The 45,641-nt window shown below is 71.1% G+C and carries 44 protein-coding genes; 26 read left to right on the top strand and 18 right to left on the bottom strand.

Going from position 1 to position 45,641, the window contains the following annotated elements; translation table 11 throughout:
• From ABZE72_RS02005 to ABZE72_RS01990, 4 genes are all read left to right on the top strand, one after another.
• Positions 1-657 (top strand): JmjC domain-containing protein (locus ABZE72_RS02005; protein WP_372727341.1); only part of this gene is annotated, 657 nt, incomplete at its 5' end.
• Positions 654-1,592 carry a sucrase ferredoxin gene (locus ABZE72_RS02000; RefSeq protein WP_372727340.1) on the top strand — a complete coding sequence of 313 codons (939 nt, stop codon included), beginning with the start codon at positions 654-656 and terminating at the stop codon, positions 1,590-1,592. The genes ABZE72_RS02005 and ABZE72_RS02000, both read left to right, overlap by 4 nt.
• A 51-nt stretch (positions 1,593-1,643) precedes the next feature.
• Positions 1,644-3,029 (top strand): cytochrome P450, encoded by a 1,386-nt coding sequence (locus ABZE72_RS01995; protein WP_372727339.1) that lies wholly within the window; start codon positions 1,644-1,646, stop codon positions 3,027-3,029.
• 158 nt (positions 3,030-3,187) lie between these two features.
• Positions 3,188-4,480 carry an MFS transporter gene (locus tag ABZE72_RS01990; protein WP_372727338.1) on the top strand — a complete coding sequence of 431 codons (1,293 nt, stop codon included), beginning with the start codon at positions 3,188-3,190 and terminating at the stop codon, positions 4,478-4,480.
• 145 nt (positions 4,481-4,625) lie between these two features.
• Here the strand turns inward: ABZE72_RS01990 and ABZE72_RS01985 are convergent, their stop codons facing one another.
• The 4 genes from ABZE72_RS01985 to ABZE72_RS01970 are packed head-to-tail and all read right to left on the bottom strand — an operon-like array spanning position 4,626 to position 8,609.
• Entirely contained in the window at positions 4,626-5,777 is a 1,152-nt protein-coding gene (locus tag ABZE72_RS01985; RefSeq protein ID WP_372727337.1) for a sulfotransferase, read from the bottom strand.
• Between the two features lie 10 nt (positions 5,778-5,787).
• A complete protein-coding gene (locus ABZE72_RS01980) occupies positions 5,788-6,591 on the bottom strand; it encodes an SDR family oxidoreductase (RefSeq protein ID WP_372727336.1) in 804 nt (267 codons plus the stop codon).
• Positions 6,591-7,733, bottom strand: a complete 1,143-nt coding sequence (locus ABZE72_RS01975) for a hypothetical protein (RefSeq protein ID WP_372727335.1) — start codon at positions 7,731-7,733, stop codon at positions 6,591-6,593. The genes ABZE72_RS01980 and ABZE72_RS01975 overlap by 1 nt, the downstream gene beginning before the upstream one ends.
• Positions 7,734-8,609, bottom strand: a complete 876-nt coding sequence (locus ABZE72_RS01970) for a TIGR03619 family F420-dependent LLM class oxidoreductase (RefSeq protein ID WP_372727334.1) — start codon at positions 8,607-8,609, stop codon at positions 7,734-7,736.
• Between the two features lie 46 nt (positions 8,610-8,655).
• On the opposite strand from ABZE72_RS01970, the gene ABZE72_RS01965 reads away from it, so the two are divergent.
• The 3 genes from ABZE72_RS01965 (at position 8,656) to ABZE72_RS01955 (ending at position 10,462) form a co-directional block, all read left to right on the top strand.
• Positions 8,656-9,078, top strand: a complete 423-nt coding sequence (locus ABZE72_RS01965) for a nuclear transport factor 2 family protein (protein WP_372727333.1) — start codon at positions 8,656-8,658, stop codon at positions 9,076-9,078.
• Positions 9,078-9,560 carry a nitroreductase family deazaflavin-dependent oxidoreductase gene (locus tag ABZE72_RS01960; RefSeq protein WP_372727332.1) on the top strand — a complete coding sequence of 161 codons (483 nt, stop codon included), beginning with the start codon at positions 9,078-9,080 and terminating at the stop codon, positions 9,558-9,560. Before ABZE72_RS01965 ends, ABZE72_RS01960 begins: the two co-directional genes overlap by 1 nt.
• 338 nt (positions 9,561-9,898) lie before the next feature.
• Positions 9,899-10,462, top strand: coding sequence for a hypothetical protein (locus ABZE72_RS01955; protein WP_372727331.1), 564 nt, complete (start codon positions 9,899-9,901; stop codon positions 10,460-10,462).
• Here the strand turns inward: ABZE72_RS01955 and ABZE72_RS01950 are convergent.
• Positions 10,449-11,381 (bottom strand): EamA family transporter, encoded by a 933-nt coding sequence (locus tag ABZE72_RS01950; RefSeq protein ID WP_372727330.1) that lies wholly within the window; start codon positions 11,379-11,381, stop codon positions 10,449-10,451. The genes ABZE72_RS01955 and ABZE72_RS01950 overlap by 14 nt on opposite strands.
• Positions 11,382-11,422: 41 nt before the next feature.
• Between ABZE72_RS01950 and ABZE72_RS01945 the strand changes: the two genes are divergently transcribed.
• Positions 11,423-11,938, top strand: coding sequence for a MarR family winged helix-turn-helix transcriptional regulator (locus tag ABZE72_RS01945; protein ID WP_372727329.1), 516 nt, complete (start codon positions 11,423-11,425; stop codon positions 11,936-11,938).
• Positions 11,931-12,614, top strand: coding sequence for a hypothetical protein (locus tag ABZE72_RS01940; protein WP_372727328.1), 684 nt, complete (start codon positions 11,931-11,933; stop codon positions 12,612-12,614). Before ABZE72_RS01945 ends, ABZE72_RS01940 begins: the two co-directional genes overlap by 8 nt.
• Position 12,615: 1 nt before the next feature.
• Here ABZE72_RS01940 and ABZE72_RS01935 read toward each other — a convergent pair whose 3' ends face one another.
• A complete protein-coding gene (locus ABZE72_RS01935; protein WP_372727327.1) occupies positions 12,616-13,461 on the bottom strand; it encodes an aldo/keto reductase in 846 nt (281 codons plus the stop codon).
• A 173-nt stretch (positions 13,462-13,634) separates the two neighbouring features.
• On the opposite strand from ABZE72_RS01935, the gene dnaK reads away from it, so the two are divergent.
• Genes dnaK through ABZE72_RS01910 form a run of 5 tightly spaced genes read left to right on the top strand, consistent with a single transcriptional unit; the run spans position 13,635 to position 18,444 of the window.
• On the top strand, positions 13,635-15,500 hold the full coding sequence (gene dnaK, locus ABZE72_RS01930; RefSeq protein ID WP_372727326.1) for a molecular chaperone DnaK: 1,866 nt from the start codon (positions 13,635-13,637) through the stop codon (positions 15,498-15,500).
• Positions 15,497-16,186 (top strand): nucleotide exchange factor GrpE, encoded by a 690-nt coding sequence (grpE, locus tag ABZE72_RS01925; protein WP_372727325.1) that lies wholly within the window; start codon positions 15,497-15,499, stop codon positions 16,184-16,186. The genes dnaK and grpE overlap by 4 nt, the downstream gene beginning before the upstream one ends.
• A 22-nt stretch (positions 16,187-16,208) precedes the next feature.
• Positions 16,209-17,381, top strand: a complete 1,173-nt coding sequence (dnaJ, locus tag ABZE72_RS01920) for a molecular chaperone DnaJ (protein WP_372727324.1) — start codon at positions 16,209-16,211, stop codon at positions 17,379-17,381.
• Positions 17,378-17,821, top strand: a complete 444-nt coding sequence (locus tag ABZE72_RS01915; RefSeq protein WP_372727323.1) for a heat shock protein transcriptional repressor HspR — start codon at positions 17,378-17,380, stop codon at positions 17,819-17,821. The genes dnaJ and ABZE72_RS01915 overlap by 4 nt, the downstream gene beginning before the upstream one ends.
• On the top strand, positions 17,818-18,444 hold the full coding sequence (locus ABZE72_RS01910; protein ID WP_372727322.1) for a trans-aconitate 2-methyltransferase: 627 nt from the start codon (positions 17,818-17,820) through the stop codon (positions 18,442-18,444). The genes ABZE72_RS01915 and ABZE72_RS01910 overlap by 4 nt, the downstream gene beginning before the upstream one ends.
• A 10-nt stretch (positions 18,445-18,454) precedes the next feature.
• Here the strand turns inward: ABZE72_RS01910 and ABZE72_RS01905 are convergent, their stop codons facing one another.
• The 3 genes from ABZE72_RS01905 to ABZE72_RS01895 are packed head-to-tail and all read right to left on the bottom strand — an operon-like array spanning position 18,455 to position 21,227.
• Positions 18,455-19,837, bottom strand: coding sequence for an ATP-binding protein (locus tag ABZE72_RS01905; RefSeq protein ID WP_372727321.1), 1,383 nt, complete (start codon positions 19,835-19,837; stop codon positions 18,455-18,457).
• 2 nt (positions 19,838-19,839) lie between these two features.
• Positions 19,840-20,460, bottom strand: coding sequence for a hypothetical protein (locus ABZE72_RS01900; RefSeq protein ID WP_372727320.1), 621 nt, complete (start codon positions 20,458-20,460; stop codon positions 19,840-19,842).
• Positions 20,457-21,227, bottom strand: coding sequence for a hypothetical protein (locus ABZE72_RS01895; RefSeq protein WP_372727319.1), 771 nt, complete (start codon positions 21,225-21,227; stop codon positions 20,457-20,459). Before ABZE72_RS01895 ends, ABZE72_RS01900 begins: the two co-directional genes overlap by 4 nt.
• A 206-nt stretch (positions 21,228-21,433) precedes the next feature.
• On the opposite strand from ABZE72_RS01895, the gene clpB reads away from it, so the two are divergent.
• Positions 21,434-24,028 carry an ATP-dependent chaperone ClpB gene (clpB, locus tag ABZE72_RS01890; RefSeq protein WP_372727318.1) on the top strand — a complete coding sequence of 865 codons (2,595 nt, stop codon included), beginning with the start codon at positions 21,434-21,436 and terminating at the stop codon, positions 24,026-24,028.
• A 25-nt stretch (positions 24,029-24,053) separates the two neighbouring features.
• On the top strand, positions 24,054-25,130 hold the full coding sequence (locus tag ABZE72_RS01885; protein WP_372727317.1) for a hypothetical protein: 1,077 nt from the start codon (positions 24,054-24,056) through the stop codon (positions 25,128-25,130).
• Between the two features lie 27 nt (positions 25,131-25,157).
• Here ABZE72_RS01885 and ABZE72_RS01880 read toward each other — a convergent pair whose 3' ends face one another.
• Positions 25,158-26,315 (bottom strand): pyridoxal phosphate-dependent aminotransferase, encoded by a 1,158-nt coding sequence (locus tag ABZE72_RS01880; RefSeq protein WP_372727316.1) that lies wholly within the window; start codon positions 26,313-26,315, stop codon positions 25,158-25,160.
• 43 nt (positions 26,316-26,358) lie between these two features.
• Between ABZE72_RS01880 and pyrE the strand changes: the two genes are divergently transcribed.
• Together pyrE and ABZE72_RS01870 are read left to right on the top strand one after the other, a co-directional pair.
• Positions 26,359-26,904: an orotate phosphoribosyltransferase gene (gene pyrE / locus ABZE72_RS01875; protein WP_372727315.1), complete on the top strand. Its 546-nt coding sequence runs from the start codon at positions 26,359-26,361 to the stop codon at positions 26,902-26,904.
• Positions 26,897-27,880 (top strand): DUF368 domain-containing protein, encoded by a 984-nt coding sequence (locus ABZE72_RS01870; protein ID WP_372727314.1) that lies wholly within the window; start codon positions 26,897-26,899, stop codon positions 27,878-27,880. The genes pyrE and ABZE72_RS01870 overlap by 8 nt, the downstream gene beginning before the upstream one ends.
• Here ABZE72_RS01870 and ABZE72_RS01865 read toward each other — a convergent pair.
• Positions 27,834-28,496, bottom strand: coding sequence for a DedA family protein (locus tag ABZE72_RS01865; RefSeq protein WP_372727313.1), 663 nt, complete (start codon positions 28,494-28,496; stop codon positions 27,834-27,836). The two genes, ABZE72_RS01870 and ABZE72_RS01865, sit on opposite strands and share 47 nt — an antisense overlap.
• 122 nt (positions 28,497-28,618) lie before the next feature.
• Here ABZE72_RS01865 and ABZE72_RS01860 point away from each other — a divergent pair, with 122 nt between their 5' ends.
• On the top strand, positions 28,619-29,269 hold the full coding sequence (locus ABZE72_RS01860; RefSeq protein WP_372727342.1) for a TrmH family RNA methyltransferase: 651 nt from the start codon (positions 28,619-28,621) through the stop codon (positions 29,267-29,269).
• Here the strand turns inward: ABZE72_RS01860 and ABZE72_RS01855 are convergent.
• From ABZE72_RS01855 to ABZE72_RS01840, 4 genes are all read right to left on the bottom strand, one after another.
• Entirely contained in the window at positions 29,215-29,760 is a 546-nt protein-coding gene (locus tag ABZE72_RS01855; RefSeq protein WP_372727312.1) for a SigE family RNA polymerase sigma factor, read from the bottom strand. The two genes, ABZE72_RS01860 and ABZE72_RS01855, sit on opposite strands and share 55 nt — an antisense overlap.
• The gene (locus ABZE72_RS01850; protein WP_372727311.1) at positions 29,757-30,599 is read right to left on the bottom strand and encodes a hypothetical protein; all 843 of its coding nucleotides are present in this window, start codon (positions 30,597-30,599) and stop codon (positions 29,757-29,759) included. Before ABZE72_RS01850 ends, ABZE72_RS01855 begins: the two co-directional genes overlap by 4 nt.
• A gap of 110 nt (positions 30,600-30,709) precedes the next feature.
• Positions 30,710-32,854: a M14 family zinc carboxypeptidase gene (locus tag ABZE72_RS01845; RefSeq protein WP_372727310.1), complete on the bottom strand. Its 2,145-nt coding sequence runs from the start codon at positions 32,852-32,854 to the stop codon at positions 30,710-30,712.
• Positions 32,855-32,963: 109 nt separating this feature from the next.
• Complete coding sequence (locus ABZE72_RS01840) at positions 32,964-33,446, bottom strand: DUF2867 domain-containing protein (RefSeq protein WP_372727309.1); 483 nt, start codon at positions 33,444-33,446, stop codon at positions 32,964-32,966.
• A gap of 88 nt (positions 33,447-33,534) precedes the next feature.
• Between ABZE72_RS01840 and fbaA the strand changes: the two genes are divergently transcribed.
• Positions 33,535-34,566, top strand: a complete 1,032-nt coding sequence (gene fbaA, locus ABZE72_RS01835) for a class II fructose-bisphosphate aldolase (RefSeq protein WP_372727308.1) — start codon at positions 33,535-33,537, stop codon at positions 34,564-34,566.
• 202 nt (positions 34,567-34,768) lie between these two features.
• Complete coding sequence (locus ABZE72_RS01830) at positions 34,769-35,791, top strand: hypothetical protein (protein WP_372727307.1); 1,023 nt, start codon at positions 34,769-34,771, stop codon at positions 35,789-35,791.
• Positions 35,792-35,863: 72 nt separating this feature from the next.
• Here ABZE72_RS01830 and ABZE72_RS01825 read toward each other — a convergent pair whose 3' ends face one another.
• Complete coding sequence (locus tag ABZE72_RS01825) at positions 35,864-37,360, bottom strand: DHA2 family efflux MFS transporter permease subunit (RefSeq protein WP_372727306.1); 1,497 nt, start codon at positions 37,358-37,360, stop codon at positions 35,864-35,866.
• 37 nt (positions 37,361-37,397) lie between these two features.
• On the opposite strand from ABZE72_RS01825, the gene ABZE72_RS01820 reads away from it, so the two are divergent.
• A complete protein-coding gene (locus ABZE72_RS01820) occupies positions 37,398-37,811 on the top strand; it encodes a DUF3151 domain-containing protein (RefSeq protein WP_372727305.1) in 414 nt (137 codons plus the stop codon).
• A gap of 64 nt (positions 37,812-37,875) precedes the next feature.
• Here the strand turns inward: ABZE72_RS01820 and lysS are convergent, their stop codons facing one another.
• A complete protein-coding gene (lysS, locus tag ABZE72_RS01815) occupies positions 37,876-39,609 on the bottom strand; it encodes a lysine--tRNA ligase (protein WP_372727304.1) in 1,734 nt (577 codons plus the stop codon).
• A 274-nt stretch (positions 39,610-39,883) separates the two neighbouring features.
• Here lysS and ABZE72_RS01810 point away from each other — a divergent pair, with 274 nt between their 5' ends.
• Positions 39,884-40,876, top strand: coding sequence for a helix-turn-helix domain-containing protein (locus ABZE72_RS01810; protein ID WP_372727303.1), 993 nt, complete (start codon positions 39,884-39,886; stop codon positions 40,874-40,876).
• Positions 40,877-40,892: 16 nt separating this feature from the next.
• Here the strand turns inward: ABZE72_RS01810 and ABZE72_RS01805 are convergent, their stop codons facing one another.
• Complete coding sequence (locus ABZE72_RS01805; RefSeq protein WP_372727302.1) at positions 40,893-41,804, bottom strand: diacylglycerol kinase family protein; 912 nt, start codon at positions 41,802-41,804, stop codon at positions 40,893-40,895.
• A 127-nt stretch (positions 41,805-41,931) separates the two neighbouring features.
• Here ABZE72_RS01805 and ABZE72_RS01800 point away from each other — a divergent pair, with 127 nt between their 5' ends.
• The 3 genes from ABZE72_RS01800 (at position 41,932) to purD (ending at position 45,493) form a co-directional block, all read left to right on the top strand.
• Positions 41,932-43,227, top strand: a complete 1,296-nt coding sequence (locus tag ABZE72_RS01800; RefSeq protein WP_372727301.1) for an adenylosuccinate synthase — start codon at positions 41,932-41,934, stop codon at positions 43,225-43,227.
• A 75-nt stretch (positions 43,228-43,302) separates the two neighbouring features.
• Positions 43,303-44,205, top strand: a complete 903-nt coding sequence (locus tag ABZE72_RS01795; RefSeq protein ID WP_372727300.1) for a catalase — start codon at positions 43,303-43,305, stop codon at positions 44,203-44,205.
• Between the two features lie 28 nt (positions 44,206-44,233).
• Positions 44,234-45,493 carry a phosphoribosylamine--glycine ligase gene (gene purD, locus ABZE72_RS01790; protein ID WP_372727299.1) on the top strand — a complete coding sequence of 420 codons (1,260 nt, stop codon included), beginning with the start codon at positions 44,234-44,236 and terminating at the stop codon, positions 45,491-45,493.
• Positions 45,494-45,641 lie beyond the last annotated feature (148 nt).

Genomic DNA, 45,641 nt, shown 5'->3' with positions numbered 1-45,641 from the left:
GGCTCCAAGCAGTGGGAGGTGCACACGCCCGACGGGGTCGAGGACGTTCACCTCGAGCCGGGACTCGCGATGTACCTGCCCACCGGCACGCCGCACGCCGCGCGCGCCCAGGACACCGTCTCCCTGCACGTCACGATCGGGATCAACCAGCTGACCTGGCGCGGCCTGGTCGAGCGGTCCCTGCGCGAGCTGGTCGCGGAGATCGAGGACGACCACCTGCCGGCCGGCTACCTGGACGACCCCTCGTCGTTGCGCGAGGGCCTGGGCGATCGGCTGGCCGCGCTGGCCGAGCGGGTCCGCGACCTCGACCCGGAGGCTGCGGTGGAGGCGGAGGTACGTCGCTTCCTGACCGGCCGCGGGACCCGTGTCCCCGGCGGCCTGCGTGACGTCCTCGCGGTGCGCGAGCTCGACGACACCACCCTGCTCGCTCGCCGTGTCGGACACCCGTGCGTGCTGCTGGAGCGCGGGGACCGGCTCGAGGTGCTGCTCGGCGACCGTTCGCTCGACGTCCCCGCGTGGTTGCGCCCGGGCCTCGAGGAGGTCCGGGCACGTCGCGAGCTCCGACCCGCCGACCTCGCCGAGCATCTGGACGCCCAGAGCCGGGTGGTGCTCTGTCGACGCCTCGTCCGGGAAGGGCTGCTCGAGGTCGTCGGGTGAGCGACTTCCGCTGCGCGGTCGCGAGCCTGGGTCGGGCCGAGCCCGTCCAGGGCACGGCGTCGACGGTGCGCGGCTTCGTGCTGCTCGAGCACGACGGCCCGTGGGGAGTCGATGCGCTGCGCGACGCCCGGCTGCCGACCGGGCTGGGTGAGCGGGTCGCGGCTGCGGCCCGCGCGGCCGGCGTACGGGTGCTGCTGGCGCGTCGGCCACGGCGTCGCGCCCGACCGGCGAGTGGCGGCACCGGTGGCCGAACCGGCGACCGGCGAGCCGATCCGGTGCGCGTCTTCGCCGCGTACGCCGACCCGACGCGCCCCCGCCTGGAGTCGGGCACGCTGAGCGATCCGCGCGAGCTGCTGGACCTCGACCTGGCCGGCCTGCGTGCCGGACGCGGGGTGGGCCTGGAAGCCTCGGCCGAGACGCTCTTCGGGGTCTGCACCCAGGGCCGACACGACGCGTGTTGCGCGGAGCTCGGCCGACCGGTGGCGCTGGCGCTGGCCGAGAGCCACCCCGGACAGACCTGGGAGGTCTCGCACATCGGCGGCGACCGGTTCGCCGGGAACCTGCTCGTCCTGCCGCACGGTCTCTACTACGGCCGGCTCGACCCGGCGGCAGCCTCGGTCGTGGCCGATCGCCACCTGGCCGGCGAGCTGGACCTGGCGCACCTGCGCGGGCGTTCCGGCTTCGCGATGCCGGTGCAGGCGGCCGAGATCGCGCTGCGCCGGCACCTCTCCGAGGTCCGTGAAGGGGTGCTCCGGTTGCGCGAGCGATCGGTCGAGGGCGAGCTGACCCGGGTCGTCTTCGAGGTCGCCGGGGCGTCGTACGTCGTGCGGATCCGGTCCGCGCCGGGCCTGAAGACCCACCGGCTGACGTGCCGGGCGACCCGGGAGAGCCGGATCCCGGAGCACGAGGTCCTCGAGATCCGGTCCGGCATCTGAGCGATCTCGGGCACGGTTTGCCAGAGATTGACGTACTCGTAGTATGGGGCGATGGCCCTCCTCGAACCGGACGTGCGCGAGCTGACCGACCGACGATTCCGCCGGATGAGCGGGCGGAGTCTGGGGCAGGGGTCCGGGCGCCGGAAGCGAGCGACCGGCTTGCCCCCCGGCCCGCGGTGGCCCGCCTGGGTGCAGACCGTGGCGGTGATGCGCCACCGGCACTGGTTCCACGACTACCTGCACCGCACCTACGGCGACACCTACACGATCTCCATGGTGCCTCGCGGGGAACAGCTGGTCTTCTTCACCCGGGCCGAGCACACCAAGGAGATCTTCGCCGGCGACCCCGAGGTCTTCCACGCGGGCAAGGCCAACGCCATCCTCGGCCCGATCATGGGCGAGCACTCGCTGCTGCTCCAGGACTCGGACGAGCACAAGCGCGCCCGCAAGCTGCTGATGCCGGCCTTCAACGGCCAGGCGCTGCGCGAGTACCAGTCGCTGGTCACCGAGCTGGCGGCCGACGAGGTCGCCCGGTGGAGCCCCGGGGAGGAGTTCCGCTCGTTGGACCGGATGAACGCGCTCACCCTCGAGGTCATCCTGCGCGTGGTCTTCGGGGTGACCGACGAGGAGCGGCTGGGGCGGCTACGTCCGCTGGTCAACGCCACCGTCGACATCTCACCGGCGATCCTGCTGGGCTGGGGCTACCCGAAGCTGCAGAAGTTCAGCCTCTGGAAGCGGATGGTCGAGACCCAGCACGCGCTCGACCAGGTGATGTACGCCGAGATCCGCGAGCGTCGTACGGCGCCGGACCTCGCGGAGCGCACCGACGTGCTGTCGCGGCTGATCCGCGCGGGCGAGGGCGAGGACGCGCTGGACGACACCGAGCTGCGAGACCAGCTGGTCACGCTGCTGCTGGCCGGGCACGAGACCACGGCGACCGCGCTGGCCTGGGCGCTCTACGAGATCGGGCGGGACGACGAGCAGCTGCGGCGAGCCCGGGAGGCGGCCCTGCACGGCGACGACGCCTGGCTCGACGCCGTGCTCAAGGAGTCGATGCGGCTGCACCCGGTGATCCCGATGGTGGTCCGCACCCTGCAGCGGGATGCGACGATCGGGGGGATCGACCTGCCCGCCGGCACCACGGTCGGGCCCTCGATCATCGTGACCCACGCGCGGGAGGACAACCACCCCGACCCGGAGGCCTTCCGGCCCGAGCGCTTCCTGGACCAGAACCCGCCTCCGAACACCTGGATCCCGTTCGGTGGTGGCGCTCGCCGCTGCATCGGCGCCGGGTTCTCGCTGATGGAGGGCGTGGCCGTGCTGCGCGCGGTGCTGGCGTCGTACGACGTGCACGCGGTCGGCGACGACGAGCCGAAGGTCCGCAACATCACCAGCGTGCCGCGGCACGGGGCCCGGATCCGGGTGAGCGCTCGCTGAGTGCAGGGATCCCCGGATCTCCGGGGATGTTGGCGCTTATCGGGGGTTGCAACGGCCTGGAAGCGCAGGGATCCCCGGATATCCGGGGATCCCGACAGACGGCGTCAGGCGAAAAAGCAGGTGCCCGGAGGCCGACCCCGGTGCCACGATGACCGCTTGTGACCTGGCAGGACCGATTCCGCGCGCTGCGGATGGACGTGACCCCACTACGGGAGTCGCGCGACTTCCGGCTGCTCTTCGCCGCCGGCACGGTCTTCTACTTCGGCGCGATGGTCACCTACGTCGCCATCCCGTACCAGGTCTACATCCTGACGCGCTCCAACTTCATGGTCGGCGCGATCGGTCTGGCCGAACTGTTGCCGCTGGTCTTCTTCGGTCTGTACGGCGGTGCGCTCGCCGACCACGTCGACCGGCGACGGCTGCTGGTCGGGGCCGGCCTCTCACAAGCGGTGTTCACCTCGGTGCTGGCGATCAACGCGTTCGCCGACGAGCCGAACCTGCCACTGATCTTCGTCGTGGCCGCGCTGCTCACGTCGTCGTCTGCCCTGCAGCGACCCTCACGCGAGGCCCTGATGCCGCGCACCGTTCGGCACGAACAGATCATGGCCGCCAACACCCTGACCAGTCTGGGCATGCAGATCGGCGTCCTGCTCGGGCCCGCGATCGGCGGTCTACTGGTGGCGTACGTCGGGATCGGCTGGTGCTTCGTGGTCGACGTGGTCGGTCTGGCGATCGCCACGGTGATGTTCGCGGCGATGCGCCCCTACCCGCACCGTGAGGAAACGACGCCGCCGAGCCTGGCCGGGATAGCCCAAGGGGTTCGCTACGCGTTCTCCCGCAAGGACCTGCTCGGCACCTACTTCGTCGACATCGCGGCGATGCTGCTGGCGTTGCCGGTGGTGCTCTTCCCGGCGCTGGTCGAGGAGGTCTTCCGGCGCCCTGAGTTGCTCGGGCTCCTCTACTCCGCGGAGACGGTCGGCGCCCTGCTCGCCACCGCACTCAGCGGGTGGACGGCCCGGATCCACCACCACGGGCGCGCGATCGTGCTGGCCGCGATCGTGTACGGCACGATGGTCGGGCTGGCCGGCCTGATGCCCAGCATCTGGCTGGTGGCGCTCTTCCTGATGCTGTCGGGGTCGGCGGACATGATCTCCGGCGTCTTCCGCGGCACGGTCTGGAACCAGACCATCCCCGAAGGCATGCGCGGGCGACTGGCCGGGATCGAGATGCTGTCCTACTCGCTCGGCCCGCTCGGCGGCCAGGTCCGGGCCGGCATCACCGCCGACCTGTGGAGCGTTCGTGGGGCGATCTCGAGCGGTGGCTTCGCCTGTGTCGCCGGAGTGACCCTGACCGCGCTTGCCCTGCGCGACTTCTGGTCGTACGACGCTCGCACCGACCCGCATGCGGTGGCCGAGCGCGCCGTACGCGCTGCTGCGGGCGAGTCGGGCTGAGGGGTGTTGGGATCCCCGGATATCCGGGGAACTTGGCGCTTATCGGGGGTTGCAACGGCCTGGAAGCGCCAACATCCCCGGATATCCGGGGATCCCGACAGAGCCCGACAGGCCCCGACAGAGCCCGACAGGCCCCCGCCCACCCTCAGAAGGCCGCGCGCACCTGCTGCTCACTCAGCCCGTAGTCCTTCAGCGAGTACGAGTGCTTCGGCGCGGCCCGGCCCGACCTCGACTCCCGGTCGATCTCCGCGATCGCCGCCTCCACCTCGGGCGACCAGTCGAGGTCGAACCGCTCGTAGATCCCGCGCGCGACCCCGAGCGGGTCCTCGCGCAGGTCGGCGAACGCGACGTCCACGAACTGCGCCTGGTCGTACGACGCCCGCGCCTCGTGGAACGCGTGGAAGGCACGGGACCACAGGTCGAGCTGAGTGTGGCCGATGACCCCGCCGACGTACGTGTCGGAGTGGCCGGCGGTCGTCGCGGCCGACAACGAGCACGACGAGGCGATGCAGACGACCGGGTCGCGGTGGGTGTAGACGATCAACGCGTCCGGGTACACGGCCATCAGCGCGTCCAGTGCGGTCATGTGCGAGGGGTTCTTCAGCACCCACCGCTTCTCGGGGTCGTTCAGCCCGATCAGCTGCAGGTTCTCCTTGTGCCGGGCGTACGCGTCGGTCCAGTCCTGCTGCTTGAGCCACTCGGTGTAGCGCGGCAGGTTGGCCAGCGACTCGTACGAGTTCGACTTGCCCGTCTGACGCAGCAGCCGCCAGCACTCCTCCACCGAGGTGGCATCCATGTAGTGGATGCCCATGAACTCGGGGTCCTCCACATGGTGGGCCGAGAACGCCTGCTGCATCGCGGTGAAGATCGGGTCGTCGGCCCAGGTCTCCCGCGGCGGCCGCGGCTGGGGGTACTGCGTCAGCCACATCTCCAGCCCCTGCGCCTGCGGGTCGGCGTGCAGCAGTCGGTGCAGCGCGGTCGTGCCGGTGCGCGGCAGGCCCATCACGAAGATGGGCCGCTCGATCGGTACGTCGCGGTGCTCGGGCCGCTGGTTGAACTGGGCCTGGGTGAGCAGCCGGCCGACCAGGGCGCTCTTCACCTCCGAGCGCTGGAAGTAGTTGCCGCGTGGGGTGAGCCCGGCCTCGGGGGAGTTGAGGTCCTCCACGAGGACCCGCAGGCCCTCCTCGTGCGCGTCCCCACCCAGGTCGCTCATCCCGGTCGTCCGCTCGGCCGCGGCGAGGATCTCCTCGTAGCTGCCGACGTCCGCGCGTTCGCGCGCCATCACGTTGTCAGACATGGACCCGCCTCTAGTTGTCGTGGAACTCGCCGCAGTCGACGTTCAGCATCGTCCCGGTGACGGCCGAGGCGAGGTCGCTGGCGAGGAAGAGGGCGGCTCGGGCGACCTCGTCGGGGGTGGCCAACCGCTTGAGGTCGGTCGGGGCCGCCTTCTCGCGGTAGATGTCCTCGTGGGTGACGCCGGCCTCGGCGGCCAGCCAGTCGAAGTACGCCTTGTTGACGTCCTCGTAGATGTACGACGGCGCCACGCTGTTCACCCGGATCCCGCGCGGGCCGAGCTCGGTGGCCAGCGACGAGGCGAGGTGCGCGAGCGCGCCCTTGGAGAGCTTGTAGCCGGCGTACTCCGGCTGCGAGGAGTAGACGACACAGGAGTTCAGCATCACCACCGACCCCTTCGTCTCGGCCAGCGCGTCGGCGAAGAGCGCCGAGAGCCGCAACGGGGCGAAGACGTTGGTCTCGTTGGCGTCGCGCAGGCTCTGCACGTCCAGCGTCGTCAACGGGTCCATCGGCGGGATCCCGAAGGCGTTGTTGATCAGGCAGTCGACCTTCCCGAACTCCGCCAGCGCCGTCTCGACCAGGCGCGCTCGGGCGTCCTCGTCGGTGATGTCGGTGGGTACGACGAGTGCTCGCCGACCCAGGCCCCGGACCACCTCGGCCATCTTCTCCAGGCGTCGCTCGGTCCGGCTGACCAGCACCAGGTCGGCGCCCATCCGGGCCGCCTCCTCGCCGAGCGCGCGTCCCAGGCCGGGGCCGACGCCGGAGAGCACGACGACTTTGTCCTGGAGGAGTCCGTTCGTGGTGGTGGGTGGGGTCATCAGCTGAGCATCCTTCGGGCGATGGAGCGCTGCCGGGCGGTGATCCGCTCGGCGTACTGCTCGGGGGTCAGGGGGGTGAAGAACGGCAGCCGGCCGGCGACCTCGTCGACCGGCACGATCTCGACGGTGGGCCCGTCGGCGTCGGTCAGGTCGCGCTCCAGGCGCTGCCAGCGCAGCATCATCGGGCCGGTGCGGTGGCCGGTGGTCTCCAACCAGTTGGCGATCGGAGCGCCGCCGGGAGGTCGCTCGGAGATCACGTAGCGCATAAGGCCGTCCGGGTCGGCGACGGACTGCGCCTTGGTCAGCGAGGTCTGGTGGGTCTCGTAGTCGGTGGAGGCGTACCAGTCCGACCCGATCTGGATCGCCTGGTAGCTGCAGTCGGTGCACTCCGGCACCGTGACGATCATCGCCTCGTCCTCGGCCAGCTCGTAGTGGCCGATCGAGGAGCGTTGCGAGGCCAGCCCGCCCGGGGTGGACTTCGGTGCGGTGAGGGTGTTGACCGGTTCCTGGTACTGGAAGAAGTGCGGGAAGGCGAGCCAGGTCTGGATCGACCCGGTCAGGGTTCGCGCGGCCACGTCGTACTTCTTGGCCAGCAGCGCCTGGGTCAGGGGGGCGGCCGGCTGCCCGAGGGTGTCGACCCGCTCGATCCAGATCGTGCCGCGCTCCTCGGTGTCCCAGTCGTTGAAGACCTCGCGGACGATCATCGTCTTCGCGCCCGGCTCGGCGGTGTAGCCGAACTCGAAGCTCCCGTCCTCGTCGAGGTCGAGTTCGCGGTCGTCGAAGGCCATCAACGAGGAGGCGACCGAGTCGGCGGAGTAGGCGCCGCCCATCACCTGGAAGGACAGGTCGGCCGAGGTGCCGCGGCGGCCCCGGACGACGTACTCGACCCCCTCGCGCAGGTAGGCGCTGAAGTAGATCGCGTCCGGGTTGTCCAGCCCCTGCTTGGAGAACTGGTGGGTGGAGTTGATGAACAGCGGCCGGTCGAGGTCGTGGTCGAAGGCCATCTGCATGGCCATCCGGATCCGCCCGGAGAGGTAGGCGTACCCCTCGAGCAGGTCCTGTTCGGTTCGGACGAACGGCGCGGTCGCGATCAGCTGCTCGGCCTCGGCGATGGCCTCGCGCAGCGGCTGGGTCAGGTCCATTCAGCCGGCCTTCGCGATGATCGACTCGGCGTACTTCTCCAGCGACTCGATCTTCTTCGCCAGCGGCTCGGTGTCGGGGCCCTTGATGTAGGGGATTCGGAAGCCGACGATGCAGTCGGTGACGCCCTTGTCCTCGAGCCGCTTGATGCCGTCGAGGTCATAGGCGTCGTACGAGATCACGTGCACCTGGAAGTCGTCGCGGGTGTCGCCCTCCTCCTTGCGGATCTCGGCGAGCCGGGTGAGCAGGCGGTCGAGCTCGGCGCCGTCGCCCCCGGCGTGCATCCAGCCGTCACCCTTGCGGACCGCTCGGCGCAGGGCGGCGTCCGCGTGGCCGCCGACGAGCAGCGGGATCTTCTCGGTGGGCGCCGGGCACTGCTTGAGCGGCGGGAAGGAGTAGAACTCGCCCTCGTAGCCGAAGAACTCGCCCGAGGTGAGGCCGCGCAGGATGTCCATGCACTCGTCCATCCGCTTGCCGCGCTTCTCCCACGGGATGCCCATCGCCTGGAAGTCCTCGGGCCAGGGGGAGAGGCCGACGCCGAGGCCGAGGCGGTTGCCGGAGAGGTGGGCGATCGAGGCGGCCTGCTTGGCCACCAGGACCGGCGGGCGCACCGGGAGCTTGAGCACGAACGGCGTGAACCGGAGCGTGCTGGTGAGCGCAGCGAGGTGGGTGCAGAGCACCATCGTCTCGATGAACTCCTTGTCCTCGAGGAACTCCCGGTCGCCGGTGTCGGTGTAGGGGTACGTCGAGTCGGACTCCTGCGGGTAGATCAGGCTGTCCGCGACGGTCATGCTCGTGTACCCGGCCGCCTCGGCCGCCTGGGCGAGGGGTGCGTAGTACGTCGCCTGGGTCATGGCCTCGGCGTAGGTGAATCGCATGACAGTCACAGTAGAACGTGTTTCAGTTTTGTGCCAGAGTTCGGGCATGGACCTCCAGCAGATCTCCGACCGGCTCGCCATCGAGGACGTGCTCACCCGTTACACCCGGGCGATCGACTCCGGTGACTGGGACGTGCTCGACACCGTCTTCACCCCCGACGCGGCGATCGACTACACCGAGACCGGGGGGATCGCCGGCAGTTTCGCGGAGGTGAAGCCGTGGCTGGCCGAGAACCTGCCGATCTTCCCGAGGCGGATGCACCTGCTCGGCCAGGTCGAGAGCGTGGTCGCCGGCGACGAGGCGGAGGTCTCGGCGTACTTCCACAACCCGATGGTGCTGCCGAACCCGGACGGGTCGGAGCTGCTCGTGGAGTTCGGGGGGATCTACCGGCACACGATGGTGCGCACGGGCGACGGTTGGCGCAGTCGTCGGCTGCACGAGGAGCTCGTCTGGAAGCGCGGTCTGTGATGGGACTGCCCAAGGAGAAGCCGCAGGGCCTCGACTCGCCGCTGGTGCCGAAGGTGATGAAGTACGCCGCTCGCGCGCATGTGTGGACCTATCGGCGCACCGGTGGCCGGATCGGCAGCAAGTGGCGGATCGGCGCGGGCTTCCGCAAGCCGGTGCAGACCCTGCTGCTCGACCACGTCGGACGGAAGTCGGGCCGGACGTTCACGACGCCGTTGCTCTACCTGGTCGACGGCCCGAACATCGTGGTGGTCGGCTCGCAGGGTGGGCTGCCGCAGCACCCGCAGTGGTACCGGAACCTGATGGCGACCCCGGAGACCCGGATCCAGATCAAGTCCGAGGTGCGCGAGGTGCGGGCCCGGACCGCGGGGCCCGAGGAGCGGGCGGCGCTGTGGCCGCGGCTCGTGGAGCTGTACGCCGACTTCGCCAGCTATGCGACCTGGACCGACCGCGAGATCCCGGTGGTGATCCTCGAGCCGCGGTGAAGATTCACTGGTTAACCAGTGAATTGCTCACTTCACCCAGATAACTCCCCGGGTGAAGTGAGGGTTTCCTGGGTGAGCCCCGGTCGACCCGGCGCGTCAGCACCCGTACGCCGGACCGCCCCGTCGGCGCCCAGCACGCCACCGTTCGGCCCCACCCGTCGGCGCTGCCAAGCCACCGACACCCCACGCCCCATCCCGCGCCCCATCCCGCGCCCCACCGCTCGGCCACGCCGTTCAACACCGTCGTTTGGCTCCACCCGCACCGTCCCCGACAATGGAGACCGGACACGGAGGGCGCCCGCAACGGGGTCGGCGCCCAGCGAACGGGGAGCGACGCCATGGTGGATCGGGACGAGCGGGTCGAGCGTCCGGTCCTCAGCGGTCTCGTGGCGCTCGTGGCCGTTGCCCTGACCGTCGGGCTGATCCTGGGAGTCGTCGCCCTGGGCGCCACCCGCGTGGCCGGTCTCGGCGGCGACCAGCGGAGCGGGTCCACGACGGCCGAGGAGTCGATGTACCTGCCCAAGCCGGTCAAGACCGGAGCCCCCTCCGAACCCCTGATCACCCTGGTGCCCCAGCCCTCCGAGACCAGCAACCCCGCGCCCCCGGAGCCCACCAAGACCAAGCGGCCCAAGAAGCGGATCTCGCTCTCGGCCAGCCAGACGGCCGTGTCCGCGATGGAGCAGATCGACCTGACCGGCGTCTACCCGCGCGGTGAGGGTGCCGTCCTGCAGGTGCAGCGCTTCACCGACGGAGCGTGGCGCGACTTCCCGGTGACGGTCTCGGTCAGCGACGAGACGTTCGCGACCTACGTGCAGACCAGCCAGCCCGGCCAGAACCGCTTTCGCGTCGTCGACACCGACAGCGGCCTCACCTCCAACGAGGTCCGCGTCACGATCGGCTGACGCCGACCGACTCCGCCCACGCCGCCGGGCGGCGCCGCGGTCGCCGCGCCCAGCCACGTCGTACGGCGTCAGCGGCCGTCGGCTGGCCCGCCAGCACCGCTCCCAGCACCAGTCCCATGCCCAGTGCCTGGGCCGCGCCGAACGTCTCGCGGGCGATCACCACGCCCAGCACCGTGCCGACCACCGGGTTCAGCAGCCCGATCAGGGAGACCGCGCCGGCAGGCATTCGGGTCAACCCCTGGAACCAGCACCAGTACGCCACTGCGGTGCCGACGACCCCGAGCCAGAGGAACCCCGCGAGCGCCGGCAGGTCCACTGCCGGGGGCGGCCCCTCGACCAGCAGGGCCAGCGGCGCGAGCAGCAGTCCGCCGACGACCAGCTGCCAGGAGATCAGCGTGACCAGGTCGACCGGGGCGGGCCAGCGCTTGACCAGCACGTAGCCCAGCGCCGAGACCGCCACCGAGCCGAACGCCGCCAGCAGACCCACCGCATCCACCTGGCCCGGCGAGCGCAGCACCAGCAGGGCCACGCCGGCGACCCCCACCACGGCTGCCGCCAGCCGGCCGAGGCCGGCACGCTCGCCGATCACCAGCCACGCCAGCGCCATCACCGCGAACGGCGAGGAGGCCTGCAGGGTGGCGGCCAGCCCGCCGGGGAGGTGGTAGGCGGCCAGGAAGATCAGCGGGAAGAAGAGCCCGATGTTGCAGGCGCCCAGGACGAGGGCGCGCCACCACCAGATGCCGTGCGGCCGGCGGCGACGCAGCGCCAGCAGCAGCAGTCCGGCCGGCAAGGCGCGTACGGCGGCCGCGAAGAGCGGTCGGTCGGGGGGCAGCAGCTGGGCCGTCACGATGTAGGTGCTGCCCCAGGCGATCGGGGCCACCGCGGTGAGGAGGGCCACCCGGATCACGTTCGTTTCCATGGAAGACAATAATGGTTTCCACGTAAGATATATTCCAACCCATGGAGCATGACCTCGATCACGTCGGCCGGATCATGGCCCAGTGGCACCGCGAGCGCCCCGATCTCGACGTCAGCCCCCAGGGCGTCATCGGCCGGCTGCACCGACTTGCCGAGACCCTGGCCGACGAGCTGGCCGCCGTCTACGCGCAGTTCGGCCTGGGGGCGGGGGAGTTCGACGTCCTGGCGACCCTGCGTCGCTCGGGGGCGCCGTACGAGCTGGCGCCGGGCGCGCTGGCCGCCTCCACGATGGTCACCTCGGGCGCGGTCACCAAGCGGGTCGACCGCTGTGTCGAGCAGGGGTGGGTGACCCGCCGCCCCAGCGAGCACGACGCGCGCGGTCGGGTGGTCGCGCTGACCCCGTCCGGCCTCGAGCTGATTGATCGCGCGTTCGACGCCCACATGGCCAACGAGCACCGGCTGCTGTCCGGGCTCAGCGACCTCGAGCGGACCCGGCTGGCGGCCCTGCTCGAGCTCCTCGGCCGCCGCCTCGACGACCTCACCCGAGCCGATGGCTGAACGCCGCCTGCGCCGCGGTCTTCAGCTGGTCGTCTCCTGCGCCGTGCTCGGCGTCGGGGTCGGCCTCCTGCTCGACGCCCGGCTCGGCTCGGACGGCTACTCGATGCTGGTCAGCGGGATCGCGCTGGCCTCCGGTCTCGACTTCTGGATCCCCAACCTGGTGGTCGGCGTCCTGTTGGTGCTGATGGCCTGGCTGCGCGGCCGAGCCCCCGGGCTCGGCACGCTGGCCCAGCCCCTGGTGGTCGGCACGGTGGTCAGCTGGACGCTGTGGCTGCTGGACCGGGCCTCGGGCGCCGCCTGGCTCTCGCCGTACGTCGAGAGCACGGCGGGGCGGTGGCTCGAACTGCTCCTGGGTCTGGTCGTCCTGGCCGCCGGCGTGGCCGGCTACCTGGCCACCGAGCTCGGCGCCGGTCCGGCCGAGGCGGCCGCGCTGGCCTGGGACCCGCCGGTGCCGTTCCGGTGGAGCTACTCGTTGGTCCAGCTCCTCGGAGCGACGGTGGGGTGGCTCCTGGGTGCCTCCCTGGGCCCCGGGACCGTCCTGGTGATCGTGGCGATCGGACCGATGGTGGCGCGACTGCAGCCACGGTTGACCGCGCCGGGGTGGCGTGAGCCCCTCGCGCACGACGGGACCGACCCCGAGGGGCCGGTCCCGTCGTACGGGCGTTGCGAGGGCTGACTCAGTCGGGGATGTAGTCGAAGACGTCCGGGTCGGGTCCGAGCCGGCCCGCCTCGCCCCGGTCGAGGCCGGTGATCTCGGCCATGTCGTCGGCGGCGAGCTCGAAGTCGAAGAGGGCGAAGTTCTCCCGCATCCGCTCGACCTTCGTCGACTTGGGGAAGACGATGTCGCCGCGCTGGAGGTGCCAGCGCAGCGCCACCTGGGCCGGGGTGCGGCCCACCTTGGCGGCGATGCCCTTGATCGCGGAGTCGTCGTTGACCTGGCCGCGGGCGATCGGGGACCACGCCTCGACCGCGATGCCGTGGCCGACGCTGGCGGCACGGGCCGCCTGGTTGCCGAAGAACGGGTGGACCTCGATCTGGTTCACCGCCGGGATGACACCGGTCTCGGCGACGATCCGGTCGAGGTGCTCGGGCTGGAAGTTGGAGACGCCGATCGAGGTGGCGCCGCCCTCTGCCCGGAAGTCGACGAGCGCCTGCCAGGTCGAGACGAAGTCGCCGTCGTAGCGCGTCGGCAGCGGCCAGTGGATGAGCATCAGGTCGACCCGGTCGAGGCCGAGCCGCTCCAGTGACGCCGCCATCTCCCGGCGGGCGTCGTCCGGCCGGTGGAAGCCGTTGTTGAGCTTGGTCGTCACGTACAGCTCGTCGCGAGCGATGCCGGACGCGGCGATCGCCTCGCCGACGCCGGCCTCGTTGCCGTACATCTGCGCGGTGTCGATGTGGCGGTAGCCGACCTCGAGCGCGGTGCTCACGGTCGCGGCGGTCTCCGCGGGCGGCACCTGGAAGACCCCGAAGCCGAGCTGCGGGATGGTCGTCTGGTCGTTGAGCTTCACGGGGGGAACGGTCATGGCTGTCCCAACGCCTCGCGGCGCGCACTATTCCTGGCGGGAACAGATCGGCCGCACCCTTCGTTGTGCCGGATGAACAGAGTTGAGTTGAATCGACTCAACTTCTCTGCCAGAATCGCTGCTACGGCGCAGGATGGCCGTCACCACGCTTCTACAACCGGAGGTACATCACCATGGCACGAGCGGTCGGCATCGACCTCGGGACGACGAACAGCGTCGTCTCCGTCCTCGAAGGTGGAGAACCCACCGTCATTGCAAACGCCGAGGGTGCTCGCACCACGCCGTCGGTCGTCGCGTTCGCCAAGTCCGGCGAGGTGCTCGTCGGCGAGGTCGCCAAGCGCCAGGCCGTCACCAACATCGACCGGACGATCCGCTCCGTCAAGCGCCACATGGGCACCGACTGGAAGACGACGATCGACGACAAGGAGTTCACGCCCCAGCAGATCAGCGCCTTCGTGCTGCAGAAGCTGAAGCGTGACGCCGAGGCCTACCTCGGTGAGCCCGTCACCGACGCGGTGATCACCGTCCCGGCGTACTTCTCCGACGCGCAGCGCCAGGCGACCAAGGAGGCCGGCGAGATCGCGGTCCTCAACGTCAGCCGCATCGTCAACGAGCCCACGGCAGCCGCGCTGGCCTACGGCCTCGACAAGGGCGACGACCAGACGATCCTGGTCTTCGACCTCGGTGGCGGCACGTTCGACGTCTCCCTGCTCGAGATCGGCGAGGGCGTCGTCGAGGTCAAGGCGACCTCCGGCGACAACCACCTCGGTGGTGACGACTGGGACGCCCGCGTCGTCGAGTGGATGGTGAAGAAGTTCAAGGACAACAACGGCGTCGACCTCGCGGCCGACAAGATCGCCAAGCAGCGCCTCCAGGAGGCCGCCGAGAAGGCGAAGATCGAGCTCTCCTCCTCGAGCGAGACCACGATCCACCTGCCGTACATCACCCACGGCGAGTCCGGCCCGCTGCACTTCGAGGAGAAGTTCACCCGCAGCGAGTTCCAGAAGCTCACCTCCGACCTGCTCGACCGCACCAAGGCGCCGTTCCAGCAGGTGCTCAAGGACGGCGGCGTCGCCGTCGACAAGATCGACCACGTCGTGCTCGTCGGTGGCTCCACCCGGATGCCCGCCGTCACCGAGCTGGTCAAGGGCCTGCTCGGCGGCAAGGAGCCCAACAAGGGCGTCAACCCCGACGAGGTCGTGGCCGTGGGCGCCGCTCTCCAGGCCGGTGTCCTCAAGGGCGAGGTCAAGGACGTGCTGCTCCTCGACGTCACCCCGCTCAGCCTCGGCATCGAGACCAAGGGCGGCGTGATGACCACGCTGATCGAGCGGAACACGACGATCCCGACCAAGCGTTCGGAGATCTTCACCACCGCCGACGACAACCAGCCGTCGGTGGAGATCAAGGTCGCCCAGGGTGAGCGCCCGATGTGGTCGCAGAACCAGGGCCTGGGCAACTTCGAGCTGACCGGCCTGCCGCCGGCGCCGCGCGGGGTCCCGAAGATCGAGGTCACCTTCGACATCGACGCCAACGGCATCGTGCACGTCTCCGCCAAGGACCAGGCGTCCGGCCGCGAGCAGTCGATGACGATCTCGGGCGGCTCCGCGCTGTCCAAGGAGGAGATCGACCGGATGGTCAAGGATGCCGAGCAGTACGCCGAGGAGGATGCCCGGCGTCGCGAGGCGATCGAGACCCGCAACCAGGCCGACTCGCTGGTCTACTCGACGGAGAAGTTCCTCGAGGAGAACGACGAGAAGGTCCCGGACGACATCAAGACCGAGGTCCGCGCCGACCTCGACGCCCTGAAGGCGACCCTGGAGAACGCCGAGGCCACGGCCGAGGAGATCCAGACCGGGGTCACCAAGCTCGGTGAGTCCAGCCAGAAGATGGGCGCCGCGATGTACGCCGCCGCCGAGGCCGAGCAGGCCGCTGCGGGGGGCAACACCGAGGCGACCGGCGAGGCCGACGAGGACGTCGTCGACGCCGAGATCGTCGACGAGCCGGCCGAGGACGCGCCTGCCGGGGACGACGCCAAGTGACGGACACGTCACCGACGCCCGAGGGGGAGCCGCAGGAGACTGCGGCTCCCTCGCCGGACGCGCCCACCGACGGGTTCGGGGACGCGGCCGCGGAGATGGCCAACGAGACCGAGGTCGAGGCGCCGCACGGGGAGTCGGTCGTCGAGGCCGACCCGCTGCACGCGGCCCGGGACGAGGTGGAGGTGCTCAGGATGGAGCTCGCCGAGCGCACCCTCGACCTGCAGCGACTGCAGGCCGAGTTCCTCAACTACAAGCGCCGGGTCGACCGGGACCGCGACCTGATCCGGGAGAACGCGACGTACTCGGCGCTGGCGCCGATCACCGAGGTTCTCGACACGATCGACCGCGCCCGTGAGCACGCTCCCCTCGAGGACGGGTTCAAGGCCGTGGCCGACCAGCTCGAGCGGGTCGTCAGCAGCGTGGGCCTCACCAAGTTCGGAGCCCCCGGCGACGCGTTCGACCCGACCGTGCACGAGGCGCTCTCGCACATCGGCGAGGACCCGGACGTGGAGGTCACGACCTGCAAGGTGATCGCCAAGGCGGGGTACCGGATCGGGGAGCGCGTCGTGCGGGCTGCCCAGGTGCTGGTGGTGGACCCCGCCGACGCTCCCTCGGGTGAGACGGCTTCCGTCGGGGACGACCCCTCGACCGATACCGTCGAGCCGGGCGGGGCCAGCGAGCAGTAGTGGAACGACGGGAGGGGCGCGCATGAGTGCGACCGAAGGCATGCGGGCCGACTGGGCCACCAAGGACTTCTACGCCCAGCTGGGCGTCAAGAAGGACGCCTCGGCGGACGCGATCAAGAAGGCCTACCGCAAGCTTGCGCGCGCCAACCACCCCGACTCCAACCCCGGCGACGACGCCAAGCACGAGAAGTTCAAGGCCGTGGCCGAGGCGTACGACGTCATCGGGGACCCGGAGAAGCGGGTCAAGTACGACGAGATCCGCGCGCTCTACGGCTCCGGTGCCCGGGGCGGCTTCGGCGGCGGTCAGCGGACGTCGGCCGGGATGGGCGGGTTCGACCTGAACGACCTGCTCCGGGACCGGAACGCGGGCGGCGGCTTCGGCGACATGTTCGGGGACATCTTCGGCACGGGCCGTTCCGACGGAGGCCGCCCGCGCAAGGGCGCCGACGTCGAGACGACCGCGACGATCAGCTTCACCGACGCCCTGGAGGGCGTCACGATCTCCCTGCGGCTGACCTCCGACGCGCCGTGCCCGCAGTGCTCGGGCACCGGCGGCAAGCCGGGCACGAAGCCGCACGTGTGCCGTGAGTGCGACGGTGCGGGCTTCGTGGTGGCCTCGGTGGGCGGCGCCTTCTCGATGAACGAGACCTGCCCCGCCTGCGGCGGTCGCCAGCTCGTCTACGACCAGCCCTGCCCGGCCTGTCACGGCAACGGCCGGGGCATGTCGGCGCGCACGATCCAGGCGCGCATCCCCGCCGGGGTCAAGGACGGCCAGCGGATCCGCGTGCGCGGCAAGGGTGCCGCGGGCGAGCACGGCGGGCCCGCCGGCGACCTGTTCGTGGTCGTCAAGGTCTCGCCGCACCGGATCTTCACCCGCAAGGGCGACAACCTGACGCTCGAGGTGCCGGTCTCCTTCGACGAGGCGGCCCTGGGTGCGGAGATCAAGATCCCCACCCTGGGCGGTGCCCCGGTGACGTTGAAGATCCCGCCGGGCACCCCCAACGGTCGGACCTTCCGGGTCCGCGGCAAGGGCGCCAAGCGGGCCGACGGCACCACCGGCGACCTGCTCGCCACCGTCGAGGTCCACGTGCCGGCGGTCCTCAACGAGGCGGCTCGCTCCGCCGTCCAGGCCTATCGCGAGGCCATGGCCGGCAAGCCCCTGCGCGGCAACCTCTTCGAGGAGTCGGCGGGATGACCGGCCAGCAGTTCGTGGCCCCCGGCCCGGACGCGGCCGTCTACGTGATCAGCGTGGCGGCCGAGCTGACCGGCCTGCACCCGCAGACCCTGCGCACCTATGAGCGGCTCGGTTTCGTGACCCCGGGCCGGACCGGCGGTGGGGGCCGGCGCTACTCCCACCGCGACATCGAGAGGCTGCGCCAGATCGCCGACCTGACCTCGGTCGGCATCGGCATCGAGGGCGTACGACGGATCCTCGACCTCGAGAACCGTGCCGCGGCCCTGGCGGCCCGCAACGACGAGCTGCACGAGGAGCTGGAGCGCACCCGCGAGGCCCTGCGCCAGGCGTTGGCGGCTCGACGGGGCACCTCCCCGCTGGGCAGTCCGCCGAACCGACTGCCGGTGCTGCGTCAACGGCCGCCCACCCAGTCCCTGGTGGTCTGGCGGCGGGGGCAGTGATCGACCTGCCCTTCCCGCAGGTGCGAGCCCGGGAGACGAGCTGGCCGGCGTACTACGAGGCGATCTCCGGTCGCCCGGCCAGAGCCTTGCTGAAGCGGCTCCTCGACCGAGCCCCGACGCCCGGCCCGGGGATGCTCGCGCTGGACCTCGGCTGCGGCGACGGCACCGAGACCGAGGCGCTCGCACGCACCGGCTGGCCGGTGACCGCCATGGACGTCACCCCCGAGGCGGTCGAGCTGACCCGGGGTCGGTGCCGGGCGATGTCGCACGTCGAGGTCGTGCAGAGTTCGTTCGCCGACTTCGAGTTCCCCGCCGCCGACCTCGTCTACGCCGGGTTGAGCCTGCCGTTCGGACCCGGGGCCGAGTTCTCGGACGTGTGGCGGCGCCTGCGGGCCGCGCTGCGTCCGGGCGGGGTGCTGGCGATGCACCTGCTCGGGGAGCGGGACAGCTGGGCGCCCGACGCCTCCAAGACGTTCGTGGACGGCTCCGCTCTCCCCGCGCTGCTGCGCGGCCTCGAGGTGCTCGAGGTCCGCGAGCTGGACGAGGACGGCGAGGCCTTCGGCGGGGCGAAGCACTGGCACGTCTTCGAGGTCATCGTGCGCAGGCCCCACCCCGCCGGGTGACGGATCGGCCTCACGCCCGCGGCAGGGTGATCGTGAAGACCGAGCCACCCGACTCCACCGGCGCGTAGTCCACCGTTCCGTGCTGGGCCTCCGCCAGCGCTCGCACGATGAACAGCCCCATCCCGGTGCCCGGGGCCCGGATCCGCGGAGCCCGGGTGAACTCGTCGAACAGCCGCTCCCGGAAGTCCTCGGGCACCCCGTCCCCGTGGTCCCGTACCGCGATCCGGACCTGGTCGGCGTCCCCGTCGATGGTGACCTGGTAGGGCGGCCGGCCGTACTTCTCGGCATTGGTGAGCAGGTTCTCCACCATCTGCTCCAGTCGTAGCGAGTCGGCGTGCACGGTGAACGAGTCCGCGCAGACCACGTGTGCGTCGTGGCGGTTCGCGACGAGCGTCGTGATCACCTCGAGGGGGTCGATCTCCTCGATCGTGACCCGGAGCGTGCTGCCGGTGATCTGGGCCGCGGTGAGCAGGTCCGCGGTCAGGTTGTCGAGCATCCGCGCCTGGCGGGCCACCGACTCCAGCAGCCGCAGGCGTTGCTCGGAGTGGGGGTCGTTCGCGGTCAGCGCCACCGTCTCGGCGACCCCGATGATCACCGAGACCGGGCCGCGCAGCTCGTGGGCGGTGGAGGCGATGGCCCGACGAAGCAGACCCGGGTCGTCGCCACCCGGGACGAGGTAGAGGTGGGTCGTGTCGGCCGATCGTCGCAGGGAGACGCTCAGGTCGGTGTCGCCGAGGCGTAGCTGAAAGCTGGGATCGTTCACGAAACGCTGGTTGTCCAGGGCCTCGGCCAGGTCGATCGAGACGCTCGCCAGCGGGGTTCCGGGGGTGAGCTGGCTCCGCAGCAGCCGTTGCGCGGCCAGGTTCGCGCCCCGCACCCGCGGCTGCTCGGCTCCGTCGAGCTCGACCACTCCGAACGGCGCGGCGTGCACGGCGGCCGCGTGCGCGCGCATCTCGGCCTCGCTGTCCTCGTGGTGGACGATGTCCGCCAGCCCGATCGACCGTGGCGGTTCATGGCCGGAGGTGAGCTGCTCGAGGTAGGTGAGGATCTGGCCGGTCGAGGCGCCCTTCTGGATGTAGCCGTCGGCGCCGGAGCGGAGCGCACGGGTGGACATCACCTGGGCGCCGAAGCCGGAGAGGACGACGATCCAGGCGTGCGGCCGGATCCGACGGATCCAGGGGAGCGCCTCCAGTCCGTCCATGACCGGCATGGCGAGGTCGAGCATGATCAGGTCGCAGTCGACCTTGCGAACGAGATCGATCCCGGCTCTCCCGTCGGCCGCCTCGCCGGCGACCACGAAACCCTTGCGGGTCAGGGCGATCTTCAGCAGGTCGCGCAGGTCCGCGGTGTCGTCGATGACGATCGCGCGCAGCTGTCCGTTGGTGGCGGCCACGCTCACTCCCCAGCGGACGGGTCGCGACGATCCGGGCTCCGACGCGGCCGTTTGACGTCAGCGGCGTCGCTGCGCAGCAGCACGGTCTCGGAGCGATCGCTGCCCAACAGGTTCGTGATGATCTCGCTGCCCGCCGCAATGGAGTCCGAGAGAGCGGCCCGCGCCTTGGGCAGGTCGTCGAGGTCCAGCGCCATCTTGGCCACCACCAGCCCCTGCAGTACGGCGTCGTTCAGCTCCAGCGCCTGCTGCTCCCGCTGGCGCAGGTCGGTGAAGAGCTGCGCGCCCTGGACGATGTAGCCGTAGTTGCGGCGCAGGCTCCAGTAGTAGACGCCCACGAAGGCGCCCAGCACGTCCCAGATCGCCAGCGGCCATCCCCAGGCCAGGCGCATCGCCATGCCCTGCTCGTTGTCGAGGCCGAACGTCGGCAGCAGCAGGTGCACCGAGTGCGCCCCGTGGTGGACCGCGCAGGTCAGGAAGATCGCCGCGGTGGCCGCCCCCAGTGGGTTGCTGCGCAGCTGGTTGCTGCGGGCCAGGGGCAGGGCGATCGCGAGCACGATGAGGAAGTACGCCACCGAGATGATGGCGTTGCCGACCATGCCGACGACCCAGGCGTCGATGCTCATCCCTCACCCACCCCCAGGAAGGGCAGGGCCAGGATCACGGCAAGACTGGCGCCCAGCCAGATTCGGGCCGCCGGGTGCCAGGCTCCGATCTCCCGACGCGGTCGGGGAGGGCCGGCGCGACTCAGCAGCACCAGGCATGCCCCGGCCGCGACCAGCTCCCAGCCGACGGCCGCCAGGTCCCAGGGGCCTGCTGCTTCCGCCTCGGGCAGGATGCCCAGCGGGAGCCCGACGGTGCGCGTGACGGTCCACAGGGCCACGATCGCCCCGTTGCCGAGCACGCCGACGGTGAGCAGACGACGCGACGGGGCCACGAGCGCGCGGGCCGCCCAGGCGAGTTGGGCCAGGGCAGCGACGGCGAAGAAGGCGCCGAGCAGGAGGCCCTCCTCGACGTGTGCCGGACCGACGGCGGCATGCACCCCGGCGGCGGCCGCGCTGCTGACCACGGCGATCGGCAGGACGAGCGAGCGGGTGCTGCCCTGCGGTGGGGCGGCCTGCGATCGGGAGTCCGCCGGCACGGTCGTGCGCCCCGGCGCCGGGGGCGCGCCCGGCGGTACCGTCCGTAGCGACCCGCGGCTCAGGGTGCTGCGCAACTCGGCGACTCGGCGGGCGTGCTCGTCCTGCGGTCCCACCACCTGCGGCTCTCGCCGCCCGGTCGACAGTTGCGGTGCCAGCAGGGCCAGCAGGCCGAGCAGGCCCACCGTCACGATGGCGTAGTGGATGCCGTGGCCGAGCATGCTGGTCAGGTCGATCGTCTGCAGCGCGAGCACTCGATTCCCTTCTGCAGTCACCGGATCCGGCGGCCGGCTCCTCCTGCAGGTTAGGCGTGGTCCGGGGCCCGCGGTGCTCTTTTCGGGCATGCGACACGCGGCCGCGGCGGCGTCGGCGTGCCACAGTGGCCCTGGTGCGGGTGGAGTGCCGCCACGTGCCACGGGGCATCATCGACCCAGCGCAGCCATGTCACGGGAGACGACACATGAGCCAGTTCGGCGCCGACAAGTTCACGACCCGCAGTCGCGAGGTCATCGAGGCCGCCCAGCTCGCGGCCACCACGGGCGGCAACACCGCCACCGAACCCATCCACCTGCTCGTCGCGCTGCTGCGCCAGCAGGAGGGCACCGCGCGCACCCTGGTCACCAAGTCGGGGGCCGACGTGGACCAGCTCACCAGCGCGGCCGAAGCGGTGCTCAACGCGCTGCCCCGGGCCAGTGGTGCCACGGTGCAGCAGCCGGGCGCCTCGCCGGCGCTCACCCGGGTGCTCGCCGGCGCGCTCGACCTCGCCACCGGCATGAAGGACGACTACGTCGCCACCGAGCACCTGCTGATCGCGATCGCCGGCACCGAGAGCCCGGCGAAGAAGGTGCTGACCGACGCCGGGCTCACCGAGAAGGGGCTGCGCGAAGGCCTGACCGCCGTCCGTGGCAACCGACGGGTCACCAGCCAGGAGGCCGAGTCGACGTACGAAGCGCTGGACAAGTACTCCGTCGACCTGACCAAGGCCGCCGAGGACGGTCGCCTCGACCCGGTGATCGGCCGGGACGCCGAGATCCGGCGGGTCGTCCAGGTGCTGTCGCGGCGGACCAAGAACAACCCGGTCCTGATCGGGGAGCCCGGGGTGGGCAAGACGGCCGTCGTCGAGGGGTTGGCGCAACGGGTCGTGGCCGGGGACGTGCCGGACTCGCTGAAGGGCCGCCGGGTGCTCAGCCTCGACCTGGCCGCCATGGTCGCGGGAGCCAAGTACCGCGGCGAGTTCGAGGAACGGCTCAAGGCGGTGCTCGAGGAGATCAAGGAGGCCGGCGGCCAGATCATCACGTTCATCGACGAGCTGCACACGGTCGTCGGTGCCGGGGCCGGCGGCGACTCCTCGATGGACGCGGGCAACATGCTCAAGCCGATGCTGGCCCGCGGCGAGCTGCACATGATCGGCGCCACCACGCTCGACGAGTACCGCGAGAACATCGAGAAGGACCCGGCCCTGGAGCGACGGTTCCAGCAGATCTTCGTGGGCGAGCCGAGTGTCGAGGACACCATCCAGATCCTGCGCGGCATCCAGGAGAAGTACGAGGCGCACCACGGGGTGCGGATCACCGATGCCGCCCTGGTGGCGGCCGCGACTCTCTCGGACCGCTACATCCCCGGGCGCCAGCTCCCGGACAAGGCGATCGACCTGATCGACGAGGCGTCCTCGCGGCTGCGGATGGAGATCGAGTCCTCACCCGAGGAGATCGACCAGCTCCGGCGCCTGGTGGACCGGCTCAAGATGGAGGAGTTCGCACTCGCCAAGGAGTCCGACGACGCCTCCGTCGAGCGGCTCTCGGTGCTGCGCGCCGAGCTCGCCGACCGTGAGGAGGAGCTGCGCGGCCTCGAGGCCCGCTGGGAGCGGGAGAAGTCGAGCCTGGAGGGCGAGGGGGAGCTGCGCCGACAGCTCGACCAGCTCCGGATCGAGGCCGAACGGCTCCAGCGCGAGGGCGACCTCGGCCAGGCCAGCGAGATCCTCTACGGCCGGATCCCCCAGCTCGAGCGGCAGATCGAGGACGCCCAGGAGGTCGAGAAGTCCGACATCGAGCCGCTGGTCGGCGAGGAGGTCGGCCCCGAGCAGATCGCGGACGTCGTCGAGGCGTGGACCGGGATCCCCACCGGCCGGATGCTCGAGGGGGAGACCGCCAAGCTGCTCCGGATGGAGGAGGTCATCGGGGAGCGGCTGATCGGCCAGAAGGCCGCCGTGAACGCCGTCAGCGACGCCGTACGCCGCTCGCGGGCCGGGATCAGCGACCCGAACCGGCCCACCGGGTCGTTCCTCTTCCTCGGCCCCACCGGCACCGGGAAGACCGAGCTGGCGCGGGCCCTGGCGGACTTCCTCTTCGACGACGAGCGGGCGATGGTCCGCATCGACATGAGCGAGTACTCCGAGAAGCACTCGGTCTCCCGGCTGGTCGGGGCGCCCCCCGGCTACGTGGGGTACGACGAGGGCGGCCAGCTCACCGAGGCGGTGCGCCGGCGTCCCTACTCGGTCGTCCTGCTCGACGAGGTGGAGAAGGCCCACCCGGAGGTCTTCGACATCCTGCTGCAGGTGCTCGACGACGGCCGGCTCACCGACGGGCAGGGCCGCACGGTGGACTTCCGCAACACCCTGCTCGTCCTGACCAGCAACCTGGGTTCGGCGTACCTCGTGGACCCGACGCTCGATCCGGAGATCCGGCGGGACTCGGTGATGGGCGTGGTGCGCAGCTCCTTCAAGCCCGAGTTCCTCAACCGCCTCGACGAGATCGTCCTCTTCGACGCGCTCACCCGCGAGGAGCTCGCCCGGATCGTGGGGCTGCAGCTCGAGCTGCTGGAGAAACGGCTGGCGGTGCGGCGGATCACGATCGACGTCACCGAGGCCGCCCGCACCTGGTTGGCCGACACCGGCTACGACCCGGCCTACGGTGCCCGGCCGTTGCGTCGGCTGATCCAGACCGCCATCGGCGATCCGCTCGCCAAGCTGCTCATCGGGGGGCAGGTCGTGGACGGTGCCAGCGTGCGTGTGGACCTGGCCGAGGAGGGCCACGGGCTGACCCTTGCTTCCGGATGACCGGGCGTTTGGTGGAATAGGGGGCATGGAGACCTCCTCGCTGCCCCGGCCACGTCAAGTGACGCTCGCCGCTTGGCTGATCATGGGCGGGTCGGTCTTCGTGGTCGCCACCGTCTTCGAACGCATCGCCGGCCTGCACTCGCTCGAGACCCAGCGCTCGGTGCAGCGCTTCCTCTCGGAGCCTCCGGGCGACGGGCTCGGGGTCGGGCTGGAGCAGATGCTGGACGTGATCCGGATCGTCTCGATGGTGGCGGCCGCGTGCGCTGCCGCCGCCGGCGTCCTCGGCTTCCACGTGCTCAAGCGCAACCGGAGCGCCCGCTTGGCGTTGGCGTTCCTGGTCCTGCCGCTCTTCCTGACCGGGCTGGTCGCGGGCGGCTTCATGTCCTCGATCGTCGCCGCCGCCGCGGTGATGCTCTGGTTCCAGCCGGCGCGCGACTGGTTCGACGGGGTGCCCGCGTCCGCCTCCTCGGCGAGTCGGCCGGCGGCCGGACCGTGGTCGTCGACCGGCGGTCCCCGCTCGGACCCGTCCCGCTCGGACACTTCGCACCCGCCGACCGCCGACCGCACCGAACCTCCGCCCGCGCACGAGCCGTACGGCGCCGCGCCCAGCGTCGGCACCCTGCTCGACGGCCCCGGCCGTCACCTGGAGGATCGCCCGCCCCGGCCCGGTGCCCTGATCAGCGCCTGCGTGCTCACGCTCGTGGGCGCCAGCCTGATCCTGCTGCTCAGCGTCGCGATCCTCGTGGTGATGGCGACCAGCCCCGAGGCGATGTTCGAGGAGATCCGCAAGAACCCCGAGCTCTCGGCGGAGAAGATCTCCCAGGCCGAGCTCGTCGCGACCATGCGTGCGGTCTCGGGGGTGCTGATCGTCTGGGCGCTCGGCGCGATCGTCCTGGTCGTGCTCGCCCTGCGCGGGGTGGCCTGGGCGCGCGTCGGCCTCGTGGTCTCCGCGACGACGACCGCCGTGCTCTGCCTGATGGCGACGCTCGGCCAGCAGTTCTTCATGGTGCTGCCGCTGGCCGCCGCCATCACCGCGCTCACCCAGTTGGTGCGTCCCGAGGTGCGCGACTGGTTCGTCCGGGGCCGGGGCCCGCGGGGCTGACCGACCGGCTCGCCCCTGCTCGGCCGCTCAGGCCGTCAGGTCGCCGGACGCGAGGCGTGCCAGACCCTGCTCGATCAGCGCCGGCTCCTTGCAGAACGCGAACCGCACCAGGTGTCGACCGGCCTCGACGTCGTCGTGGAAGGCCTGGCTGGGGATCGCGACCACGCCGGCGCGTGCCGGCAGGGCCAGGCAGAAGGCCATCCCGTCCGGCCAGCCCAGAGCGCTGATGTCGGCCGTGGCGAAGTAGGTGCCTTCGGGCTCGCGGACCTCCATGCCGACCTCGCGCAGGCCCGTGCACAGCAGGTCGCGTCGGCCGGCCAGCTCCGCGGCCAGGCGTCGGGGGAACTCGGCCTCGGCGTCCAGGGCGTGGGCGATCGCGGGCTGCAACGGTGAGCCGGAGGTGAAGGTGAGCCACTGCTTGGCCGCGAGTACGGCGCCCACGAGCTCGGCCGGACCCGTGGCCCACCCGACCTTCCAGCCGGTGAACGAGTACGACTTGCCCGCGCTGGAGAGCGTCAGGGTCCGCTCGAACATCCCGGGCAGGGTCGCCAGCGGCACGTGCGCGTGCTCGTCGTAGACCAGGTGCTCGTAGACCTCGTCGGTGATCACGACCAGGTCGTGCTCGATCGCGACGTCCGCGATCGCCTGCAGTTCGGCGCGGGTCAGTACGGTGCCGGTCGGGTTGTGCGGCGTGTTGACCAGCATCAGCCTGGTCCGTGCGGTGACGGCGGCACGCAGGGCGTCGACGTCGAGCCGGAACTCCGGCGCGCGCAGGGTGATCGGGCGTCGTACGCCGCCGGCCATCTGGATCATCGCGACGTAGGAGTCGTAGTACGGCTCGAGCACGACGACCTCGTCGCCCGGGTCGACCAGACCCAGCAGGGCGGCGGCGATCCCCTCGGTGGCGCCGGTGGTGACGACGACCTCGGAGTCCGGGTCCAGGTCGAGGCCGTAGTGGCGCTGCTGGTGTCGGGCGATCGCCTGCCGCAGCGCCGGTACGCCGATCCCCGGGGCGTACTGGTTGTGGCCGGACCGCAGGGCCTTCACCGCCCGGGCGATCACCGACGGCGGGCCGTCCACGTCCGGGAACCCCTGCCCCAGATTGATCGCACCGGTGCGCATCGCCAGCGCGGACATCTCGGAGAAGATCGTGGGCGGGATGCCGTGCAGGCGGTGGGCAAGCATGGTTGTGACCCTACGACGCCGGGCGAGTGGTTGGATTGCGCCTGTGACCGCCACGACCCAACCTGCTGACCCGGACCTCGCCCGCGACATCGATGCCTGCTGTCGCCTGACCGGGGAGTTCACGCTCCGCTCCGGACAGGTGGCGAGCGAGTACTTCGACAAGTACCTCTTCGAGGCCCGGCCGGAGCTGCTGGCCCGGGTGGCGCGGCAGATGGTCGACCTGCTGCCCGAGGACACCGAGCTGCTCGGCGGACTCGAGCTCGGTGGCGTCCCGATCGCCACGATGGTGAGCAGCCTGACCGGACGGCCGGCGCTGTTCGTGCGCAAGCAGGCCAAGGAGTACGGCACCTGCAAGCTGGCCGAGGGCCCCGACGTGGCCGGCCGCCGGGTGACCCTGGTCGAGGACGTGATCACCACCGGTGGTGCCGTCCGCGACGCCACCAGGGCGCTGCGTGCGGCCGGGGCGATCGTCGAGGTCGTCGTCTGCGCGATCGACCGCAGCCCGGCCGGCGAGAACCCCTTGGCCGACGTCGGCCTCGAGGTGCGCCCGGTGCTCACCAAGACCGAGCTGGACGCCGTCCGTGGCTGAGGTCGGGCCCGAGGTCGGCTCGAGCGTCCTGGCCACCCGGCGCTCCCGGGGGCAGCTGCCGCTCGACGTCGGACGTGGCTTCCTGATCGGCACCGCCGAGCTGGTGCCGGGTGTCTCGGGTGGCACGGTGGCCCTGGTCACCGGGGTCTACGACCAGCTGATCGACTCCGCCCACCACGTCGTCTCCGCGCTCCGTCGGCTGGTCACCGGCCCCGATCGGTTCGCCTCGGCCGGCGCCGAGCTGCGTCGTACCGACTGGTTCCTGATCGTCCCGATCCTCCTCGGCATGGCCGCCGCCATCCTGAGCATCGCGGGCCTGATGTCGAGCTTCGTGACCGACCACCCGGAGGCGGCCCGTGGGCTGTTCTTCGGGCTGGTGGCGGTCTCGGTCGTGGTGCCGGTGCGGATGCTGCCGCTCGGTCACCGCCCCCTGCTGGTCGAGCTCGCCCTGGTCGCCGTCGTTGCGGCCGCGACGTTCTGGTTGGTGGGTCTGGCCGGCAGTGGCGCCGAGGCCGACCCGGCACCGCTCCTGGTCTTCGCTGCTGCGGCCATCGCGATCTGCGCGCTGGTGGTCCCGGGCATCTCCGGGTCGTTCTTCCTGCTCACCATCGGGCTCTACACCGTCACCCTCGACGCGATCCACGACCGCGACCTGGGCTATGTGGCGGTCTTCGCGCTGGGGGCCTTCGTCGGGCTGGCGTCGTTCGTGCAGGTGCTCAACTACCTGCTGACCCACCGCCGTCGCATCACCCTGCTGGTGATGATCGCGTTGATGCTGGGCTCGCTGCGGGCGCTGTGGCCGTGGCAGTCCGTGCCGAAGACCGCGGCGGACGGCGAGGCGCACGGCCCCGGAGCGCTGCTGGCGCCCTACGACCCGGTCGCCGTGCCGCTGCTCCTGGCACTGCTCGGCGCGGTCGTGGTGGCGGTGCTCATCGCTGTGGAGTCTCGCCGGACTCACGACGCCACTCGAGGATGAGCGGGATCGCGAACACGGCCAGGATCAGCAGGAGTGCGAAGTCGAGGTTGTCGCCGAGCCAGGGGATGCCGCCGAGGAAGTAACCGAGCAGAGTGATGCCCACCACCCAGAGCACGGCGCCGATGAAGCTCCACAGCCAGAACGTGTGGCGCCGCATCCCGGTGGCGCCGGCCACGACGGTGATGAAGGTGCGGACGAACGCCACGAACCGGCCCAGGACCAGCGCGGTGGAGCCGTGCCGCTCGAAGAACTCATGGGTCTGGTCGAAGTGCCGGCGCTTCAGGAAGCGGCCGTTGCGGCGGTAGAGGGGCGGGCCGACGCGCCGCCCGATCTCGTACCCGACCACGTTGCCGCCGAAGGCGGCCGCGATCAGCAGCGTCATGGCGATCAGCAGCTCGGCGACCACGCCCCCGGGGAAGAGGTCGATCTGACCGGTGGCGATGAAGAGGCCGAGGCTGAACAGCAGGGTGTCGCCCGGCAGGAACGGGAAGAGCAGGCCGCACTCGACGAAGATGACCACGAGTGCGATCCAGAACAGGGTCTCCCCGAGGTGTCCGAGCCACCACTCGAGTTGCAGCCAGTCGATACCGAACAGGAATGGTTCGATACCCAGCACGGGCGTGAGCCTAGCGGGAGGCTGCGACTAACGTTCGGCCCGTGCACCCGTCGACCACTCCGCCGCCCCCCGAGGCGTCTGCCGGCGAGCCCCAGGGCGAGCGGCGCGCGCCGTACGACCCGATGCCGCACGGGCCGGCGGAGGTCGGGGTCGGTCCCTGGTCGGGCCCGTGGCCCGAGGGGGAGCAGTACGACGCCACCCTGCTCGCCGAGGGCGACCGACGCAACGTGGTGGACCGCTACCGCTACTGGTCGATGGAGGCGATCGTCGCCGACCTCGACACCCGGCGCCACGACTTCCACGTGGCGATCGAGAACTGGCAGCACGACTTCAACATCGGCACGATCGTGCGCTCGGCCAACGCCTTCCTGGCCGCCGAGGTGCACATCGTCGGCAACCGCCGCTGGAACCGCCGTGGCGCGATGGTGACCGACCGCTACCAGCACGTGCGGCACCACGAGAGCGCCGCCGACCTCGCGGCGTACCTGCACGAGGCCGGCGTCCAGCTGCTCGGCATCGACAACCTGCCCGGCTCGGCCCACCTCGAGACGATGGCGATGCCCCGGAAGGTCTGCTTCCTCTTCGGCCAGGAGGGGCCCGGTCTCTCCGAGACCGCTCGCTCGGTCTGCGACGGCACGTTCTCGATCGCCCAGTTCGGCTCGACCCGGTCGATCAACGCCTCGGCTGCCGCCGCGATCACCATGCACGCGTGGATCCGTCAGTACGCCGACCTGTCCGGCGACGCGACCGCCGACGGCGTCTGGCGCGGCTGATCGGCCAGCAGGGACTGGAGCTTCGCGAGCCCTCGTGAGCTGTGGCTCTTCACCGTGCCCGTCGAGATCCGCAGCTCGTGCGCGGTCTCCTCGACCGAGAGTCCGAGCCAGTGCCGGAGCAGGACCGTGCGCCGCTGCATCGGTGGGAGCTGCTGGAGGGCGTCGAAGAGGGCCGACCTCTCCTCGTAGGGCAACGGCTCGCGGGCGGCCCGGTCCTCTGCCTCCAGCCCGGACCGCTCGCGGCGCCAAGGACGACGGGACTCGTCGATGTTCGCCCGCACGATGATCTGACGCGTGTAGGCCTCCTCGCGACCGTCCCGGTGCAGTCGCGGCCAGGCGACGTAGAGCTTGGTCAGGGCGGTCTGCAGCAGGTCGTCGGCACGGTGCCAGTCGCCGCAGACGGCGTAGGCGATCCGACGCAGATGGGTCTGCCGGGCCGTGACGAACTCGGAGTACTCGAGGTCGTGGCGTTCCCGAGACAGCGGGATCATCGCAGGCCCTCCCCGGAGTCGTACTGCGAGCGCGCGTAGCTGACCAGCTCGTCGAAGGTGGCGCCGACGACGTCGTCGGGTGGCGTGGTGATCACGTCCAGCTTCCCGTCGATGACGCGCCAGACGACGAAGTAGGCGAAGTCGTCCTCCGCGGCCCGCACCAGTGCCGCTCCGGTCGGGGTGCCGGCGGGGGCGAAGGAGTCCCCGAGCCGGGGGTCGTCGGTGCGCTGGAGGATCTCGCTTCCCGGGCTCGCGACCACCGTGCCCTGGTCGGTCAGTCGAAGGGTCTCCGGCCAGCCGTCGTCACCTCCGGTCGCGCCGTCGACCTGGTCGGCCACGTAGGCGGAGAAGCTCGCCCACCCGTTGCTGGGCGCCGTCGAGGAGTAGCCGTAGCCCCTCTCGGTGAGTCGCACGATTGCCCACTGCCGCTTCCCCTCGAAGGTGATGTCGAGGGCATCCGACTTCTTGGGGGGCTGGTAACCGTAGGGATTCTCGATGCGGTCGTGCACCACGACCCCGGGACGGATCTGCAGCTCGCCGTCGAGGTAGCGCAGCGGGGTGTTGTCCTCCCAGGCCGGGGCGGCGCTCTCGCTCTCGCCGGGCGTCGGCGGTGGGTCGGTGGCGACGTACCCTTCGCCGGCGCGGGGGTCCCCACCCGGCGCAAGCGCCCAGGTCGTGCCGCCCAGTGCTGCCACCACCGCCAGCGCTGCGACCCCGGCCGTCACCCGGCGGCGTACCAGCGCCGTGCGCCCCGCCTGGATGCGCTCGCTGACCGGCCGGTGTGCCGGCCCGTCGCCGAACGACCGGTCGATCTCCTCGTGGAGCTCCGGCAATGACATGGCCCCCGCCTTTCCGTGATTCAGCCTCTCAGAGGTGAAGACGGAGGACGGGGGCCATCGGTTGTCAGCAGGTGGGCGGTCGTGCCGCCCACCTGGCGATCACCGGGTGGTCACCACTTCTTGCGGCAGGCCTTCAGGTTGACCTTCTTGGTCTGACCGCGGTCGATGAAGACCTTGGTCTTCTGCAGGACCTTGCCGTCCTTGCGCTCACAGGTGAGCGTGTAGGACTCCCGCTTGCCCTTCGTGCGCACCTTCTTGGCGTCGAAGAGCTCCGAGGTCATCGTGTACGACGGCGTGATCGACGCGTAGTTGATCACCCGCAGCACGTAGGTGCCCGGGGTGGCGTTCTGCACGGTCACGTGCTCCTTCGAGCCCGGCATGTTGCCCGAGCCGCCGACCTCGGTCAGCGTGCCGTCGGCCTCCTTGCGGTAGACCTCGAGGTCGAGGTCGTCCGGGGTCTCCCAGTCGAGGTCGATCTCCCAGGTGGGGGCGGTCCGACCCGAGATCTTGAACTCATGGTCGTTGTGGTCGAGCGGGGCGGCGGTGCCGGTGAAGGTCTCCGCGGCGTACGGCTTCGAGGCCGGCTTGTAGTACGTCCGCGACCGCACGGCCGGGCGGGTCGAGGGGTTGACCAGCCAGGAGAACGTGCCCCGGCGGTTCAGCACGGTGATCGGCGTGTCGATGCCGTCCTTGAACGAGCTGCTCCAGGTCGGGGTGTCGAAGTCCTTCTTGAGCCGGAGCACGGCGCCCTTGGGGGCCTTGCCCTTGATCAGGCCGTTCGGCTTCTTGCTGACCGCGTGCTCGAGAGCGAGCAGGTACGCCGCGCGGTTGCCCTTGCCGGCGTACTTGCCGGCGCCGACGTACTCGTCGACGACGTGCTCGAATGGCGGGTGGAACTCGTCGGGGCCGATCTCGAAGGTGTAGCCGTAGCCGCCGGTGGCGTTGTAGGACCAGTCCTCGGTCGTGCCGGTGGTGTCGTAGAGCTCCCAGCCGTGGATGTTGCGGTAGCCGTTCTGCTCGGCCATCTTCGCGCCCAGCACCTTGAGGCCCTTCTCGTCCGGCGCGTCGCCGACCGGGATCCCGTCGTGCCCGATGGTGGCCGGGTTGACGCCGTTCGGGCGCAGGATCAGGTTCGAGAAGGTGTGGTTCGAGATCAGCATCGTGACCTGGCGCTCGGCGACGAGGTCGTGGATGTTCTGGGTCTCGGGCTCCGAGAAGGGAGCGGCGCCGCGGTAGGTGGCGCCGGCGTAGCCGAGCTCGAGCTCGGCCGGGTTCGGCGTGGGGCCGTCCACGCCGGGGCCGCCCCAGAGTCCGCCGTAGTTGCGGTTCAGGTCGACGCCCAGGCCGAAGCCGCCGGGGCTGGCCAGGGTCAGGCGGCAGCTGCCGTCCGGGGTGTCCTGGCCGTCCATGACGCGGCAGTTCTTGCGCTTGTAGGCCTGTCCGGGGGTGGCCAGGATCGAGGTGGTGCCGTCCAGCGGGTCGTGCTCGTTGAAGGCGCGCAGGTCGACCACGGAGCCGTCGGTGATCGACATCTCGAAGCCGTCGGGGTTCACGACGGGAACGACGACGACGCGGCCCTTCTTGAGCAGACGGGTGATCTGCTTGTTCTTGCCGTAGTTCTTCACCAGGTCGTGCGCGAACTCCATGGCGTTCTCACCCGAGGGCCACTCACGGGCGTGGTGCAGACCCATCAGCAGGAAGGTCGGGCGACCCGAGGCGGGCTTGGTGACGTCCGCGCCGATCTCAATGCCCTGGATGGTGCGACCGTCGAGGCTGGGCCGCGGCAGGTCGAACGCCTTGACCAGCTTGGGGTTCTTCGCCGCCAGCTCCGTCATCTCGCTGTTGTAATCGGCGAGCCGGCGGTAGCTGGTGCGGCCCGACGGCAGCGGGGAGACGGCGACGCGGGCGGCGTACGCCTCGTCGGCGGCGTTGATCTCGCCCTGGCGACGCAGCAGGTCCGGGATCTTGACGGTCCAGGAGAACCCGGCGTCCCGGAGCAGTGCTTCCTCCTCCGGCGTGTGCAGCACGACCTCGATGTAGTCGTGACCGGCGTGCTCGGTCAGGTCGAGACCGATGCGCTGCAACCGCTGCTTGGCGACCGACGTGGGGGTGTCGACGAGCACCATCTTCGCGGTGAACGAGGCAGCGGACGGTCGGTCCGCGAGCGTGGGCTGGGCCAGGGCGGTGCCGGTGAGGGCGACCGCCACCAGCGCCGCACCGAGCGCGGTGCGAGGACGCAGTGAGCGGGGGTTCATCGTCAAGAACTCCTGGGGCAGGGACTCGGGACCAGGGGTGTCTGGTCCTTCCCCGAAAACGCACGAGTCGCCGAAGGGTCACGCCCCCAGACGTCCGGAGAGGGGAAGATCACGTTCGGCCAGCGGTGATCTCGGCGATCAGGGTGCGGTGGCACAGGGCGATCACCGCTGCCCGGGCCGGCAGGTCGGCGAGCAGGTAGAGGCGACCGAGTGCGCCTCGCGGGGTGAAGGTCACGACCTGCTCGACCCGGCACTTGTGGTTGCTCACCGCCTGCACCGAGGTGCGCAGCGTGACGGTCCCCGGTGAGCGGACCGCCGCCTCGAGGAGCAGGACACCACGGGCGTCGTCGACCTTGAGCACCCGCCAGAAGCCGGCGGTGTCCCCGGGGCTGAGGCGCGCCTGCCCTGGCACCGGCCAGCGACGTCCGGCGCCACCGACGAGCCGGTCGATCCCGCCCCGGACCCGCCACGGTGCCGCATCGACGTACCACCGGGGCCGGCCGCCGGCCGCGACCACCGCCGCCCACGCCCGGGCCGGTGCCACGTCGAGGAGACTGCTGCGGTGGCTGGAGTGGAGCGGGTCGCCGGTCATGTTCCGAGCCTAGGAGCGGGCCCGTCGTGCAGCCCGGCAGCAGAGACTAGGGTTGGCCCTGCCGTCACTCGTTCTCTGAGGAGCCACCATGCCCATCGCCACTCCCGAGCGCTACGCCGAGATGCTCGACACCGCGAAGAAGAACGCCTTCGCGTTCCCGGCGATCAACGTCTCGTCGTCGCAGACCCTGAACGCCGCTCTGCAGGGGTTCGCGGACGCGGGCTCCGACGGCATCATCCAGGTCTCGACCGGAGGCGCGGAGTACCTCTCCGGTCCCGGCGTCAAGAACATGGTCACCGGCTCCGTCGCGTTCGCCGCGTACGCCGCCGAGGTGGCCAAGAACTACCCGGTGAACATCGCGCTGCACACCGACCACTGCCCCAAGGACAAGCTGGACGGCTTCGTCCGCCCGCTGGTCGCGATCTCGGCCGAGCGCGTCAAGCGTGGCGAGAACCCGCTCTTCCAGTCGCACATGTGGGACGGCTCCGCCGTACCGCTCGACGAGAACCTGGAGATCGCCCGCGAGCTGCTGGCCCAGTGCTCCGCGGCCAAGATCATCCTCGAGATCGAGGTCGGCGTCGTGGGTGGCGAGGAGGACGGTGTCGTCGGTGCGATCGACGACAAGCTCTACTCGACCCCCGAGGACGCGATCGCCACGGTCAAGGCGCTCGGTACCGGGGAGCAGGGTCGATACATGACCGCGCTGACCTTCGGCAACGTGCACGGCGTCTACAAGCCGGGCAACGTGAAGCTGCGCCCGGAGATCCTGAAGTTCGCCCAGGAGGCGGTCGTCGAGGGCCTCGGCCTGGAGGCCGGTGCGCGGCCGTTCGACCTGGTCTTCCACGGTGGTTCGGGCTCGTCGGCCGAGGAGATCGCGGCCGCGGTGGACTTCGGTGTGGTCAAGATGAACGTCGACACGGACACGCAGTACGCGTTCACCCGCCCGGTGGCGGCCCACATGTTCACCAACTACGACGGCGTGCTGAAGGTCGACGGCGAGGTCGGCAACAAGAAGGCCTACGACCCGCGCGCCTGGGGCAAGGCGGCCGAGGCCGGGATGGCGGCTCGGATCGTCGAGGCGTGCGAGAACCTGCGCTCGGCCGGCAAGTCGATCGCCTGACCGATCCCCCCTTTCCGCTGTAACGCGGGGTTATTGACGCTGCAGAGCTCCCCGGGGGCGCACTCAGCGTCAAGAACACCGCGTTACAGGGGAAATCGGCCGGTGTCCGCCGGATCTCCACAGGCGTCCACGCGGTCGCCGTCCTGCCCAGGCTGGCCGACAGCAGGTCCCGAGGCCGCCCGCCCGCCCCCACCATCGCGGCATGCGCCCACGCCTGGCGGCCCTCGCCGCGACCCAGTCCGGCCTGATCACCCGCACCCAGGCCATCGAGGCCGGCTACACCGAGCGCGAACTGCGCACCTGTACGTCGGTCCAGGGCCCGTGGGCCGTCGTACGACGGGGCGTGTACGTCGACCGGGCCCGCTGGGAGAGCCTGGACGAGCGTGACGAACGCTGGCGGCTGCGCGACCGTGCCGCCCAGCTGAGCACGAGCGTCGAGCACGTGCTGAGCCACGACTCGGCCGCACGCTCCCTGGAGCTCCCGTTCCTTCGCCCGCGCACCCCCTTGGTGCATGTCACCCGCCCGGGCGTCGGAGGCAGCCGCACCGAGCACGGCGTCAAGCACCACCTCTCCCGCCTGCCACCGCCGCAGCAGGCGACACCCGACGGGCTCCAGGTCACCGGACTGGCCCGGACCGCCCTGGACCTGGCTCGCGAGCACGGGTTCGAGACCGGTGTGACCGCCTGCGACGCCGCCCTGCAGCGCGGCGCGACGTTCGCCGACCTCGCCGCCCAGCTGGAGACGATGACCTGCTGGCCGCACATCACCCGGGCCCGAGCGGCTGTCGAGCACGCCGACCCCGGCGCGGAGTCGGTCGGTGAGTCGCTGGCCCGGCTGCTGGTGCTGGAGCTCGACCTCGGACCGGTGCAGACCCAGTTCGCCGTCCGCACCTCGCGCGGGACGGCCTGGTGCGACCTGCGGGTGGGGTGCCACGTCTTCGAGTTCGACGGCCGGGTCAAGTACCTGCGCACCCACGAGGGCGGCGTGGCCGCCCGTCCGGTCACCGAGGTGCTCTGGGAGGAGAAACGGCGGCAGAACGACGTGTGCGCGGCCGGGCTGGGGATGTCCCGGATCATCTGGGACGACCTCTGGGGAGCCCAGCGCAGCCATGCGCTCGACCGGCTGCGGGCCGAGTACGCCGTCACGCGTCAACGATTCGGGGCTCGGCTGCCCGAGCACTTGGCCCGGTTCGACCGCGAGCAGGCCGAGCGACGTACGGCCTGAGCCGCCGACTGGTGCGGTGCTGTTGACGCTGAGTGCCCCCCCGGGGGCGCACTCAGCGTCAAGAACACCGCGTTACAGCGGGGGGCGGACGGCGTAGCCCACGTGGCGAGGCCGCTCGAAGCAGAGCACCGCCAGCAGCCCGACGACCAGGACGGCGGGGGGCAGCAGCATGCTGGTCGCCATCGCCTGGCTGAACGGCGCGAGGACGGCGTCCGGCAGCGCGCCACCCCCGGCGGGGGCCTGGCCCGGGGAGAACCTCACGCCCTCGGCCCCGAGCCGGGCATCGATCAGCAGTGCGATCGCGGCCGAGCCGAGCACCGCTCCCAGCTGACGCGTGGCGTTGTAGACCCCGGACCCCGCTCCCGCCTGGTGCAGGGGCAGGTTGCGGGTGGCGGTCGCGCTGTTCGGCGCCCACACGAACGCGTTGCCCACGCCGAGCAGCGTCATCGGCAGCAGGATCTGCCAGACCGCGGAGTCCGGCGTCATCTGGCTCGACAGCCAGGTCAGCGACGTGATCACGGCGATGAAGCCGATCCCGGTGAGCAGCCGCGGGTGGACCCGGTCGGTCAGCTTCCCGACCTGGCGGGCCAGCAGGATGGTGACCAGTGCCATCGGCACCAGCAGCAGTGCCGAACGGGTGGGGCTCAGCCCGCGCACGAGCTGGGCGTAGAGCATCAGCGGGATCGCCAGCGCGGTGATCGCGAACCCCATCGCCGAGATGGCAACGTTGGCCAGGGAGAAGTTCCGGTCGGCGAAGAGGCTCAACGGGACCAGCGGTTCGCGACGGTTCCGGGCCTGCCAGAGCACGAAGATCACCAGCACCACGACCCCGGTGACGATCAGCCGCCAGACGGTGACCGGACCGGTGATCGTGCCCCAGTCGTACTGGTGGGCCTCCTGGATGCCGAAGACCAGCAGGAACATGCCGCCGCCGCTGAGCGCGACGCCCCACCAGTCGAAGCTGTGCGCGTTGGTGGGCAGGTGCGGCACCAGACGCCAGGCCAGCGCGAAACCGACCATGCCGACCGGGATGTTGATGAAGAAGATCCACTCCCAGCCCAGGGCGCCGACCAGCACACCGCCGAGGATCGGTCCGACCAGGGTCGCGACGCCGGCGGTGGCGCCCCACAACGCCATCGCCTGCCCACGCCGCTGGGCGGGGAAGATCCGGGTGATGATCGCCATCGTCTGCGGCGTGATCATCGCCGCGCCCAGCCCCTGCACCACCCGGGCCAGGATCAGGCCCTCGATGCTGTCGGTGAGGCCGCACCACAGCGAGGCGAGCGTGAAGACGGTCAGCCCGAGCAGGTAGAGCCGCTTCGGCCCGAACCGGTCGCCGAGCCGGCCGGTGATCAGCACCGGCACCGCATAGGCCAGCAGGTAGGCGCTGGTCACCCAGACGACCGCGTTCACGTCGGCCTGCAGGTCCTCGATGATCGCCGGGGTCGCGACCGAGACGATGGTCGAGTCGACCAGGATCATGAAGAACCCCAGGCACAGGGCGAAGAGGGCCGGCCAGGGGTCCTTCTCCTCCGTGACCGCGAGCGAGGGGGAGGAGGGGTGGGCCATGGGAGTAGTGAACACCCCGACGTGGACAATGCTGACCATGAACCACATCGATCTCATGGCCGGACCTCCGCCCACCCACCTGCCGGTGGACCCCAGCGCCGCCGAGCTCGAGGGCGGTGCCGCTCCCGCTGACGTCGTACGCCGTAACCCGGCGTCGCCGTTCGCCTGGGCGGCCTTCGCCGAGCAGGCCCGCGACGCCGGCGCCGACGACGTCACGGTCTACGCGTACTCCCGAGTGGGGTACCACCGCAGCCTCGACATGCTGCGTCGCAATGGTTGGAAGGGCCACGGCCCGGTGCCGTGGGAGCACGAGCCCAACCGTGGCTTCCTGCGCTGCCTGGCCCTGCTCGCGCTGAGCGCCCGGGCGATCGGCGAGACGCCGGAGTGGGACCGCTGCTCGGAGTTCCTGCGCGACTCCAGCCCCACGGCGTACGACGAGCTGCTGGGCTGATCCACCCCGACACCGAAACGCGCCCCCCGCCGAGACCGGCAGGGGGCGCGTTCGTCGTACGGGCTCAGGCGCGCAGCAGTGAGCGCACCTTCTCGGCGCCCAGGGCCACGAAGAGCGTGGGCAGCCGGGGACCGCGGTCGGCGTCCACGAGCAGGTGGTACAGCAGGCGGAAGAACTCCTTCTGGTCCGCCTTCACCTGCTCGGTCGGCGCGTCGTCGAGACCCAGCCCGCGCGCCAGCTTCGGCACGCCGTAGATCAGCGTGGTGATCTCCGCGAGGTCGAGATCGTCGGGCATCCGGTCGAGCAGCTGGCTCAGCCAGAGCTCCTCGTCCTCGGTCAGGGCCGCGAGCCGAGCAACGTCGGGCGACTCCCGCACCGTGGTCCGGTCCTCCGGCGGCACGAACTCGGCCGTCCAGGTCATCGCCTTGCCAAGTCGGGGTTCGAGCTCGGCGACCGAGGAGTGCTCGTGGCCGACGTTGCTGATCGTGGTGCTGATCAGCTCGGCGCTGCCGGCGGTCACGTCCGCGACCGAGGAGAGGATCCGGAACGGCACCACGACCTCGGGGGTCGGCAGGGTGCCGGCCGTCGAGGTGGCGCGGGCCCGCTCGAAGGCGAGCGTCTGCGCGTCGCGCTTGTCGGGGTTCGCGGCCTTGCGACCCAGTGAGTCCCACTCGTCGTAGAGCCGGACCACCTCGGGTCCGAAGTCGATCGTGAAGGCCTGCTTGGGCTGACGGCGCACGTAGAGCCAGCGCAGGATGGGCGCCTCGAGGACCTTGAGCGCGTCGGCGGCGGTGGGCACGCCGCCCTTCGAGGACGACATCTTGGCCATCCCGGCGACGCCGACGAACGAGTAGCCCACGAACGACGGTGCGCGGCCGCCGTAGATCTCCTTCACCAGCTGCTTGCCGACGGTGTACGACGACCCGGGGGTCGCGTGGTCGACGCCGCCCGGCTCGAAGTCGACGCCCTCGACCGACCAGCGCATCGGCCAGTCGACCTTCCACACGAGCTTGCCCTCGTGCTGCGTGGACAGGTTCGTGACGCCGGTGAAGTCGCACGAGGTGCAGGTGTAGGAGAGGTCGGTGCTCTCGTCGTCGTAGGCGGTCACGGTGGTGGTGTCCCGGCCGCACTCGCGGCAGTAGGGCTTGTAGGGGAAGCGGGCGAGTTCGTCCTCGCCGGTCGTCTCGTCGTCGTTGGCGACCGAGTCGGAGAGGTCCTGGGCGCCCTCGACCTCGGGGTCGGCAGCCGGCTCGGCCGCCTTGGTGCGGTAGCGCGCCATCACCCGCTCGATGTCGGCCCGCCGGCTCACCGCGGTGAGGATCTGGTCGCGGTAGGCGCCGGCCCGGTACTCGACGGTCTGCGAGACCTCGTCCATCTGCACGCCCAGCTCGGCCAGGGCGTTGCGCAGCGGCTCCTTGAAGTGCTCGGCCCACGACTCGTGGCACTCCCAGGGGTCCGGGACCGCCGAGAGCGGGCGACCGATGTGCTCGGCCCAGGCGGGGTCGACGCCGGCCGGCACCTTGCGGAACCGGTCGTAGTCGTCCCAGCTGTGCAGGTGGCGTACGGCGATGCCGCGGCGGCGGATCTCCTCGGCGACGAAGTGGACGGTGAGGAACTCGCGCAGGTTGCCCAGGTGGATCGGCCCCGACGGGCTCGCCCCGGAGGCGCAGGTGATCAGCTCGTCGGCGCCACCCTCCACACCCTCGCGCCCGGCCCGCGCATGCCGGATGGCGTCGTCGGCCGCGCGAGTGACCCAGTCGGTGGGTTCCTGCTGACCGGGGGTTGCGCCGCGTGCCATCTGGGGTGCTCCTGATCGGTGCCGGGGGTGGGGTGATGCGGGCCGCCACGCTACCGGAGGGGCATGGAAACCCCTGAAATGCGTGGGAGGGCGCCGAGCAGATGGCTCGGCGCCCTCACCAGTGCGTGACAATGTGCAACCGCATCCCCCGATGTGGGTCGCTGGAGCGGGCAGCCCCGAGAGGGCCGCTCGTTCTTGTCACGCAACGCCAGAGTCTCACCACTCGTCCGGACAACCCTGGCTCCAAGAGGTCGCCGACACTAACCTGCCAACCATGACTCGGCATGCAGCGTCCTCGGTCCTCTCCGCGCTCGGCTTCTCACCCGAGCAGGACCGTCTCCATCGGCACTGCCTGGCCCTCGCGGGCGCCGACGTCGAGACCGTGGCGGCGGCCTGCCAGCGCTCCCCGGCCGAGCTCCTCGACGACCTGGGCGCCCTGATCGGCGAAGGCATCGTCACCGTGGCGGAGGGTCGCGTGCACGTGCTCTCCGAGGCCCAGGCGCTGACCTGTCTGCTTACCCGGCAGGCGAGCCGGGCCCAGGAGACGCACGAGAGGCTCACGGGGATGGCCGCCGCGATCTCGTACCTGGCCGCACGCCCGGTGATGCCGGGGCCGGGGGAGGTCGAGGACCTCTCCCCGATCGACGGGGAGAAGAGCTCGGGCGGCAACGCGCTGGCCCTGTTGGGCCAGCTGATCCGGGAGAGCCGCGGCGACCTGCTGTGGTGGCGTCCGGACGCCTGGCGGATGCCGCGGGAGTCGGCGATGGCGGAGGTGGTCGCCGAGGCGGTGGCGTCGGGTCGTCGCTCCCGCGCGATCTACCCCGCGATCGCCCTGCAGGAGGCTCCGGACACCCTGCGCAGGCGCGCCGAGGCCGGCGAGCAGATCCGGATCGTGCCCGAGCTGCCCAGTCGTCTGGTCGTCCTGGGAGACAGCCACGCGATCCTGCCCGAGCCGATGGGCTCCGCGGACGAGCCCCGGCTGTTGATCCGCCAGCCCGCCCTGATCGAGGCGCTGACCCTGCTCTTCGAGCTGATGTGGGAGCGGGCCGCTCCGGTCCCGAGCCTCGACCGGCGCGAGGCCCGGCCCGACCTGCGCCGCCTGCTGCTGCTCCAGCTCGCGGACGGTGCCAAGGACGAGTCGATCGCGCGCACGCTGGGGATCAGCCTGCGCACCGTGCGACGACGGATCGCGGACATCCAGATCGAGCTCGGGGTCGACTCCCGGTTCCAGGCCGGGGTCGAGGCGGTACGCCGGGGCTGGCTGTGAGCGCTCGAGGCGCCGGTCAGGGCAACAGCATCGAGTAGGCCGCGTGCTCGACGTGCCAGGTGCGCCGGCGCTCGGGCCCGTACACCTCGCCGTCGGCGCTGACCCAGAACTGCTCGCCGGTGACCGAGACCGACATCCCCCGCAGCGACTGCACGTCGTCGGCCTCCTGGTGCGCCGCCCGGCTGAGGCGGGCGGCGTACGCGAAGCGGGCCAGGCCCCCGGTCGCCCGCGAGATCATCACGTCGATCAGGCCGTCGCCGGGGTCGGCGTCGGGGGTGAGTTCGGTGCCGCCGCCGACCGACGAGCCGTTGCCGAGCGCCACCATCAGCACCGGCCGGTCGACGTCGTTGACCAGTTCGCCGTCGACCTCGACCCGCAGCCGGACGATGGGGGGGTTCCAGGCGGTGAGCAGGGCGCCGATCGGGTAGCCGACCTTGCCCAGGTTCAACCGGCCGACGCCCACCGAGCCGAGGCGTTCCTTCCACCGGGCGCCGCGACGGCTGGCGTTCGCGCCCGCGCCGACGTGGACGCCGTTCACGACCACCTCGCCGACCTCGTCGACCAGGATGTCGAGCGGGGTCACCCGCCCGTCGAGGATCACCCGGGCGGCGTCCTCGATGTCGAGCGGGATGCCCGTGGTCCGGGCGAAGTCGTTGCCGGTGCCGCAGGGGAGCAGGCCGAGCACCGAGTTCTTCAGCTCGTTGCGGCGGTGCAGCGCCGCGATCACCGCGTGCAGGCTGCCGTCGCCGCCCGCGACGACGATCCGACGAGAGGCCGCCCGATGCAGGACGCCGTCGAGCTCGCCCGGGTTGGAGGTGCTCTGCACCTCCACCGAGGCACGCTCGCGCAGCACGGCGAGGCCGGCGGCGAGGTGCTCGTCGTCGGCCGTTCCGGCGGCGTCGTTGGTGATGACGAGGAGCGGGTCCATTGGGCGGACACTATCCGAGGCCGCGGTCCCGGCGACAACCTTTGGTAGCCTCTTGCCGCAAGAGCCCCGGTGCGCTGTTGCCGGGGCCTTCGGCATTTTCCGAGCATTCCATCCTGAGGAGCGAGCGATGCCCGCCATCGTGATCCTCGGCGCCCAGTGGGGCGACGAGGGCAAGGGCAAGGCGACCGACCTGCTGGCACAGCAGCAGGGCGAGGGGTCGATCGACTACGTGGTGCGCACCAGTGGCGGCCACAACGCCGGCCACACCATCGTGGTCAACGGCGAGAAGTTCGCCACCCACCTGCTGCCCAGCGGCATCCTGACGCCCGGCGCCACCTCGGTGATCGCCAACGGTGTCGTGGTCTCGCCGGAGGCCCTCTTCCGCGAGCTCGACCTGCTCATCGAGCGAGGCGTCGAGGTGGCCGACCTGGTGGTCAGCGCCAACGCCCACGTGATCGCGTCGTACCACTCGACGATCGACAAGGTCACCGAGCGCTTCCTCGGCAAGAACCAGATCGGCACCACCGGCCGCGGGATCGGGCCGGCGTACGCCGACAAGATCAACCGGGTCGGGATCCGGATCGCCGACCTCTTCGACGAGGGCATCCTGCGGCAGAAGATCGAGGCGGCGCTGGACCAGCGCAACCACCTGCTGGCCAAGGTCTACAACCGGCGCGCCATCGAGGTCGACGCCGTCGTCGAGGAGCTGCTCTCGTACGTCGAGCGGTTGCGCCCGATGGTCGCCGACACCTCGCTGCTGCTCAACCAGGCCCTGGACCGGGGCGAGACCGTGCTCTTCGAGGGCGCCCAGGCGACGATGCTCGACGTCGACCACGGGACGTATCCGTTCGTCACCAGCAGCAACCCCGTCGCCGGCGGCGTCTGCGTCGGAGCCGGGATCGGCCCGACCCGCATCGACCGGGTGATCGGCGTGATCAAGGCCTACACGACCCGGGTCGGCTCCGGCCCCTTCCCGACCGAGCTCTTCGACGCCGACGGCGAGAACCTGCAGCGGATCGGCGGCGAGATCGGCGTCTCGACCGGTCGCACCCGTCGCTGTGGCTGGTACGACTCCGTGATCGCCCGCTACTCCAGCCGGGTCAACGGCCTCACCGACTACTTCCTCACCAAGCTCGACGTGCTCGACTCCTGGGAGCGGATCCCGGTCTGCGTGGCCTACGAGATCGACGGCGTGCGCCACGACGAGATGCCGATGACCCAGACCGAGTTCCACCACGCCACGCCGATCTACGAGTACTTCGACGGCTGGAAGAGCGACATCTCCGGCTGCCGCTCCTTCGAGGACCTGCCGAAGAACGCCCAGGTCTACGTGAAGGCGCTGGAGGAGATCTCCGGCACCCGGATCTGGGGCGTCGGCGTCGGGCCGGGTCGCGAGCAGACGATCGTCGTCCACCCGGACTGAACGACTCCCGGGGCTCCGGCCCCGATCTCGGAGAAACCACCTCCGTGACCTGACCGTGACCATTAGCGTGACGGCGTGCTGGAACCAGAGGCCGCCGTCGGGCGGATCCGGGCGGCCTTCGGCGGTCCCGAGGGCTATCGCTGCCTGCACGCCAAGGGCGGGTTCTACGCTGGCACCTTCACCGCGACCCCCGAGGCGGCCGAGCTCTGCCGGGCCGGCCACTTCTCCGGCGTCGAGATCCCGGTCACCGTGCGCTGGTCCAACGCCGGAGGGAACCCGGAGGTGGGCGACCACCACCCGGACATCCGGGGGATGGCGGTCTCCTTCCAGCTCCCCGACGGCACGACCGCCGATCTGCTGGGCCAGACCTCGCCCCGGTTCCCGGTGCGCACGGTGGAGGAGTTCGTGGCGCTGACCGAGGCGAGTCGCCGGCTCTGGACGCTCCCGCTCCACCTGGCGCGGCACCCCCGACTCGTGCCCGTGCTGCTGGCCAGCGCCCGGGCCCGGGCGATCAGCTCGCACGTCAGCTACGCCGAGCCGACGTACCACCCGGTCCACGCCTACCGCTGGCTGGACGCGGCAGGCCAGGGGGCCTGGGTCCGGTACTCCTTCGTGCCGCACGCTCGGGCCGGGGACCGACTCGAGGAGTCCTTCACCGGGCCCGACCGGTTGCGTGACGAGATCCGGGCGCGGCTGGCCAGGGGGCCCGTCGACTACGACCTGCACGTCCGGGTCGCCGGCCCGCGCGACGACCCCCACGACCCCACGTCGGTCTGGCGGGGAGCCCGGGACCTGGTGGCGGGGCGGCTGTCGGTGACCCGGGCCGTGCCCGACCCCGAGTTCGCCGGCGCCGTGGTCGTCTTCGACCCGACCCGGGTGGTCGACGGGATCGAGCTCTCCGAGGACCCGATCCTGCGCCACCGACCGGCCGTGTACGGCGCCTCGGTGTCCCGCCGGGCGCGGCCGCGCGAGAAGTGAGGACCGCGCCGCACTACCCTTGACCGTCGTGACCACTTCGCCGCAGTCCCCACTCACGGTCCTGGTGATCGGCACCGGCGGACGCGAGCACGCGCTGGCCCGGGCCCTGGCCCACGACCCCACCGTCGCTGCCGTGCACGCCGCACCGGGCAATCCCGGCATGGCGGAGGTGGCCGAGCTGCACGACGTCGACGCCCTGTCCGGCGAGGCGGTGGCCGACCTGGCGGTCGAGCTCGGCGCCGACCTGGTCGTGGTCGGGCCCGAGGGTCCGCTGGTCGCCGGCGTCGCCGACGCGGTGACCGCTCGCGGCATCGCCTGCTTCGGCCCGTCCGGTGCCGCCGCCCGGCTGGAGGGCTCCAAGGCCTTCGCCAAGGAGGTGATGGAGGCCGCCGGGGTCCCCACCGCCACGGCGTACGCCTGCACCACCCCCGAGCAGGTCGCCGCCGCCCTCGACGAGTTCGGGCCGCCGTACGTCGTCAAGGACGACGGGCTGGCCGCCGGCAAGGGCGTCGTGGTGACCGAGGATCGTCAGGAGGCCGTCGACCACGCCGCCGGCTGCGAGCGCGTGGTGATCGAGGAGTACCTCGACGGCCCCGAGGTCTCGCTCTTCGCGATCACCGACGGCCGCACCGTCTACCCGCTGCAGCCCGCCCAGGACTTCAAGCGCATCTCCGACGGCGACCAGGGCCCGAACACCGGGGGCATGGGCGCCTACACGCCGCTGCCGTGGGCGCCCGAGGGTCTCGTCCAGGAGGTGCTGGACACCGTGCTCCAGCCGACCGTCGACGAGATGGCCGCGCGGGGCACGCCGTTCGCCGGCCTGCTCTACGCCGGTCTCGCGCTGACCTCCCGGGGCACCCGCGTGGTCGAGTTCAACGCCCGCTTCGGCGACCCGGAGACGCAGCCGCTGATGGCGCTGCTCGACAGCCCGCTCGCCCCGCTGCTGCTGGGTGCGGCGACCGGCACCCTGGCCGACGTACCGCCGCCGAGCTGGAAGCCGGGCGCGGCCGTGGCCGTGGTGCTGGCCAGCAAGGGCTACCCGGCCTCGGCCACCTCGGGCGCCGTGATCGACGGCATCGACCGGGCCGAGCAGCTGGACGGCGTCCACGTCATCCAGGCCGGCACCGCCCGCTCGGGCGACGACCTGGTCACCGCGGGTGGTCGGGTGCTCGCCGTGATCGGCACCGGTCCGGACGTCGCCGCCGCTCGCGAGGCGGCCTACGCCGGCGTCGGAACCGTAGAATTCGAAGGCGTCCAGCACCGCACCGACATCGCTGCGGGAATCTGAGGAGCAACGTGTCACTCCCCAACGTCCTGGCCACCCGGTACGCCGGAGCCGACCTGGCCCACCTGTGGTCGCCCGAGCACAAGATCGTCCTGGAGCGCCGGCTCTGGATCGCGGTGCTCAAGGCCCAGCGCGACCTCGGCATCGACGT

It is taken from the genome of Nocardioides sp. (assembly GCF_041600255.1).
In the GTDB taxonomy this organism is placed as follows: domain Bacteria; phylum Actinomycetota; class Actinomycetes; order Propionibacteriales; family Nocardioidaceae; genus Nocardioides.
This window is presented reverse-complemented; position numbering and strand designations above follow the sequence as displayed.

Coding starts and splice junctions, on each gene's coding strand:
- ABZE72_RS01995 (WP_372727339.1), top strand. CDS start 1,644: ATGGCCCTCCTCGAACCGGACGTGCGCGAGCTGACCGACCGACGATTC.
- ABZE72_RS01985 (WP_372727337.1), bottom strand. CDS start 5,777: ATGTCTGACAACGTGATGGCGCGCGAACGCGCGGACGTCGGCAGCTAC.
- ABZE72_RS01980 (WP_372727336.1), bottom strand. CDS start 6,591: ATGACCCCACCCACCACCACGAACGGACTCCTCCAGGACAAAGTCGTC.
- ABZE72_RS01975 (WP_372727335.1), bottom strand. CDS start 7,733: ATGGACCTGACCCAGCCGCTGCGCGAGGCCATCGCCGAGGCCGAGCAG.
- ABZE72_RS01970 (WP_372727334.1), bottom strand. CDS start 8,609: ATGCGATTCACCTACGCCGAGGCCATGACCCAGGCGACGTACTACGCA.
- ABZE72_RS01965 (WP_372727333.1), top strand. CDS start 8,656: ATGGACCTCCAGCAGATCTCCGACCGGCTCGCCATCGAGGACGTGCTC.
- ABZE72_RS01960 (WP_372727332.1), top strand. CDS start 9,078: ATGGGACTGCCCAAGGAGAAGCCGCAGGGCCTCGACTCGCCGCTGGTG.
- ABZE72_RS01955 (WP_372727331.1), top strand. CDS start 9,899: ATGGTGGATCGGGACGAGCGGGTCGAGCGTCCGGTCCTCAGCGGTCTC.
- ABZE72_RS01950 (WP_372727330.1), bottom strand. CDS start 11,381: ATGGAAACGAACGTGATCCGGGTGGCCCTCCTCACCGCGGTGGCCCCG.
- ABZE72_RS01945 (WP_372727329.1), top strand. CDS start 11,423: ATGGAGCATGACCTCGATCACGTCGGCCGGATCATGGCCCAGTGGCAC.
- ABZE72_RS01940 (WP_372727328.1), top strand. CDS start 11,931: ATGGCTGAACGCCGCCTGCGCCGCGGTCTTCAGCTGGTCGTCTCCTGC.
- ABZE72_RS01935 (WP_372727327.1), bottom strand. CDS start 13,461: ATGACCGTTCCCCCCGTGAAGCTCAACGACCAGACGACCATCCCGCAG.
- dnaK (WP_372727326.1), top strand. CDS start 13,635: ATGGCACGAGCGGTCGGCATCGACCTCGGGACGACGAACAGCGTCGTC.
- dnaJ (WP_372727324.1), top strand. CDS start 16,209: ATGAGTGCGACCGAAGGCATGCGGGCCGACTGGGCCACCAAGGACTTC.
- ABZE72_RS01915 (WP_372727323.1), top strand. CDS start 17,378: ATGACCGGCCAGCAGTTCGTGGCCCCCGGCCCGGACGCGGCCGTCTAC.
- ABZE72_RS01900 (WP_372727320.1), bottom strand. CDS start 20,460: ATGAGCATCGACGCCTGGGTCGTCGGCATGGTCGGCAACGCCATCATC.
- clpB (WP_372727318.1), top strand. CDS start 21,434: ATGAGCCAGTTCGGCGCCGACAAGTTCACGACCCGCAGTCGCGAGGTC.
- ABZE72_RS01885 (WP_372727317.1), top strand. CDS start 24,054: ATGGAGACCTCCTCGCTGCCCCGGCCACGTCAAGTGACGCTCGCCGCT.
- ABZE72_RS01880 (WP_372727316.1), bottom strand. CDS start 26,315: ATGCTTGCCCACCGCCTGCACGGCATCCCGCCCACGATCTTCTCCGAG.
- ABZE72_RS01860 (WP_372727342.1), top strand. CDS start 28,619: ATGCCGCACGGGCCGGCGGAGGTCGGGGTCGGTCCCTGGTCGGGCCCG.
- ABZE72_RS01855 (WP_372727312.1), bottom strand. CDS start 29,760: ATGATCCCGCTGTCTCGGGAACGCCACGACCTCGAGTACTCCGAGTTC.
- ABZE72_RS01850 (WP_372727311.1), bottom strand. CDS start 30,599: ATGTCATTGCCGGAGCTCCACGAGGAGATCGACCGGTCGTTCGGCGAC.
- ABZE72_RS01845 (WP_372727310.1), bottom strand. CDS start 32,854: ATGAACCCCCGCTCACTGCGTCCTCGCACCGCGCTCGGTGCGGCGCTG.
- ABZE72_RS01840 (WP_372727309.1), bottom strand. CDS start 33,446: ATGACCGGCGACCCGCTCCACTCCAGCCACCGCAGCAGTCTCCTCGAC.
- fbaA (WP_372727308.1), top strand. CDS start 33,535: ATGCCCATCGCCACTCCCGAGCGCTACGCCGAGATGCTCGACACCGCG.
- ABZE72_RS01830 (WP_372727307.1), top strand. CDS start 34,769: ATGCGCCCACGCCTGGCGGCCCTCGCCGCGACCCAGTCCGGCCTGATC.
- ABZE72_RS01825 (WP_372727306.1), bottom strand. CDS start 37,360: ATGGCCCACCCCTCCTCCCCCTCGCTCGCGGTCACGGAGGAGAAGGAC.
- ABZE72_RS01820 (WP_372727305.1), top strand. CDS start 37,398: ATGAACCACATCGATCTCATGGCCGGACCTCCGCCCACCCACCTGCCG.
- lysS (WP_372727304.1), bottom strand. CDS start 39,609: ATGGCACGCGGCGCAACCCCCGGTCAGCAGGAACCCACCGACTGGGTC.
- ABZE72_RS01810 (WP_372727303.1), top strand. CDS start 39,884: ATGACTCGGCATGCAGCGTCCTCGGTCCTCTCCGCGCTCGGCTTCTCA.
- ABZE72_RS01805 (WP_372727302.1), bottom strand. CDS start 41,804: ATGGACCCGCTCCTCGTCATCACCAACGACGCCGCCGGAACGGCCGAC.
- ABZE72_RS01800 (WP_372727301.1), top strand. CDS start 41,932: ATGCCCGCCATCGTGATCCTCGGCGCCCAGTGGGGCGACGAGGGCAAG.